Source organism: Kushneria sp. Sum13 (assembly GCF_052692355.1).
The window spans coordinates 1,492,106-1,548,570 of record NZ_CP199847.1 but is presented as its reverse complement, the minus strand read 5'-3'; the positions used below and the strand labels follow the sequence as shown (position 1 = coordinate 1,548,570).

The following is a 56,465-nucleotide window of genomic DNA, read 5'->3' as shown; positions in this document are numbered from 1 at the left end:
ATGCATAGCCCATGGCTTCACCCGTAAACTTCTGCAGGTACCTCCTGTAACCGCCTTCAGCCAATGCTTCACGGTGATCAAGCGCAAAATGAACGGCACTCTTGAGAGAAGCCGAGTCTTCAAGCGTAAAAAAGGCGGCCTGTGTACCCATGATCTCCTTGAAGACATTGATATCACTGCAGATACAGGGCAGTCGGACCTGCATCGCCTCCAAAAGCGCAAGACCAAAACCCTCGCTTCGACTGGGCATGATGTAAGCGTCGTAATGTGGCAGAAAAGCAGCAATATTATTGCGATAACCCGTAAACCAGCATCTTTCAGAAACCCCCAAATCCTTTGAGAGCTCCATTAAAGCTTGCCGGTAAGAGCCATCGCCTACAACGACCAAAGCACAATCGGGCATATCGACCAATGCTTTAATCACCTGATCGATACCCTTGCGTTTAATGAGATGCGCATTGGTTCCCAGCACATGATACTGACGCGACAGCTTTTCCAATTCAACGCGATCATCATCATCAAGCGGTTTTATGTGGGGTAGCTCGCCAATACCGTTATGAACCACATGCAGTTTTTCGGCTGGCAACGTACTCGAATAAAATCCTCTGGCATCTTCCGTCAATACCGCCAGAGAACCCATACGGCGCCATGTTGCCATCCATACAGGGGTCGCCAGCATGGCAACTTTCGGACCGTAGATATTAAGAAGTTCATCTCTTGCATAATTGTGCAACGTGGAAACATGCACTGTTTTTCTACTGCAAACGCCTGCATATGCAGACAATAGATCTGGCCTGATGCCATGAGAATGAACAACATCAAATTTCTTAAGTACACTGGCATCACGAAAGCTTATAGGCTGAATATCGCAGCCTGCTTCAAGCGTTGATGGCCCGCGAAGATAAAAGATTGTCGATTCCATACCCGCCGGTAGATTATCGACAATATTTTTTACGACATAACCTGGCCCATTGGGCTTGAACTCAGTAATGATCTGAGCAATTTTCAATATCTTCTCCATGCTTTAACCGATCTGACGTGAAGCAGTGGTAAGAAAGTTGAATGCCGAGCTGAACAAAAATGTTGGTGCGATGCCCACCAGAACAAACAAGACTCTCATTAGAATCCTCTCGCTCTGAGTTTTCATGGCACGGTCAAGATTCATGGCAAATATCGGGACAATAACCACCAAAAGCATCATTCCAATTCTTTCTGCCTGAGCCCCACCAAGGGCGGGAATAAATGCCACAAAGGTAAATATGGCATACGCAAGCGAAATATTGTTTTTCAAAAACCGATTGAAATTGAAATTTGAAATCAGGAAGGCAATAAAGGCCATGGCCATGAAAACCATCAAGTAAGCATAGGTCAATGGCAGTCCTGTTGTGCTTGATGATTTAGCAAACTCACTATCTGCCAGAGAAGAGTAATAAACGCCTCCCAGCATCAACAAATACAGGAAGGAAAATACGCCCTTGTGGAAAAATCTGAGTTTGGGTTTCGTCATCCCTTTGGTAACTGCGAATAGATACAGCAAAGGCATATAAACAATTGAGGCATTATGCGTAAACAGCGCCAACAAACCAAAGATGCCGGCCAGAAAAAGGTTTCTGACACCAAAGAAGGCATACAATATAAACATACAGGCGATCAGCTGCCGATATACATTTTCATAGCCCATCAACACTGGAAAAAACACCAGCATGAAAGGCGCCACATATAGCGGTATACCCAGGCTTTGCTTACGATTGCCTACTGCATAAAACAGAAGGGACAACCAGATAAGATCGATGGCCCAAAGCGTCGTGACATCATCGCGGATCCATTCATATAAATATCCCGAACCAAACCAGTACACAAATTCGCGCGTGTAATAGGTTGATGCCGTTGCAAAATCCAGAGTACTGGAAAGATACTTGGCATAGCCCGCCATGTCGTAATCAAATCCCGAATTACGCACAATCCAGAGGTAAAAAAGGGCAATGCCATAGGTAGCCACAACAAATGGCGTTCTTTTATTAAGAAAACAATAAAAGAACGAAAAAACGCACAACACAAGATACCATGCAAGCTCAGCAGTCATATACTAACCCATCAAGATTTTTTTAATCTGGCTATGGCTTTATAAGTGCCAAGCAAACGAGGCAACAAAAAGAACAAACCAATCCTATCAAGCGCATCCCCTGCCAGCTTGATCGTTTTGAACTTTGGCTTTAAAAGCTCAGGCATAATACGATCTGAAAAAAAGCGATAGGCGCCATGATCTTTTAACAAGGCTGCAAGCACAAAATGGCGCTTGGCAAAACCACTGATATGCTGAGGATCTACAAGATATTTGTTCATGAATACCTTGCTGGCTTCCATATTCATGGAGCCACTCATACGTCCATCACGATCGCAATTCAAGCGGACCCCAGGCACAGGATCGTATCCCCATGACCTGCTGTGCTCGGCAGTATCAATCAGAAAGCCCCAATCCTGATGTTTATTCAGGCTTTCGTTAAAACGAAAGGTTTCCTTTCGCTCAGCCAGAAAACTTATCGTGGATGTTCTTATGTCTTTATCTTCTATAAAGAGATAGTGCCGAGGGTCACGGACATCAGGTTGCTCGATGAAATCTCTTTCACCATCGATGGAAACATCGGTATAGGCGCCAAAACAAAAATCATGATGATGCTGGCGCATAAAGCTCAGACGTTCGTTAACATAACCCGATGTAAAATGGTCATCAGAGTCAAGCAAAAAAATATGGCTGCCAGAAGCCTGTTCAATGCCAATGTTGCGCGATACTGCTGCGTTTGACTTCTGCCCCTTTCTTACCAGGGTAGTATTAGGTGATTCAGCAACGATTGCCGCCAGAGTTTCTATATCATCAGAACAGTCATCCACCAGAATGATTTCATAATCGTGGTCGCGCGCAGATTGATGAACGCTTTCGAGCGTGTCCTTGATGAAGCTACTGCTACGATAAGTTGGAATGACTACTGATAGTTTCATTGTCTAAACTCGATTACCCTGAAATCAATTTCATTTTTCTTAAAGGCTTTTGAAGTATTTTGGCAAAAAATGTCGCCGATTCATTTTTGAAAATGACGCCTGACACCAAAGCCACAATCAATTGCACGATACCAAAAACCAACATATCGCAAAGATTGGAAAGCGTTTTATTTGACATAAAGCCAAAGGGCGATGGCATTAAATATATTGCAAAAAACATGACCAGCAGAATAACGATGGAAAGCAATGCTGTCGCAGGCATACCTTTTAGCAGCGTACCCATCCTAAAGTTTTCATTCTTGGCATGTAACAGCCAGAAGCACTGTATGAAATTAAGAATACTGGCGACTGAAAGTAGCAAGGCAACCAGATAAAGATTTCCTAAATATACGCCGATCGAGATTGCCGACACGCTGGTAATAGAGGAAAAAACGCCACAATAAAATAGAGATCGTGTTTGCCCTAGGGTTTGCCATATACCACCAGTCGTTGCCAGGACAATCTGAAATATTAAAAAGGGAGTTAGACACTGCAGAATTACAGAGGACTGCTCCCAACCAGGCCCATAAAGAACATATATAATCTTGTCCGAGAAAAGCACTATATAGATAGCGACAAAAAAACCAAGAAAAAATATCTTATTGATGAGTCCATTATAACTTTTAGCGATTTCCTTTTGGCCAAAGGTACTGTACACCGGCTGAAGTGCCGCTGTTGCAATGCCGGCGATATTCTGGATAGGCAGCATCATAAGGCGATATGCCATATCGTAGAGCCCTACTGCTGCCTCACCAATGAATTTTGAGATTAAAATCTTGTCTGAATTTCTGGAAAAGTAGTTCAAAAAATTAAACATGAACTGATAGGTAGAAAACCCTAATACGGTTTTAAACCCGGTCAGGGCAATTTTACCGATAAGATTACGCCATCCAGCATACACACAGACGAGAACGAACCTCATACCTGTGTAGACAATGGATTTCCAAACCAGCGCATAAACGCCATAACCACGATAAGCCATGATGCAGGCAATCGCTCCGGAGACCAGTGCACTAATCAGCGTAATAATGGCAACGACACTAAATCTTTTTTCTCGCCTCAATAAGGTTTCAGGCACGATTGAGACAACTGAAAACAGAATCATGGCGCCAATTAATGGCATGACACCATAGTAAATATCGTTATTGAAAAAATCGACAGCCAGATACGAACCCGCTGAAAATATAAAATATAGCGCAATGCCTACCACAAAACAGATCAGGAAAAGGCCGCGTATTTCTTTGGCCGTTAACTCCTTGTGATAAATGATGGCAGGCCCGAGCCCCATTTCTCCCAAAAGGTTAAAGAAAAAAATGATCACCATGACAGTTGCGACAACCCCGAATTCACTCGGCGTTAAAAATCTTGCCAACACCATGGTGACAGCAAACTGTACAATCAGGTTCGAGTATCTTTCAATGAAGCCAAAAACGAAACCGGATTTGAGATCCCGGTTCATTGTATCCGTATTACTCATTTGACTTCCTTATACACCGCGATATAAATCAAGTATTTTTTCACGGTTGCTATCTGTACTGAAGTTTGACAGCAGCTCGTCTACCTGCTCTTTCTTAAGCGGCGGATGTTCACTTTCAATAATATCGATGACAGCCTGATAGATGGCCTGACTGTTTTTAGCTTCGATGATCTGAGTCATTGGCTGATAGGGTGCCGCACAGATTGTGTCAGGCAGGCCGCCACTATCAGTGACTACCACCGGCAAACCTACAGATATGGCTTCAAGCACTGCAATTCCAAAGCTCTCTTCCTGGCCAGTCTCTTCATCCTGGATGGAAGATTGAATATAGATATCACTGGCGGATAGCTCTTCAAATATCTTTTCACGTGACAGATCAATTTTGAAATCAACAGCGCTTTCAAGGCCCAGATTAATGGCCTGCTGCCGCAACATATTTTCCAGAGGGCCGAATCCGATTAATTTCAAGGTAACTTGCTTATATCCATTTTCATGGAGCATGGACAATGCATCAATCAGATAAGTTTGCCCCTTAAAACCTACAAATCGTCCAATATTGACAATGGAAATCTCTTTTTCGGAATCAACCTTTTTCTCTTCAAAATCTGCCATTGAGATATTGACGCAATTGGGCAATACAATGATTTTTTCGCCCGGAATGCCGAATATATCTTGTAGCTTTTTTTTCAGATAATGAGAAGGTGCTGTAAAATATATATTGTCATGCTGCTGGCACTTGTAAACTTTCTCTACGTATTGAGGCTGTCCATACAGCTTATTACTGACAACATCAATACCATGCGTAGATATGATAACGCGCCCTCGAAACCCATTTTCGATCACATCATGTATGTTTTCAAAAAAATAATTGAAATGACTGTGAAGCACATCAGGCTGAATATCATCAACAACCTTTTGCAACTTCTTTTGCTCAAACACATGATAATCGTTGAAAATTTTTCGACGCCCACGCTTTGATATTTTTTCAAAAATATTCCGGCGATCTATATCAAAACTGATAACCCTGCCAAAGGGACGCTCGATCTTGTTGATATGACGATTGGTCACAACATGATTTTCCACCCCCATTCCCTCCATATCTATGATGAGATCATAGATAAAGGTTTCGGAAGAATTGGAAAAATCAGAAACAAGATGAAGTACTTTCATCAAGACACGTCCTTATTCACGGTTTCTCTATATCTTTGAAGTTCTTGATCGTCACCGTGCTGAAAATAGCCGTATGAATCGGTAAACTTTACTGGCTTATCTCTACCAAATCCGAAAGGCAATACATCATAGCCGCCAAAATATTTAAACAACCAAAATTGGAGCTTGTTGATCAGTTTATTTTTAAAGCTGTCAAAATCTCTTTGATAAAAAAATCTTTCCGGCAACCACTGGGCGATTTTTGTCGAAGCGATCGCAAATTTCACTTCCGGCGGAATGATCTTATCCGTAGCTTTTATATTTGAATATGCATTAATGAATCTTGGTATGGCCGTTTTCTTTATTATCATCATTGACTGTTGCAAGGGCTGTGGCGTGTTGCCACGATCGCCAAACATGAAATCTGATTTCATGTTGTCAATGGCTTTTTCGACAATGCCATCACCAAACAGGAGTGCATCCTGCTCTACATATACCCAATAATCTGCATTTGTAGCATGGGCATATCCCAAACTGGCCAAACAACCTCGTGTATAACCCGAATAATGGCCGATATGGCTGGTAGAGTGTCCTGCATTTATATCCAGACTGATAAATTCAACACGAGGATCATCAGGAATTTCTGGTATGGTCGGCGAGGCCGAATCTATCACTACAATTTTGACTGGAGAAGTAAATCGATTTACCGAGCGATACCACTCCTGGAAAAAAGCAACGTCCCTTATTTCATTAGAGCCATATTCAACTCTTTTTTCGTTTTCGGGTGTTTTCTCGCCACACCACCATCCTGAGCTGATAATATAACTATATTTAGACATGCTTATCCCGCAAAGTACGAATCGTTTTGCCACACGATATTATTTTATATCGTGCGACACATCATTAGTCATTTTTCAATTTGAGCAATTCATTGCCCTAAAACAAGATTCTGAGCATCAACTCGACAGTCAACGCTCAGAAAAATGTTTGCCATAATCTTATCTGGCGCCGAAGCCTGTCAGCATTGTCTTTATGGTGCGAATGACAATAAGAACGTCCAGCCAGAATGAAAAATTCTTGATGTAGTAAAAGTCATGCTCAAGTTTTTTGGTCATCCCTTCTACTTCAGCAGCATAGCCCAGCTCTACCTGAGCCCAACCAGAGATCCCGGGGCGTACAACATGGCGATAGTTAAAAAATGGCACATCTCGTTCATACCACTCTGCCAGATTGCACGATTCAGGCCTTGGGCCAATCAGACTCATGTCGCCCTTGAGCACATTAAAAAGTTGCGGCAGCTCATCAATACGGTATTTTCTGATGACCTTGCCGACTCGCGTAATGCGAGGATCTTCGCCCTCGGATGTAAAGCCAAGACCATCATGATTCATATACATGCTGCGAAACTTGAACAGCTTGAACGGACGACAACGGAATCCCATGCGCTGCTGATTAAAAAATGCCGGGCCCGGATCGTCTCTTTTGATAATAATAATTGTCGCAAGCATGATTGGCAGGACAACCGGCAATACCAGCAGAACACCAAAAACATCAATGATACGCTTGGCGAACTCATAGTTTTCGCTAGGTGTTAAACTGCCGAACTTGTTCTCGTACAGGTGGTCAAGATGCACGCGGCCAGTAATGGACTCATGGATCTGTCTGGCGTTGAATACCGGAATACGATGTATCGTGCAGTCGGCCAGAAATTTTTGCCAACCATCATCCAGATCCGCACGCAAATCTGCAACGACCCCGTCTACCCGCATGGTTTCAAGGTCGGGCTTCTCCAGCCATCGCCAGTCAACACTTTGGTCATGGCAAAATTCGTGTACGCGGCCAAAAGGCACTACAGCAAGCTTGCGTGTTCTATATCTGGTACTGATCTGATAGCCAAGCGAGCAATAAAGCACGGCGATCAGATAGGAAAGCACAATCTGCGTGGTTGCAATTTCGACGTGCAGACTCAGCAAGACAGCTACCATTACAATATAAGACATTGTAATGAAAGGAATAATATATAGAAAAGCCTTGGTTCTGGGAAAATTAACGAGGCTGTGTACAGCGACGATGGCTACCAGATAAGCCAGAGCTGTGCCCAGCAATGTAACACATCGCTCGGCCTGCCACTCCGTGACAAGATTCCAGTTCCACTGAAACAGTGCTGGAAACAGGACAGCAATAATTAGTCCCAGCGCCTGATTAAAGCGATAGCTTAAAAGAAGTTTTTCATACCACCGGGAATGGCGACGATTGTGTTCCATGAAATTTGTGAACGTTTCCATGTTGCTGTTCTCACTTCCGATATGGCCACTCTACCTGAAGCAGAGTGGCCACGAGACGGTCTTTTAATCTTTACGACTTTTTGCCATAACTGTAATGGTAATTACCGTAGTTGCCGCCATAGCGATGGGATGCTGTCTGTTCTATACCATTAAGAACAGTTCCCTTGATCTCAACACCACTGTGCTCAAATCGACGCCTTGCCTGTTCAATTTCAGCAGGAGGATTTACGCCATATCGTGCCAGCAGCATGTTGGTGCCTGCCTGCTTACCGATAATTGCGGCATCCGTGACTGCCAGAATCGGCGGGGTATCAATGATGATCAAGTCATAATGCTGATCGGCCCAGGCCAACAGTTCGCTGAATCCGGCACTCATCAGAAGTTCAGCAGGATTCGGCGGCGCGGCACCTCGAGAAATAAAGTCCAGCCCATCAACGCCACCGGAGCGTACTACTTCAGAAGCCGTGGTCCTGCGCGCCAGAATATCGCTCAGTCCCTTTTCTGACCGGCCCTTGAAGACATGATGAAGATGTCCCATACGCATATCAGCGTCTATGACCAGCACTCGCTGTCCTGCCTGAGCACAGACCACGCCCAGATTTGACACTACGAAGCTTTTACCGGCGCCCGGGCTGGCACTGCTGATCATGAGCCGCGCATTGGGAGCTTCCATCATGGCAAAGTGCAGACTGGTGCGCAGGCTACGTACGGCTTCAACAGCCTGGTCATCAGAGTTGCGTAGAGCCAGAACACCGGTATCCACCGTATTTCTTGCACTCTGATTGCGCCCAATACGCAGATTGCGATTTCCACGCGTTCTTTTTACCAGACCGCTCTGGTTACCGCTTAACGGTATAGAGGCGTAAACGGGCATACCGATCTGTTCAAGCTGCTCGGGGCTTTCGATGCCACGATTCATGATGCGACGGATCAAGACCACAATAATGGCAATCACCAGGCCCAGCACAAAAGCGATAACCGTGACAAGAACCTTGCGTGGTGCTACCGGGCTGTTCTGCAGGGTGGAGTCATCGATGATGCGAACGTTGCCAACGGCACCCGCTTTTGCAATGTTCATCTCCTGCATGCGGTTAAGCATCTGAACGTACATTTCCTGATTGACGTTCACATCACGCTGAAGCCGTAGAACTTCCTGTTGTGTTTCAGGCAGGCCGTCAACACGCTTTTGCAGTCTCTCCTTCTCGGCATTGAGCTCTTCACGCTTTTGCAGCAATGCCTGATATTGGGGATGACTCTTGTTAAAACGACGTGACAGGTCCGCTTCGTCAAACTTGAGCTGGTTAAGCTGATTATCGAGGTTGACGATTTGATTCAGTACTGAAGAAGTTTCCTGATCAAGGTCAACGGAATCCTGATTCACACGATAGTTATTCAGCTTGTTTTCGGCTTCAACCAGGCTGTCACGAACGCGTGGCGCCTGCTGATTCAGGAAGTCGAGACTTTGCTGCGCTTCAGCAGACTGCCTTTCAATATTTTGCGTGATGTAAATATCAGTAATGGCCTTGAGGCTGTTACGGATTTCATCTCGATCAGTGCCGTTTAGCGTCAATTGCAGTATGCCCGTTCCGGAGCGACCGACTTCTTCAACGTCAAAACCAGCGCGCAGGCTGTTGATTGCTGACAGGCGTGAACGCTTGACGACCGTAAATTCAGCGCCCTGACCTGCCGTCATGTCCATGACGCGCATTTCAACATTGCCATCACGTGATTGCGCCAGCTGGCCTACCTGACCTTCCAGAACCAACTGCCCATCGGCACGAAGTTCATAGCGATCGTTACCCAGCGACTTGATGGTCAGCGGGCGGTTGATCCAGCTGTCAGGAACAACAAAGCGGGTAACATTGATGCTTTCCCCAGCCCATACCGACGACCAGCCCTGAGCAAAGGAAGGACGCTCAATACCGCGACGCGCCAGCGTATCTCCCAGAATCGGAAGGCCTTCGGGCGTAATGCTCAGCTGGAGATTAAGGCGATCAGCTGCCTGACCCAGCACCATTCGCGACGTGAGGATCTGCATTTCGGCGGTTGATCGTGGGGTGTCCCCAAAAACGCCGAGATTTTGAACCGGGTTGCTGGCCGGATTGGCACGCCCTTCTATTTCAAGAAGCGCATCACTTTGATAGACCGGCGTTTTAAAGGTGACATATAAAATCCCGAGAAACGTAAACACACATACGATCAGGGCGATCAGCCACTTGTTATCAATCATCAGACCGAAAAGCCGACCTAGATCAAGCTCTTCGCCGGAATCGGCTGACTGATATTTTTCAGTATTCGAGGCCATATTGATTTATCACTGATTCCATTTACGAAATGGTACATGAGCATCTCTGTCAGTTTTATACAGCGCTCATTTCCGATACTGCCGACTCAAGGGTGGCGCTATCCAGACGCCTGGATAGCGCGGGCTCCGTTAGAGGTCGTTATAGTCTCTGACCGAGCCAACCGATTGACGAGTAAGGTTTGTGGACGGCAGCAACTGGCTGATCACGCGGTTCCAGCGGCTGATCGGCGCGGTCGTGACATAGACAATGTCTTTCGGCTCAAGCTGGAACTCTGTACCAATGACATAGGCTGCAGCATTACTGGCATCAAGCTGATAGACCGTTGCCTGCTTGTCGCCCGGGCCACCCTGTCGGATAACGAAGATACCCGATGCACGTGCCTGAATTTCATCAATGCCGCCTGACTGGCTCAAGGCATCCACCAGATTAAAGCGATGGCCACCCATCGGCAGATCCTGCGGTCTTTGAACCTCACCAAGCACATAAACCTTTTCATTACCCACATCAGGCACGTGCAGCACATCGCCATCATGAAGCAGGCGATTCTGGCTGATCTGGCCATTTTGCAGCATGTCATAAACGTTGATGATTTCTTCCTGACCATTATGGGACAGGACCACATGCCGCCAGTCAGCGTTTTCGTTCAGACCACCTGCACTGCTGATGGCATCCAGCACCGTGAGTGGCGTATTGGTAATGGGCTGCTGACCAGGGTTGGATACCTGCCCGCTGACATAGGCCTTCTGGGACTGAAAACTGGCAATGTTGACTTCGACCTGAGGCTCGGCAATGTAATCGGCCAATGCTGCAGCAATCTGGGTGCGGACATCGGCGACATTCTTGCCGGCGACATGGATACGGCCCACATAGGGATAGAAAATGGTGCCATCACCATGCACCACGTTCCCGGTCTCAACGGAGCTTCGCTCTCCTCCAGCCGGAATGGTAAGTTCAGGATGGTCATAAACGACAATATTGAGAATATCGCCCTTGCCTATACGATACTCATAATCGCTGGCGTCGAACTTCATCTCATCAGAGGCCTCTTTCAAGCCTTGCTGAGAGCTGAACTCCTTGCGGGCTGCGTTTTGCGCCTGCACAAGGCCAAAAGTGATGGGCTGCACATCTACCAGATCATCAATGGGTGGCCCCGAATTTTCGTAGGGCATATCACTACCGGGAGAAAGAACACAGCCTCCCAGAAAAAGGGAGCTCCCCAACAAGGCACAACTCAGCAGCCGCTTCATTAACCGCTTACTCCTGTCAAAATTATTCCGGCGTCTGGACACGCTACCGCCACGGAATGTCGATACTGGCGTGTTTCCGAGGCCATAAAATACCGCCGATGTTGCTGTTCTACTCGGCGCTGGCCGAGCGGTATCGCATGATGCAGCAGTCCATGACTACAAGTCGAATCGACGCCTCAATAGCATGACCTGACCCTATTAAAGGAATCGGCAAAGATGCCGGCGGTCTTTAATTAAAGGTCAGATAAAATTATTCAGACTTCTGGATTGCCGCTGATGCTATCAGACCCCCATTGGCGAGGGTATGCTGCTTTGCGCATCATTATTTCGAGATTCTACAGCACCAGCATCTCACCCGCCATTAACCACCCGGGGCTTTTTACAAACCATCATGTCACGGTGTGTTACGAAACCCCTTGATAAGACGATAGATCACCCCGTCAATGGCCTTCGAATATTTTAAGCGGTTATTGTTTTTGACGCTTGTGCAGAAAACATCATGAATTGAAGCCAACACTAAATATTTTGGCAGGACATGTCATGGAAGATGCTTCTTTGTTGGCAAACAACTCCAAAATAAAACCATAGGCATAAAAAAAGGGCCGCTTGGCGGCCCTTCGAAGGGAGAAACTTACTCGGTACGCTCAAGCCACTGCTCAACCGTATCGTTACCGTACTCTTCCTTCCATGCCTTGAGCGTTTTCTGATTACCACCGCGAGTCTCTACAACCTCACCGCTATGCGGGTTGCGATATACCTTCAACTTGCGCTTGCGCCGGCCTGCGCCCTGGCTGTCGGACGAAGAGGACTGCCTGGTAGCGGACTGCACGTCATTAGGATCAAGAATATCAATGACATCAGCGGCTGTCTTGTCATGGGACTGCATCAGCTGCTCAAGCTTTTCCTTGAACTCGAGCTCACCCTTGAGCCTTTGATCCTGCTCGAGTTGCTGCAATTCATCACGCAGCTGCTTGAGCAGTTGTTCTTTTTTCATATATTCATTTAACAGTGACATTACTGACCTCTTCAGCTAACACACATCTCTTACCGAGATGCTGACCCTGCGGTCTATTAAAATAGTTTTAACCTTTGGTTGCGCCGATAATACTTCAAAAAAAAAGTGTTTTAAAGCGAAAACCAGTTCCTTTAGCCATGCAAGACACGTTAAACGATATATAACTGTGCCACATCTATCATTATTAATATTAGAAAGCCCTGTCAAAACATTCCTGCCAACGAAAAAGCACTAATTGATTTCTGATCTCTGAACTGCCTACAACCTGGGCACCAGCATCGTACTCAGGGCGCTGGCGAAGTCTGAAATCCGTCAAACTCTAAATGTGAAAAGTGATTTTCAGCCATTCAAAATTTACCCCTTTGTTGAGAGGCCATGGAGGATTTATAGAGCAAGTAAGCTATAGTAGACATACCTATATAGCCTCCCCAAGACCTGTGATGCGCAAGATACTTCACGCTGACTGCGACTGCTTCTATGCAGCGGTCGAGATGCGCGACAACCCCTCTCTTCGGCACATACCACTGGTCATTGGAGGGAAAACGGAAAGCAGGGGTGTTGTGGCCACCTGTAATTACCCGGCTCGTGACTATGGCATACACTCGGCCATGTCGATGGCACATGCCCAAAGACTTTGCCCTCACCTACACCGACTGAGCCCCGACTTTGATAAATACCGGGAAGCGTCGCAGCAGGTGCAAACCATATTCAGCGAGTTGACGCCCCTGATCGAGCCACTGTCTCTTGATGAAGCCTTTCTGGATGTCACACATGTCGAGCGCATGAAAGGAAGTGCCACGTGGATGGCGCAATGGCTCAAGCAGCAGGTACAAGAGCGTGTAGGCATTACCATCTCTGTCGGCGTCGCCCCCAACAAGTTTCTCGCCAAGATTGCCAGCGACTGGCAAAAACCTGATGGCCTGTACACCATCACCCCTGACCAGGTGAGCGATTTTCTGGATCAGCTTTCCATTACAAAACTTCATGGTGTGGGGCCGGCGACCGCAAAAAAGCTCGAGGCCCAGGGGATTCACACCTGCAAGGAGCTGAGAGCCATTGAACTGCCGATACTTCTTGAAGAGTTTGGCAAGTTCGGCGTACGGCTACATGAATTGGCACGTGGCATAGACGAACGACCGGTCAAGATAGAAAGAGAGCGAAAATCGATTAGCGTAGAAACCACATTTGATCGAGACCTGCCCAGCATGACCGTCTGTCGTGAGGAAATAACCGATCTCGTCATGCGCCTGGAAGAGCGTATGGCTCGCCACCAACATCCAGCGATCAACAAGCTTTTCGTCAAGATCCGCTTTGACGATTTCTCGATCACGACCATGGAGACTGCAGGGCAAACGCCGGAACCGGAAAGCTTTCTACCGCTTTTTGATACCGCATGGCACCGTGCAGAGCGACCGGTCAGGCTGCTTGGTGTTGGGGTAAGACTTGTATCCGAGGATGCACAGCGACAGATGGGGCTTTTTTGATCTACTCCCTCTCCGTCGCTGCCTTTGTTGTCAGGAAAAGACGACAGTCTTGTTACCGTCGATTAGTACGCGATCCTGCAAGTGCCAGCGCACGCCTCGTGCCAGTACCGATTTTTCTATGTCCCTTCCCAGCCGAACCAGATCACCCGTCGTATGGCAGTGAGTGACGCGTTGAATGTCCTGCTCGATGATCGGTCCGGCGTCCAGCTCCTGAGTCACATAGTGACAGGTTGCCCCGATCAGCTTGACCCCACGGGTATGAGCCTGATGATAGGGTCTGGCGCCAGCAAAGGATGGCAGGAAGCTGTGATGAATATTGATGATCCGGCCGCTATAGCGCTCACACAGTGAAGGCGGAATGATCTGCATGTAACGTGCCAGCACAATCGTATCGGCCTGACTGTCTTCAATCACCCTTTCCATGGCTGAAAAGGCAGGTGCCTTTTCATCAGCAGACACCGGAATATGGTGATATTCGATACCGTGCCATTCGACCACACTGCGCATGTCGTCATGATTGGAAATGACGCCTGCGATATCACAGTCAAGCTCGCCGGCGGTCCAACGATACAAAAGATCTACCAGACAGTGAGACTCACGCGACACCATAATCATCAGGCGCCGACGGCGTTGCTCGCCATCACGCCACTGCCATTGCATATCGAACTCGTCGGCAATCCGTGCAAAGGCCTGACGAAAGGCATCACTATCGGCAGTCATGTTCCGGGTCTCGACTTCATAGCGCATGAAAAAGCGCCCGGTTTCCAGATCGGAGTGCTGATTGGCTTCGGTAATAGAGCCGCCCTGCTCGGCGATAAACGACGAAACACGCGCCACAATACCAACACGATCAGGACAGGTTACCACTAGGCGACAAAGGGACATCGGGATCACGCTACTCGGTCAAAGACAGGAATTGTAGCGAATTCAGATGCTTTTGAGCAGTGTTCGTTGTGACCACATGATGCGTTGCGTATAGTTGATATCAAACTAACGCCGGACCCGCCATGGATCAGACACGCGTACAAGTTCGTCCCCGTCGCCGCTCTGAGATTGAAATACTACCGCTTGGTGGCTGTGGTGAAATCGGCATGAACCTGATGCTTTACGGCTTTCAGTCTCGATGGCTGATCGTCGATTGCGGTATGGCTCTGCGTCAGGACCTTCACGACACCCCCTTGCAGATCCCGGACGTCTCTTCGCTCGCAACGCTTGGCATCCAGCCTGAAGCCATTGTCATCACTCATGGGCATGAGGACCACCTTGGTGCTCTGGGCTGGCTATGGCCGCGTTTTGGCTGCCCGATATATGCAACCCCACTGGCAGCGGGCATTGCGCGCCAGAAGCTGGTCGAGCAGGGTCTGGCAACCGATGCGATCCGCACCTTTACGCCGGGTACGCATTTCAATGCCGGCCCCTTTTCCATACAAAGCATCAATGTTGCTCACTCCATACCGGAAAGCGTGTCTCTGCTGCTCGAGGTAGATCGCCATCGCATCCTGCATACGGGTGACTGGAAAATTGATCCTCATCCGGTACTGGGGGCCAAAACCCGAGAAGAGGACTTCACCCGCATTGCACCGGTCGATCTTGTGGTGGGTGACTCTACCAATGCCATGGTAGAAAACCATTCACACAGCGAAAGCGAGGTGGCAGCCACCCTTGAGCGACTCATGGGAGGCTGCGAAGGACGTATCGTGGTCAGCTGCTTTGCCAGTAATCTGGCGCGCATCCTGGCCACAGGGCTTGCTGCACGGCGTCATCATCGACGCATTGCACTGCTGGGCAGGGCAATGGAAAAAATGGTGCGACTGGGGCGCGAATTGGGTTACCTGGATGATTTTCCGGATACGGTGCCCTTGTCCGATATTGGCTATCTGCCTCCGGAAGAAATTCTGATACTTGCTACCGGCAGCCAGGGGGAGCCTCGAGCAGCCCTCTCTCGGCTGGCGGCCAATCAACACTCGGCACTTGAAATCGAGCCCGGTGATTGCATCATTTTTTCTTCGCGCGCCATTCCGGGCAATGAAAGGGCCGTAATGCGCCTGCAGCAGGCATTCACGCAAAGAGGTGCCCATGTTTACAGTGATGAGGCGCACCCGGGACTGCATGCTTCGGGCCACCCTGGCCGTGATGAGCTGCTCAACATGTATCAATGGGTCAAACCTGCTCACCTGCTGCCCGTGCATGGCGAGAACGCGCATCAAAAGGCCCATTGTGAGATTGCCGCCACACTGGGTATCGAAAGTTCGATACTGCCTATTAACGGCCAGTGGCTGCGCTGGAATGGCAAACGCATGACGCTGGAAAGCACACTGACTCTTTCACCGGTCATCATTTCTCAGCGCAAACGAGCGAAAAAGCCCTCAAATCGACACAACGATACGGTCATTGTGCTTCCCGTTGTTTATCAGGCAGATACGGAGCAGTGGCAGCGTGTTGGCAGAATGCTCATCGACAGCCAGGTCGATACTTTCGTGGATGAAGAGACATTGGGAGACTGGGTGGACATCACGCTTGAAGGGGTTACCGCTCGTTCTTCAAAAGCGCTTTCTCATCTATTGGAGGAGCGTGCCAATCATTGGCTCAGAGAGCAGCTCAGACAATCCTCCAGAATCACGATCGATATCGTTGACACAACGCTGCGCGAATAGAGATGCGATCATGATAAAAGCCGTGCAGCCATCACGGCTTTTAAAGCAAAGATGATGCGCACCCAGGGATACTACTGGAAAGCCGGAAAGAATCAGGCATTGGCATCCTTGGGGGGCCGACCACGACGCCTTCTTGGCTGCTCATTGCCCACCAGATCATTAACGGATAACCCGGCGTCCGTCATGGCCGCGCGAATTTCAGCAAGCTTTTGTTCCTTGCTGGCTTCTTCCTGCCGGCGTCTTTGTTCTTCTTCCTGCTTTTGAGTCATGACCTCATCAATGATTTCGGACAGTTTGCTCAACTGCTCCATGCTCAATTGACGCGCTGCAGCCCTGGCCACATTCTTGTTGCGGGCAATCTTTTCCAGCGTCTCTGTCGACATATCCAGCACTCCAAATAAAAGACATATGCCTCGAGTAGTATATACCCTGAAAAAGGGTTAGCAATTATTCACCATAAAGAAAAGGGCCAACATATGTTGGCCCTTTTTCAGCAAAAACAGAATTCTCTAGCCCCCTGTCATGTTCATGAATCTGACAATCTGAACATCTCCATCGGTCGTGAAATGATGGCGATGTGGCTTGAGAGACATTGAATCGCGAATTTTCTGTTTCAGCGGTTCGATTTCGCCCGGGTACTGACGAATGACGGTCCGTAAATCCGTAGAATGCTCATTGCCAAGGCACAATAACAGCCTGCCTTCGCAGGTCACTCGCACCCTGTTACAGCTGTCACAGAAGTTATGGCTATGCGGGGAAATGAATCCGATTCTGGAGTTGCTGTCAGCCATGCGATAATAGCGCGACGGCCCGCCCGAATTTTCCGCGGAATGCAGTAGCGGATAACGGGTTTCAATTATTGAGCGCACTTCATCGCTGGAACAGAAGGTTTCCTGACGCGAGTGCTCTGAAACGTTCCCCAACGGCATTTCTTCGATAAAGCTGATATCGACTTCTTCATCGCGAGCAAAATCGACCAGATCCAGTATCTCATCATCATTTCGCCCCTTGAGAATGACGGCATTCAGCTTGATACGCTCAAAGCCTGCTTCCTTGGCAGCACGAATACCGTCGATGACCTTATCGAGATTACCGGTCCGGGTAAGCTCCCTGAATCGTTCGGGGTTCAGGGAATCAAGACTGATATTAAGTCTTTGCATGCCTGATTGGCGCAGTGACGACGCATAGCGTCTCAGCTGTGCGCCATTGGTGGTCATGGTAAAGTCGCGAAGACCTTCCAGCCCACCGATGTTACTCACCAGCTCATCAATATTGCGACGGACCAGCGGCTCTCCCCCGGTCAAACGAATCTTTTCCACGCCCAGTTCGGTAAATGCTCTCGCCACGAGCGAGAGCTCCTCGATCGACAGCACCTGATCACGCGGAAGAAACGTCATCTCTTCACTCATGCAATAGACGCAGCGAAAATCGCAGCGGTCCGTTACAGAGATGCGCACATATTTGATACGACGATCAAAATCATCAATCAATTCACTCATTGCTGCTCCCAGCGCTTCAACGACGCCAGATCGCTTTCACGCTCGCTGACCCAGTAATCCCCACTGCGGGTATGTTCTTTTTTCCAGAAGGGAGCACTGGTCTTTAAAAAATCCATGATAAAAGCGCAGGCTTCAAAGGCGGCATGACGATGCGGTGTACTCACAAGCACTGCCACAATATCGTCTCCGGGTGTCATGTAACCGATACGATGAACAATAATCACATCATTGATCTGCCAGCGACTGCGCGCACGCTCAACAACGCTTTCCAGCGCCCTTTCGGTCATGCCGGGATAGTGCTCAAGCGTCAGCGCCGTAACTTCCGGCGATTCATTGAAGTCTCGTACACGACCGACAAAACTGACCACGGCGCCGGTTGCATGACCACCCTGTGAAAGCCGCTTGTGAAGATCACCAATATCGAAGGGTTCGTACTGTATCGTAATCATGCATCCTTTCTGACGATCATGATCAGCCTCCGGTAACGGGTGGGAAAAAGGCAACCTCATCGCCGGGATTGATCGTGACATCCCCCTGCACCATGTCATGGTTGACCGCACAGAGTAAGCGGGGCTGATCAAGCACCTGAGGCGCATCAACCTGCGACCTTATCCACTCTTTTAATCCCATCAGTGTAGGAGACGATAGATGCCCTGGTAAAACACTCAATTTTTCGATGCCAAGCCGTTCTCTCAACTCGGCAAAAAAACGTATTTCGACAGGCTTTTCATTCGTGTTATCTAACGTACCCAGAGCTTCTGTCTCAGCCGTCGCCGATTCATTGACGTCCATTGCCGAGAGCGCCTTTCTCTCCCAGACGCCCGACTGCCCACCGCTTTTGTGATCAAGGCGCACATCCATGATTTCCATGCCACGATCCACGGCCTTGCACATGTCATAAAGCGTCAGACAGGCCACCGAAACCGCCGTGAGCGCCTCCATCTCGACCCCGGTACGTCCTTCCAGACGGCAGAAGGCGGTTACTCGCACACAGTGATTGGCGATATCGAGTTCGAAATCCACTGCCACCTTTGAAAGCATCAGCGCATGACACAGCGGAATCAGCTCGTGCGTACGCTTGGCCGCCTGAATGCCGGCAATACGTGCCGTCGCCAGCACATCCCCCTTGGGCATGTCACCCTCGGCGAGAAGTTTCAATGTTTCGGGCTGCATGACGATACGACCGGTGGCGACAGCTTCACGGCGGCTGCTTTGCTTGTCCGATACATCGACCATGCTGGCCTCACCCCTTTCATTAAGGTGGGTCAATGTCATATCAATTCTCCAAGCGGTTGTATGGTCACGGGCGCGCCGGTATCACACTCTGCCAGGCTGGCTGGCAGCTCTATAAGACAGTTGGCATCGTAAAGGGAGCTCAGCCGGTGCGACCCCTGCTCTTTCAGAACACTGACACTGATAACGCCCTGTGCATCGACATGATAGCGGCCTCTTAAAAGATCCAGCCGACCACGGCGTCCTTTCAGGGGCTGTTCACAGATGGCGTGCCATTTCACCGGCGCCCAGTGACGCCATCCGCTCAGCTGTCGAAAAAGCGGCTGCACAAATTGCATAAGGGTAATCAGCGCGGCTACGGGATTACCCGGCAGTCCAAAAAACGGCACCTGCTGGACATGACCAAACGCCATGGGCTTACCGGGTCGCATGGCCACACGCCAGGAGGTTATCTGCCCAAGCTGCTGAGTGGCCGCACGGATCAGATCCGCCTGGCCGGCTGACACACCTCCTGAAGTAATGATCAGGTCAGCCTGTTTGCTGGCCCTTGAGAGCTGGGCAACACTCTCGTCAAGACAGTCAGGCAGTATATCGGTCATGACAATTTCTGCCCCCCACCGCTTTAAACAGGCGGCAAGACTAAAGGCATTGGCATCGAAAAGAGAGGATGTCGTGTCATCAGCAGTGCCGGCACGTCGAAGTTCGTCGCCACTGGAAAAAATGGCCACTCTGGGGCGGCAATGCACCTTGAGGTACTCATGACCGAGTGAGGCCGCCATACCAAGCTGAGCCGGCCCCAGCAGGGTGCCCGGCTCGAAAACATGATCCCCGATGGCAATTTCTTCACCAGCGTGGCGAATGTTTTGTCCCGGTCTTACGGCGTCGGGCCGGGAAAGCTCGACATTCTCTCCGCTGGTAACAATATCCTCGGCCATGACGACCGTATCGCACCCGGCCGGCAATGGCGCGCCCGTCGTAATCGATACCGCCTCGTCCGGTGCCACGACCCCATCAAAGGGATGCCCCGCCAACGCCTCCCCGACCAGTCTGAAACGCGTTCGACCCTGACCGGTGAAGGCAATACCATCCATCGCAGAGGCGGTATAGCGTGGCAGGGGCAGCGTGGCCACCAGTGGCTCGGCGAGTATCCGATCAACGGCATGTGTCAGCGCTACGTGCTCAAGACCAACTGGCGCTGGCGTAGCTGCCCGGATATGAGCCAGCATCTCATCAACGTCAAGCAGCGTGTCGCTGACCTCAAAACAATCACTCATGACGCGGCCCCTGAGCCATGCTCGGCCATCGGGCGGGCCAGGCGACCAGCCAGTCAAGCAGCGCGCCATGATCATCCAGGTCCAGACGTTCCACATTGGAGGGCAATGTCACCTCATCGGTCGTGGCCACCGCCCGTACCCAGGGATCGTCAAAGGCGCGCAGGGATTTACCCACGGCATCACGATAAAGCTCAAGCTTGGGCAGCGGCCACTGCTTGAACCCTTCAATCAATACAAGATCCGGCGACAGCAACAGCACCTGATCCAGCAGTGTCGCCAGACAGGGCTCCTCCCGGCCCGGCGTTTCCATCATCAGGGCAAAACGCTTTCCGGAAGCCACCAGCATCGGTGCCGCCCCCGCCTTTCGCAGACGATGGCTGTCCTTGCCGGGGATATCGACATCAAAGTCGTGATGGGCATGCTTGATCACGGCCACATTGAGACCGCGGGCGCGCAAGGCAGGCAGCAGGGCTTCCAGCAGCGTTGTCTTGCCCGTACCGCTCCAGGCGGCAATGCCCAGAAGCGGGGTTTCGATATCGGAAAGGCTCAGCTGCGTCATGGTCCCTGCCTGAGTAAAACGACACGGTTACCGGCCGGCGGTCAGATTAGGCCCCATATGACCTGTGACATGATCATTGGCCAAAGGCATCCCGGTCATTGGGTGTATTGATATTGATAAAGGCCCGGGCATCGTCGAACAGACAGGCCGCATAAGGATGACGGGCATACCACTGATCAATCTTGCGCCCCCCACTAATCAAATACTGCTCCAGATCATCGACCAGATCGCGCTTTAAAAGCGCGACCGTGGGATGAGCACGCTCATGATCGCTGGCATGAACAATGTCCACATCAAGGTTTGTCAGGGTCGCCTGAAGTGATGCCACAAGCGTTTCGGGCAGTGACGGCGTGTCACACGGCACCATCAGCACCAGTGGTGTCGAAGCGGCCTTGAGCGCAGCATGAAACCCCGCCAGCGGCCCGGCACTGCCCGGAAAAAGATCAGAAATGACGGGATAACCCAGCGCTGCATAGACCTCTTGATGGCGATTGGCATTGATCATGACCTGCGACACCTGTGGTGTGATCGATGCCAGCACGCGGCTGACCAGCGACCGACCGGCAAGCTCGACCAGTCCCTTGTCGACACCACCCATGCGGCGCCCAAGACCGCCCGCCAGCACCACCCCGGTAATGCATGCCAGGTTATCCATGATCGCCCCTAGCGGGTGCCGAACAGCTTGTCACCGGCATCACCAAGCCCTGGCACGATGTAGCCCTGACTGTCGAGACCTTCATCGACGGCTGCCGTATAAAGCTCGATTTCGGGATGCGAGCGCGAGACACGCGCAATGCCTTCAGGCGTGGCCACCAGTACGATGACCTTGATCTGACGGCAGCCCTTGGCCTTGAGCATATCAAGCGTCGCTGCCATGGAACCGCCCGTCGCCAGCATCGGATCAATCACGATCGCCAGACGCTCGTCCAGATCCTGCACAAATTTTTCAAAATAAGGGACCGGCTCCAGCGTCTCTTCGTTACGGTATAGCCCGACAACGCTGATACGCGCGCTCGGCAAAAGCGTGGTGACACCATCAAGCATGCCAAGACCTGCGCGCAGAATCGGCACGACCGTGACCTTTTTGCCCTTGATCTGCTGAACCTTCAGCGGCTTGCCGCTCCAGCCTTCGATGGTTTCATCACCCAGCTCGAGTCCCTTGGTGGCCTCATAGGTCAAAAGGGTCGACAGCTCGTTGGCCAGCTCGCGAAAGTGCTTGGTACTGATCCCTGCGCCCCGCAGCAGTCCAAGCTTGTGCTTAACGAGAGGGTGGTCAATGGTATGAACATTCATGATGGGTATACGGCCTGATAGAAGAATATCGCTGCCCCCTTATAGGTGGGAGCAGCGCAAGTGCCCCCTATTCTACTCCGGCGCACACAGACGCGTTAAGCATCCATGTGCCGACAATAGAGGACATATTGACACATTGTCACGACGCCAATTAAACGTCGGACAGTTGCTCAAGAGGAGGCAGGCGCCAGTCGATGGGTGCCTCGCCCTTTTGCGTTAGAAAGGCATTGGTCTGTGAGAAGTGATGACAGCCAAAGAAGCCTCGATGTGCGGCCAGCGGTGAAGGATGCGGCGCGTGCAGCACCAGATGTTTCGTTCGATCCACGAAGGCCGCCTTTTTCTGGGCATAGCTGCCCCAGAGCAGAAACACGACATGCGAGCAGTGTTCGTTGATGACTTCGATGGCCCGGTCCGTAAAGGTCTCCCAGCCCTGCCCGCGATGTGCTGCCGCCTGACCGCGCTCGACGGTCAATACGCTGTTGAGCAGCAGGACACCCTGACGGGCCCAGCTTTCCAGAAACCCGTGGCTGACCGGCTCAAAGGCCACATCATCGCTTTTCAGCTCCTTGTAGATATTGACAAGGGACGGCGGAATAGCCACTTCCGGGCGGACTGAAAAACACAGGCCGTGCGCCTGACCCGGGCCGTGATAGGGATCCTGCCCCAGGATGACGACCTTGACGCTTTCCAGCGGCGTCAGCTCAAAGGCACGAAACCAGTGCTCGGAGGCCGGGTAGATGACCTTGCGCTGATCCTTTTCATGACGCAAAAAGGCCTTTAGCGCCTGCATGTAGGGCGCATCCACTTCGTCGCCAAGGTAACGATTCCAGCTCTCGGGCAGCGGCAGGGCCATGATTACTCCTTGCGGGTACGAAGCTGGTCCACCAGCGGCTCGACAAAGGAGACGCCCATGTCCCAAGGGAACTGGATCCAGGTGTCCTGTGCCACTTCCGTCAGGTACTGATCCACCATCGGACGTCCTTCCGGCTTGGCGTAGATGGTCACGAAATGCGCGCGCGGCAGCATTTCCCGTACCGCCCCGGCCGTCTTGCCGGTATCCACCAGATCATCGACCAGAAGCCAGCCATCACCATCGTGGTCAATGCCCTTGAGCACGTTGATGCCGCTTTGCTCCATGTGCTCATAGCTTTTGATGCAGACCGTATCGATCAGGCGAATATCGAGCTCACGCGCGATCAGGGCCGCCGGAATCAAACCGCCACGGGTGACCGCCACAATGCCCTTGAAATCACGGCCAACAAGCTGATGACACAGCATGCGCACATCGCGGTGCAGGCGATCCCATGAGATCGTGAACTGGTTATGGTAGCGCTCGGTACTCATTGAAATATCCTGTGCGTCGAGGGAGAAACGTCTACCCTGCCTATTCGTCTTCGGTAAAGGTGCAGGCTGCGAAGACGCTGTAGCCTTCGGCGCGAATCATGTCGCCGCCACCCAGTTCGGGAAGATCAATGATGGCGGCGGTTTCAACAATGATGCCGCCACTGCGCTCGATCAGCCGGGCAGCCGCCAGCATGGTGCCTCCCGTGGCAATCAGATCATCCACCAGAAGGATCCTGTCGCCCTTCTGGAAGGCATCGGAATGCAGCTCCACGGTCGACTCACCGTACTCGAGACTGTAGGTCTCGCTGATGGTTCGAAAGGGAAGCTTGCCCTTCTTGCGCACCGGCACAAAGCTGCAGCCCAGCTCATAGGCGAGTGGCGCGCCAATGATAAAGCCACGCGCATCGATGGCCGCGATCGCATCAATATCAAGTTCCTGATATCGATGGACGAAACTGTCGATCAGTTTTCGAAAAGCAGCACTGTTTTGCAGCACCGGCGTAATGTCGCGAAAGTTGACACCGGGTTCCGGCCAATCCCTCACGGTACGAATCACCGACTTGATATAGTCGCCGTAAATACTTGTCGCCACGTTCAATCTCTCGTCGACCCATATGCAAAACGACCGGCCATTGCCGGTCGTTTTATATAAACGGTGAACATTTTACCCAATGGTGCCCGCGCAAGCGACCCGCACAGGCCACATCGGCATGCAATTTCATGCTCTGGCAGCCAGAACACGCTCAACGGTCTCGACAATGGTCTGGGTTTGAGGGTCAATTTCGATATTGACGCCCTCCCCGACCTCCCGAGTTCCGATCACGGTACGCGCAAGCGTATCGGGAATCAGGTTGACGCAAAACCGGTTGTCCTGCACTTCACCAATGGTCAGGCTGATGCCATCGACCCCGATGTACCCCTTGTCGAACAAAAACCTGGCCCACTGCTGCGGCAGCTCGAACCAGAGCCGGCAGTTGTTGGGCGCATCCTCACGGGAGATGAGCGTGGCCATGCACATCACATGTCCTGACATGGCGTGGCCACCAACCTCATCCCCCAGCCGCGCAGCCCGCTCGACATTCACGTAATCTCCAACCTCAAGCGCCCCCAGATTGGTCAGCGCCAGCGTTTCCCGCATGAGGTCAAAGCCGACGAGCGACCCCTCGATGCTCGTGACACTCAGACAGCAGCCGTTGTGGGCGATGGATGCGCCATGCGCCAGCCCCTCCAGCAAGGGTTCCGGCAGGTCAATCACATGACGATTGAGCCCTTCCAGGCGTTCGATGGCTACCACCCGGGCCATGCCCTGTACGATACCGGTAAACATGATGGCCTCTTCGATTGCTGAAAATGACCATATTCGCCTGTTCCGGGCGCGCTGTCACCCGGGCCCGCCTCATATCCGGCAGGCCCGACCTGCCCCGGCAGGATCGATGCGCTGGCCATATAGCGGCACTATCGGGTACTTATGACGCGTGCGCGCGCTGGATCAAGTATACTGGCGCGCCTTGTGCCCAGCGCACTTTTCACGACGAACACACTCACCACGTCAGGTACGCGCCCGGTGGTACACGACCCAACTGTATTTAAGACATTCCAATCCGATGATTCGACTTGAAAATGTGACCCGAGTGTACGGTCAGGGCACCAAAGCCGTGACGGCACTCAAGGACGTCAACCTTGAAGTGGCTGCCGGCAGCATCACTGGTGTCATCGGCGTTTCCGGTGCCGGCAAGAGCACCCTGATTCGATGCGTCAATCTGCTGGAGCAACCTACCCGGGGGCGAGTATTCGTGGCCGGTCAGGAGCTGACAGCCATGAGCAAGACCGAGCTGCGAAAGGCGCGTCACGGCATCGGCATGATCTTTCAGCACTTCAACCTGCTGGAATCACGCACCGTGCGAGGCAATATCGGCCTGCCCCTTGAGCTGATTGGCACCCCGCGCCGCGAGATCGATCAACGCATCGACGAACTTCTGGAACTGACCGGTCTCAACGAACGGGCCAGCGCCTATCCCGCTGCGCTCTCCGGCGGACAGAAGCAGCGCGTGGCCATTGCCCGGGCGCTGGCAAGCAATCCGCAGGCCCTGCTGTGCGATGAAGCCACCTCGGCGCTCGACCCTCAGACCACCAGCGCCATCCTGGCGCTGTTAAGAGACATCAATCAGCGTCTGGGACTTACCATCCTGCTGATCACCCACGAAATGGAAGTGGTCAGAACGATCTGTGATCAGGTCGCCCTGATCAGTGGCGGCGCGCTGGTGGAAACTGCCCCGGTAGGCGATTTCTTCACTCGCCCCACCACCGAGGAAGGCAGGGTATTTCTTAACGACTTCCTGCAGCTGGCACCGTCCAATACGCTTTTACAGCGCATATCAGACGGCCCCGAAGACAACGGTCTGCCGGTCGTGCGTCTTGTCTTTCGCGGACAGGCCCTGTCCAGTGAACTGATGACACATCTGGAACAGCACTTCGGCATTCGACTGCGAATCCTGCAGGCGCGCGTTGAAAACATTCAGGGCCGCACCCTGGGGCTGATGATCGCGGAATTCGACGGCGCCCGGGACACGCTGGGCGCCGCCATGGACCATCTACACACGCTTGACGTTCAAACGGAGGTACTTGGCCATGTCCAGCGCCATGATTGACCGTATTCTCGATGCCGTGATTGACACCTTTTATCTGGTCATCTGCAGCGGCCTGATCGGCATTGCACTGGGCATCATCATGGGCGTGGCGCTCTATGTCACCCGTGAAAACCGCATCATGGCCATGCCGGTATTCAACCGCGCCATCAGCCTGATCGTCAACGTCGGCCGCTCGGTACCCTTTATCATCCTGATGCTGGCCCTGGCCCCCTTTACCCGCTGGCTTGTGGGCTCCTACATCGGCACCACTGCCGCGCTGGTGCCGCTGAGCATTGCCGCCATCCCCTTTGTCGCACGCCTGGTCGAGGGCGCACTCAATGAAGTGCCTCACGGCCTGATCGAGGCCGCAGAGTCAATGGGCGCCACCCCGTGGCAGATCATTACCCGTGTTCTGTTACCCGAAGCGAGAGGCGGGCTGATCACGGCCGCCACCATTACCATTATTGCGCTGATTGGCTACAGCGCCATGGCAGGAGCGATCGGTGCCGGCGGTCTGGGGGCCGTGGCCTACAACTATGGCTATTCCCGCTACAATCCCATGGTCATGCTGGTCACCGTTTTGATCATGGTGGTCATGGTGCAGGGCGTTCAGATGCTGGGCGACTTTTTTGTACATCGCAGTCGCCATCGCTAGGCAAGCCCCCCTGAAACAACGTCTTCAAAACAATAACGACAGCATCCACAGGCGCTGATAACGGCGCGTTAAACCCTGTCGACAGCACGCCCTGTCGAATTCATTGCAAGGAGATAACACATGAGAATTTCACCGAAGGGGCTGGGCACTGCCCTGGCACTGAGCGCCAGCGTCATGATCGCCGGCTGTGGCAACCAGAGCGACGATAAAAACACCGTCCGCGTCGGCACCATGGCAGGCCCTGAAACGGCCCTGATGGAAACCGCCGCGGAAGTGGCCAAGAACAAGTACGGACTTGACGTTGAAATCACAGAATTCAACGATTACGTCTCTCCCAATGCCGCACTTGATGATGGCAGCATCGATGCCAACGCCTATCAGCACCAGCCCTACCTGGACAGCATGATGGCGGATCGCGGCTTTGATTTTGTCGCCGCAGGCAAGACCTTCGTGTATCCGATCGGCGCCTACTCCGACAAATACAAGAGCATTGACGAGCTGCCGGACGGCGCCACCATCGCGGTGCCCAACGACCCTTCAAATGAAGCACGTGCCCTGCTGCTGCTGGCCCGTGAAAACCTGATCGCACTGCGTGACCCGCAGAGCCCGACGGCCACGCCGGACGACATTACCGACAACCCGCACAACTATCAGTTGCGCGAACTCGACGCCGCCCAGCTCACGCGCGCCCTGCCGGATGTCGATATGGCCTTTATCAACAGCACCTACTCGGTTGCCGCCGACATGACCGTTGATCAAGCCCTGATCGTTGAGGATGGCGACTCTCCCTACGTTAACCTCATCGTGGTGCGCCAGGGTGAGCAGAACAGCGAGAAGATCCAGCACCTCGTGGACGCCTTCCAGAGCCAGCAGGTCGTCGACAAGGCGGATGAGCTTTTCAAGGGTGGCGCCATCGCCGGCTGGGAAAAAGACCAGTAAGCCTCCATATTGCTGATCGGGGCCGGCCTGTGCCGGCCCTTTTTTTATCCATGCAGTGAGACGATTCATGAGCAACACACGATCCACGACCGATTACGCCATGCTCAAGCGCCAGCTGATGGCACTGCTCGACACCCGGGACTGGGTGACCAACACCGCACAGATGGCCGCCCTTATCTTCCAACAGGTTCCCGATCTGAACTGGGCAGGCTTTTATATACAGCGGGAAGAGCGTGTTTTGCACCTTGGCCCCTTTCAGGGACAGCCGGCCTGCAATCCCATCGGATTCGAAGAAGGGGTCTGTGGTGCGGCAGCACGCACGGGAGAAACCCAGCGAGTGGAAGACGTGCATGCCTTCCCCGGCCATATTGCCTGCGACGCGGCGTCGCGCTCGGAACTGGTCGTACCGCTGAGCATTAATAACAGGCTCTGGGGCGTGCTGGATCTGGATAGCCCGCTGCCCGGTCGCTTCGGCATCGAGGATCAGGAAGGGATTGAAGCGCTGTGCCAGGTACTGATCGAACAGACCGATCTGCCTGACCGGGTGTGACTGACGTCCCTGCCCCAGAAGCGCATACATAACAAAAAACCCGCCACGGAGACCGTGGCGGGTTTTTTAATATTCTGGTAGGACCGAGCGGATTTGAACCGCTGACCTCCACGATGTCAACGTGGCGCTCTAACCAACTGAGCTACGGTCCTGCAAATCAATACGTGTCAAAAAGCCTGCGTTTACACCTGAAGCAATGGTAGGACCGAGCGGATTTGAACCGCTGACCTCCACGATGTCAACGTGGCGCTCTAACCAACTGAGCTACGGTCCTGCTTCAATGGCATACAAGTGCCGTTTCAACGCTGCGCTATTGTACTTATTTTCTGTTCGAGCGCAACCGTTTACGCCACTGTATTGTTATAAAACATGTCTTTGCATGCATCAGTCGCCTGTTTACCCACACTCTGCAGCCGTCAAGACCTTTTGCTACAGCCACTGACGGTCAGCGCCTTAAAAAAAACCGGGCCTGCCGATATGCCATCAGCAGGCCCGGCCCTTGTCTCAGCGGCGTTTAGTCACGATTAAGACTCGACGCGGAACCCCATGGTGGCCTCAACGGCCTGCTTCCAGCCGTCATAGAGCTCGTTGCGCTGCTTTTCGCTCATGGTCGGTTCGAACTTGCGCTCCAGTGCCCAGTACTCGGCGATCTCGTCACGCGACTTCCAGAAACCGACCGCCAGACCGGCAAGGTAAGCAGCACCCAGCGCCGTGGTCTCGTTAACCTCACAGCGCAGCACATCAACGCCAAGAATATCGGCCTGGAACTGGGCGAGGAAGTTGTTGGAGATGGCGCCGCCATCGGTACGCAGCTCGGTCAGCGCGATGTTGGCATCGTTTTGCATGGCATGCAGAACATCAGCGCTTTGATAGGCCAGCGACTCGACCGCGGCACGAATGAAATGCTCCTTGGTCGTGCCACGCGTCAGGCCGAACATCGCCCCACGCACGTTGGAGTTCCAGTAGGGGGCACCCAGACCGGTAAATGCCGGCACCATATAAACGCCATCATTGCTGCCGGCGCGCTCGGCGTAGGCTTCCGAGTCAGACGCACGACCCAGCATCCGCAGACCGTCACGCAGCCATTGAATCACCGAACCCGCGACGAACACGCTGCCTTCCAGTGCGTACTCCAGTTTGCCTTCCACTTCCCAGGCCACGGTCGTCAGCAAGCCATTTTCGGAAGGCGTCGCCTCGGTACCGGTATTCATCAGCGTAAAGCAGCCGGTGCCGTAAGTGTTTTTGGCCATACCGGGCTTGAAGCAGGCCTGACCAAACAGTGCAGCGTTCTGATCGCCCGCCATGCCGGCAATCGGCACCTCGTGGCCAAACAGGTACTTCGGCAGCACATGGCCGTACACTTCGCTGTTGGACTTCACCTCGGGCAGCATGCTCTCGGGCACGCCAAACAGCGCCAGCAGCTCGGGGTCCCACTTGCGCTCGCGAATGTTGAACAGCATCGTGCGTGAGGCGTTGCTCACGTCGGTCACATGCACTTCCCCGCCGGTCAGGTTCCAGACCAGCCAGGTATCGATGGTGCCGAACAGCAGTTCACCTCTTTCGGCCTTCTCACGCACGCCTTCGACATTATCGAAGATCCACTTCAGTTTGGTGGCAGAGAAATAGGCATCGATGACCAGGCCCGTCTTGTCACGGATCATGTCTTCGTGGCCGGCCTCGCGCAGCTCATCGCAGATTTCAGCCGAATGGCGTGACTGCCAGACGATGGCGTTGTAAACGGCGTGCCCCGTTTTCTTGTCCCAGATAACCGTGGTTTCGCGCTGATTGGTAATCCCGATCGAGGCAATCTCGCGAACATCGACTTCCGAGTTGTTGATGACCTCGGCAAGCGTGGTCAATACGCTGGTCATGATCTCGCGAGGATTGTGCTCGACCCAGCCCGGACGCGGGAAGATCTGCTCGAACTCGCGCTGGGCGATGCCAGCGACACGGCCTTCGTGATCAAACAACATCGAGCGTGAACTGGTTGTGCCCTGATCGATGGCGAGAATGTACTTTTTCTGTTGGCTCATGCGTATTGACTCCTCGATTGAATACGAGCGGAGGTATGAAATCGATGATGACTTAATAGATATGGGCAGCCAGAGCGGCCAGCGTACTGCCAATGATCGGTCCGATCACCGGCACCAGCGCATAGCCCCAGTTGTTGTTGCCCTTGTTCTTGATGGGCAGCACAGCATGCGCAATGCGCGGCCCAAGATCGCGCGCCGGGTTAATGGCGTATCCGGTCGGCCCACCCAGTGACGCACCGATCGATACCACCAGCAGCGCCACCGCAAGGGGCCCAAGGCCGCTGGGCGTATTTCCAAACATGATGATCACAAAGATCAGTACGAATGTCCCGATGATCTCGGTCACCATGTTCCAGCCATAGGACTTGATGGTCGGTCCGGTCGAAAACGTGGCAAGGATGGCACCGGCATCTTCGGTCTCATCGTACTGCTTCTTGTAGGCCAGATAGCACACCACAGCACCGATGAAGGCACCAATGAATTCAGCCACAAGATAGGCAACCGTGGTGGCAAATGTGATCGGGATACCTTCAGCATATTGCTTCGCCGGCCCGATGAGTAAAGCAATGGTGACGGCCGGATTGATATGGGCGCCGGTGTCAAAGGCAACATAAACGGCTGCAAAGACTGCCAGACCCCAGCCGAAAAAGATGACGATACCGTCACTGCCATGACCATTGGTCTTGTTCAACAGCACGTTGGCCACCACACCGCACCCCAGCAGTGTCAAAATGGCCGTGCCGGCGATTTCGTGAACCAGGATGGTTTCGATGATACCCATTTTTTTACCCCGGAATAGCGTTGATTTTTAAACATTAGGTATAGCTGTGTTGCTTTCCGAGCATCCTATAGCAATCATTTGAAAAAACGATGTGCCGTTTCTGACTTTCCATCAATCCAGTTTTAAGTGTTTGATTATAAATAGTTTAAAGCCCTTTAAACCTTAGTCTTACAAGGCTTGCCAAAGGATTGAAAAGCCCGAAAAGGTGCAATTTTCCACAAATTTTGTTGCCAGATGAACATGGCGAACATCAAGTGAAAACCACACGGAAACATCTATTGCCGAGCAGAAGGCCGAGGGATACCTTGACGACACGGATCAGCCTCGGAAAGCTTGCGGAAAGGACACCACATGACCCAGCAGGAACGCCACAACACCATAGCTGACATGGTCAAGCGTCAGGGCTATGCGACCATTGAGCAGCTGGCGCATCACTTTGATGTCACGCCACAGACCATCCGACGCGATCTCAAGGTGCTGGCCGATGAACAGGTGATACGACGCGTTCATGGCGGCGCCGGTCTGCTGGAATCCAGCACGGTCAACACCGCCTATAGCGCGCGCAAGTTGATCAATCACGATGCCAAGGCGCGCATTGCCCGCTCACTGGCAGAACAGATCCCGGATCAGAGTTCACTTTTCATCAATATCGGTACCAGTACCGAATTGATTGCCGAGGCGCTGCTCAACCATCGGGGACTGGAAATCATCACCAACAACCTCAACGTTGCCGCCACGCTTCAACATCGCGAGGACTTCAACGTCATTGTGGCAGGCGGCACCGTACGCTCGCGCGATGGCGGTATCATCGGCGAGGCCACGGTGGACTTCATCAATCAGTTCAAGGTCGATTTCGGCATCATCGGCATCAGCAGCATTGATGAGGACGGCGCCCTGCTCGATTTTGACTATCAGGAGGTCAGAGTCGCCCAGGCCATTATCAGCAACTCGCGTCAGGTCTATCTGGCCGCCGACCACTCCAAGTTCTCGCGCAACGCCGTGGTGCGGCTGGGACATCTCAACCAGATTCATGCCCTGTTTACCGACCAGGAACCGCCCGCCGGCATCTGCAGACTGCTGAACGAGCAGGACATTGCCCTCAATATATGTCCCTGAAATAAAGTCGTGTCCATGAACCAGGATTTTTGAAGCCGTGCTTTTGAAAAAGGTCGCCTGAAAGGAAGGTCATCGACCGAACGAAAAGCTGATCATGCCGATTGCATCAGGCAATCATCGATCCCTTGATGTTCTTTTGAACATGGCATATGTTCACATTCGAACATTCGTGATGGTATGGTTACCGCGTTCCCAATTCCTTAATCCGGCGCAGACGCGCAAGGCAGGCGCATGACTTCCGACAAGACTTCTTCAGTGAACACTCCCGTTCTGGACCTTTTCATCATCGGTGGGGGTATCAATGGCACCGGTATTGCCAACGATGCTGCCGGCCGCGGTTTGAGCATCGGGCTGTGTGAACAGGCCGACCTTGCCAGTGCGACCTCCTCGGCTTCCAGCAAGTTGATTCATGGCGGACTGCGCTATCTGGAACACAAGGAGTTTCGTCTGGTTCGCGAAGCACTTCACGAGCGTGAAGTCCTGCTTGCCAAGGCGCCGCATATTATCTGGCCGCTGCGTTTTATCCTGCCGCACCGCCAGCACCTGCGACCGGCCTGGATGCTGCGCGCCGGTCTTTTCCTGTATGACCATCTGAGCCCGCGCGCCACGCTGCCCGGCTCGAAGTCGCTGAAGTTTGATGGTTCAAGCGCGCTCAAGCCCGACATCAAGCGTGGCTTTGAATATTCCGACTGCTGGGTCGACGATGCCCGCCTGGTCGTGCTCAATGCTCTGCAGGCTCAGGAACAGGGTGGCGAAATTCTGGTGCGCACGCGCTGCATCAGCGCCGTGGAAAAGGACGGCATCTGGGAGATCACGCTGGAAAACACCCGTACCGGCGAGCAGCTGGTGCGCCGTGCCAAGGCACTGATCAATGCCGCCGGTCCGTGGGTAGAGTCCTTTATCAAGGGCAGTACCCAGCGCAAGTCGCGCTATGGCATCAACATGATCAAGGGCAGCCATATCATCACCCGCCGCATCAACGGTGATGACCGCGCCTTCATCCTGCAAAACGAGGACAAGCGCATCGTCTTTGTCTTGCCCTGGCAAAATGATTACAGCCTGATCGGGACAACCGACCAGAACTACGAGGGTGATCCGACCCATATCACCATCAGCGATGAAGAGACCGACTACATCCTCAATGTCGTCAATGCGCACTTCAAGGAGCAGCTGACCCGCGATGACGTGGTCACCAGCTACTCCGGTGTACGCCCGCTGTGTGATGACGAGTCGGACGACCCTTCTGCCATGACGCGTGACTATACGCTCTCGCTGGATGATACCGGCGCACCGATGCTGTCGGTCTTTGGCGGCAAGATCACGACCTTCCGTCGTCTGTCCGAATCCGCCATGGAGAAAATCGAGCCCTGGTTCCCGAGCATGGGCAAGCCCTGGACCGACAAGCGCCCGCTGCCGGGTGGCAACATCGATTCCCGTGAGGCCTATACCCGCAAGCTGCTGACTCAGTATCCATTTTTGGGTGAACTGCGGGCCGCCCGATTTGCCTCGAGCTACGGCACGCTGTGCGAGAAATTTCTGGAAGGTGTCACCAACGAGGCCGGTCTGGGAGAGGATTTCGGCGCCGGGCTGACCCGAGCCGAGGTGGACTACCTGATTGACCATGAGTGGGCCACTCAGGTCGATGATATTCTCTGGCGTCGCACCAAAATGGACATGCGTCTGGACGAGCCTCAGCGCAAGCGCCTTCAGGAATACGTGACGGGTCGCATGGACACCAGCGCAGACGACATGAGCGAGCCGGTCGGCACGCCCTCACCGGATCATGCTCTGGCACACTGAATCTGCGTCACATGAATGGCAACATCAAATAGGGCCCCGCAAGGGGCCCTTTTTTGTAGCTCACGCTGACACCTCAAAGCCTATTCCTGGATGCCCCCGCGTGTCAGCCGAGCCGGGTCGAGATGACGCTCAAGTTCCTCACGGGAAAGCTCGGTCTCTTCTTCGGCCACTTCGATGATCGGCCGCCCTTCCTGATAGGCCTTTTTGGCCACACGCGCCGCTTCGTTGTAGCCGATCACCGGATTGAGTGCCGTGACCAGCACCGGATTGCGCGCCAGCGGCGACTCGATATTGTCGCGGCGAACATTGAAGCTTCTGATGGCCTTGTCCGCCATCAGCAGGGAGACGTTGTTTAAAAGCGAGATCGAGCTCAACACGTTGTGCGCCATCAGCGGCAGCATGACATTGAGCTGGAAGTTGCCCGACTGCCCGCCCACGGTGACCGCTGCATCGTTGCCGATGACCTGAGCCGCCACCTGAGCCGCCGCCTCGGGAATCACCGGATTTACCTTGCCCGGCATGATGGAGCTGCCCGGCTGCAGGGCTTCCAGTTCAATTTCGCCCAATCCGGCCAGTGGCCCGGAATTCATCCACCGCAGATCGTTGCTGATTTTCATCAGCGCGCAGGCGTAGGCCTTGAGGTGACCGGACATTTCCACCGTGGCGTCCTGCGAGCCCAGTGCTGCAAAGAAGCTGTCCGCCGGTGTAAATACAAGCCCGGTCTGCTCGGAGAGACGTTTGGCAAAGCGCTCGGCAAATTCCGGATGGGCGTTGATACCGCTGCCCACGGCCGTGCCGCCCTGGGCCAGTCGCAACATGCGCGTCAGGCCATTTTCAAGGCGCTCGATGGACTGCGCGACCTGACTGGCCCAGCCGCCCAGTTCCTGGCTCATGCGCACCGGCATGGCATCCATCAGATGCGTCCGGCCGGTCTTGACCACGTCGTCAAGTGTCGCCGCCTTGTCTTCGATGGTCTTTTGCAGATAGCGCAGCGTCGGCAGCAGCTTCTCGTTGAGCTCCAGGGCAATCGAGACATGCAGCGCTGTCGGAATGGTGTCATTGCTGCTCTGACCCATGTTCACATGGTCATTGGGGCCGATGTCGAGATCGTCCCGCGAGGCCAGATGCGAAATCACCTCGTTGACGTTCATGTTGGTCGAGGTGCCAGACCCGGTCTGATAGATATCAATCGGAAACTGATCGGCGTGCTCACCGCGGATGATCGCATCGGCCGCCTTGACGATGGACAACGCCCGCCCTTCATCCAGCAGGCCAAGATCCATATTGACCTCGGCGGCCGCCCTTTTGACCCGCGCCACGGCGGCAATAAAGGACGCCGGCATGGGGTGTCCGCTGACCGGAAAGTTATTGATGGCCCGTTGCGTCTGCGCGCCGTAAAGTGCCGCCATCGGCACTTCCAGCTCGCCCATGCTGTCCTTTTCGATACGGGTCTGATCCATGATTCTCTCCTGATAATCAACGATGAAGCGCCGAAAGATGCCCTTCAGGTTAGCAGGCCCGCGGGCATTGCACCCGGCTCATGTCACGTCTTCAGTCGAGTGCGCCGCCCCTGAAGATCAAAGGTCGATCACCTGCCGGATGGCGCGCCCCTGGGCCAGACGCTCGAACCCTTCGTTGATGTCCTCAAGCGTTATGCGGTGGGTCAAAAGTCGGTCCACCGGCAGACGACCGGCCTGATACAGCGCGATATATCCCGGCACATCCAGTGAGGGCACGTGGCCTCCCAGATAAGACCCCTTGAGCGTGCGCTGCTCGGCCACCATCCGCGTCGGACTGATGGCCAGACGCACGTCCGGGTGCGGCAGTCCGGAAGTCACCGTGGTGCCGCCGCGCCGAGTACACTCAAAGGCAAATTCAAGCGCCGACGCCACACCGGCAAACTCGGTCGCCAGATCCACCCCGCCGCCACTGATGGCACGCACCTGTTCGATGGCATCCTCATCACCACTATTGATCACATGCGTTGCGCCCATGGCCCTGGCCGTTTCCAGCTTATCGGCATCGATGTCGGCGGCGATCACCTGACGAGCGCCGCCCCCAATCGCCCCCAGTACTGCCGCAAGCCCCACCCCGCCCAGCCCGACCACCAGCACTGACTGACCCAGTTTGAGCTCACCGGTATGCACGACCGCCCCGACGCCGGTCAGTACCGCGCAGCCGAACAGCGCCGCAATGTGAAACGGCAGGCTCGGGTCGATGCGCGTCAGTGAGCGACGCGACGCCACGGCATATTCGGCAAACCCGGATACTCCAATATGGTGATAAACCGTTTCCTCACCGTGATGCAGGCGCATGCCGCCCCCCAGCAGATGTCCGGCAGTATTGGCTGCCGCTCCCGGCTGACAGAGCGCCGCCTCACCGGAGAGGCAAAAGGCACAGGTGCCGCAGTTGGGCGCAAAGGAAAACACCACATGATCGCCGACCTCGAGATCCTCGACGCCCTCACCAATCTCCGCCACCTCGCCCGCCGCCTCATGGCCCAGCACCATCGGCAACGGCCGCGGCCGATTGCCATTGATGGTCGACAGATCAGAGTGACACAGCCCGGCAGCACGAATGCGCACCAGCACCTCCCCGCGCCCCGGTGGATCAAGCGTCACCTCCTCGATGGATAACGGCATGGATTCCCCATAGGGACGTGGTTTTTGCATCTCTCGCAGCACGGCAGCCCGGGTTTTCATGGCGTTTCCCCTTGATCATGAACATGACAGTGTCGACGTCGCGCTGAACTCAGCGGTAATACTCGGGGGCATGGCGAAACGTCGGCCAGGCCTCGGGGTCATGGCCGGTGACCACCATGGCCTGCGTCTTGCGAGCCAGCGCATGGAGCTTTTGCACCGAGCGTACGGCGTCCACGGTAGAGGCCAGAAAACCCGGCAACGTCTTTTCATTCCAGTGATCCATGGTGTAGGCCGCATCCACCGCCAGCAGCACCGGGCCAGTCTCTTCAAGATGGATCATGAAGCTTGCATGGCCCGGCGCATGGCCGGGGGTGAAGATAAAGCGAATGACCCCGTCACCGAAGACGTCATAGCCATCGTCACTGTCCTCCAGAAAATGCCAATTCAGCCCCGGCCGATCAAAGTCCTTGCGGATATAACCGCCGGCCGAAAACCAGTCCGGGGCCATGGCATATTCATACTCACGTCGGCGGACAACATGAACCGCATTGGGGAAGCGGCCGGTCGCGCCGGTGTGATCCAGATGAAGATGACTGTGCAGCACATAGCAAACGTCTTCCGGCGCAATCCCCATGGCCTGAAGGGCCTGCACACACCCCTCCTCTTCGCGCATCACCGGCTGATAGACCGCCGTGATATCACCCCAGTGGCCTTCGGCATCCGTGGCACACTCGACGGCGCAGCCGCCATCAATGACCACATGCCCCTGCGGATGGGTAATCAGATACCATGGCACCGGTATTTCATAATCATCAAGCCCGGCATTCATGCTGATATTGCAGCGACGGCACTGAAGAGTACCGGTCTGGAACATGTAAAGGCGCAGCTGATTCATGACGACTCTCCCGACAGGGGTAGTGGTAGGCCTTGACCGCAACACATCAACACCCGCGAATATAACCCGTCTACCGACACCAACCAGCCCCACCTTCTGATAAGGCAAAATCGGTCTTCGGCACTAGCGGCACTCAAACGATGGGAACAATGGTCTACTGACAAGACGTCGCCGGCACGCTCATCTACCCTTTCTCATCAGATCCCACAGCAAAGGAGTGACCGCTCATGTGGCACCGCCAGCAGATTACCCTCAAGCCCTATTCACGCGGCTTTCACCTGATTACCCATGACATCACAAGTGCTCTGAGCCGGATGCAGGAGATCTCCACCGGGCTTTTACACCTGCAAATGCTGCACACCTCTGCGTCACTGACGCTCAATGAAAACGCCGACCCGGACGTGCGCCACGATATGGAAGCCTTTTTCCGCGATCGCGTTCCGGGCGATCTGCCCTATCTTCGACATACTCTGGAAGGCCCGGACGACATGCCGGCTCATATCAAGGCCAGCCTCATGGGCACCGAGCTCACCCTTGCCATTGACAACGGTCGACTGGCCACCGGGACCTGGCAGGGCATCTGGCTCGGCGAGCACCGGGAAAACGGCGGCAGCCGCCGCATTCTGGCCACGCTGTTCGGTGAATAACGCCAGAGTGCCGGGGCCCATGCCCCGGCATTTCCCATCAAGCAGCTTATGAACCCGCCTTGTCGGAAACGGCCTGAATGGCCTTGATCATCTTGTCGCCGTTCTGGTCAACAAAGGTTTTCCAGACGGGCTGAATGGCCTGCTGGAAGGCATCAGTATCGACATCACGATTGACCTCCATGCCTTGCTCTTCAAGCGTGGTGATCATCGTCTCGGTCTGCTCGGTGTTCATCTGGCGCTGCATGACCGTGGCATCCGCGGCGGCCTTTTCGACAATCTGCTGCTGCTCGGGGGTGAGGCTGTCAAAGCGTTTCTGGTTCATGACCATCAACAGTGCCGAATAAGCGTGGTTGGTGATCGAGAGATACTTTTGCACCTCGTTGAAGTTAAACGACACCACGATGCCCAGCGGATGATCCTGTGCGTCGACCACGCCCGTCTCAAGCGCCGTATAGAGCTCGGCCACCGGCAACTGCTGTGGGTTGGCGCCCAGAAGCTCGAACATGTTGTTCAGCGTGATCGAGTTATTGACCCGCATGCGCAGGCCTTCCAGATCCTTCGGCTCACGAATCGGTCCGCGATTGTTGGTGATCTCGCGAAAGCCATTCTCCGGGAAGGCCAGGCCCTTCAGCCCCAGCGCCGGCAGCTTGCTCATCACCTCTTCCCCGGGCGCCCCGTCCAACGCCTTGTAGGCAGCGGCGCTGTCGGCAAACATGAACGGCAGTTCAAAGGCACCAGCCTCCGGCACCATGCCGGTAAAGTTGGTCAGTCCCGAAAGCGTAATGTCGATGATGCCGGAGCGGGCCCCGTCGATCATCTGCGCGTCGTTACCGAGCTGACCGTTGGGAAAGATCTGCACCTTGAGATCGCCATTGCTCTGCGCCTCGACCTCCTCCTTGAACTTCTCGGCAAGCTTGTGCTGCAGATCGGTTTGCGGCGTGGGATGGGCAAAGCGCAGCGTGGTCGCCGCCCAGGCGTTGCTGGACACCGACATGGTCAGCATCAGCGCCGCGGCGGTCGTTGCAAGCGCTGTGGCACCCAGCGTCGTACCAAACAGGAATTTTTTCATGTTGTTGCTCCTTGCCAGGGTCAGCCGATCAGCCAGTGCATCGGCACGGTAATGATCTGGGGTATCAGCACAAACAGCGCAAGCAGTGCGATATACACCAGAACAAAGGGATAGACGCCGCGTACGGCCTCACTCATTGTCGTTTTACTGATGCCACAGACCACGTTGAGCACCGTGCCCACTGGCGGGGTGATCAGGCCGATACAGCAGTTGATGACAAACATCAGGCCAAAGTAGATCGGATCGATTCCCGCCTCGCGCACCAGTGGCATGAACAGCGGCACCAGAATCAGGATCGCAGGCGCCAGATCCATCACCATGCCCACCAGCAGCACCACCACCATGATGGCGGCCATCAAAAGCCTGGGATTGTCGACCAGCGGCCCCAGCAGCTCGGCCAGCTGCTGCGGCAGCTGCGCGATGGTAATGACCCAGGAGGCCACCATTGCCGCACCCACCAGAAACATCACCAGCGCCGTCGAGCGGCCGGCGCTTTTCAGCACTTGTGCAAGCTTGGCAAGACTCATCTCACGATAGATCACGGTCGAGACAAAGATGGCGTAGACCGCGGCCACCACGGCAGCTTCCGTCGGTGTAAAGACCCCAAAGCGGATGCCGACAATGATGATCACCGGCAGCAGCAACGCCCAGACACTTTCCTTCAGCGCCTTGAGCCGCTCGGCCCGGCTCGCCTTCGGCTGAGGTTCAAGATCGGATTTACGCATCATGAACCGCCAGGTGATCATCAGCGCCAGCCCCATCAAAAGCCCGGGCACAATGCCGCCAATAAAGAGCTTGGCAATCGAGATATTGCCCGCCACCCCAAGGATGATCAGCGGTAATGAGGGCGGAATGACCGGCGCGATAATCCCGCCGGCCGCCAGCAGGCCCACCGAGCGAAACGCCGGATAACCGCTTTTACGCATCATCGGATAGAGAATGCTGACCAGTGCCGCGGCATCTGCCACGGCCGAGCCCGAAAGCCCTGCCAGCAAAAGCGAGGTCAGAATCGCCACATAGCCCAGACCGCCGCGCCAGTGGCCCACCAGCGTCATCGCCAGTTTCACGATGCGGTCGGACAGCCCGCCGACCGCCATCACCTCGCCTGCGATCATGAAAAAGGGAATCGCCAGCAGCGCGAAATTGTCCACCCCGTTGATCATCGACTGCGACAGGATGTCGGCGCTGAACATGCCCAGATTGAGCATCAGTGCACCGGCCGCCAACAGCAGCGCAAAGGCCACCGGCAGACGCAGCAGAATCGCCCCGATCAGTACCGCCAGAAACAGTGCCAGTGTCATGAGCGATGCTCCCCGTTGGAAGAATGCAAGGCCTCATCAACCGCCAGTGAATGGCCATCGCCGCCCTGCTCGCCCGGTGCCCGCCCGGGCCCGGGTCGCAGCAGCCCGATGGTTGAGGTGATACTCATCAACGTCCCGGCCACCACACCTGCCAGATAGAAAAGCGCGGTCGGCAGCCCGGTCAGCGGCGAGATGTTGTGCCAGTTGGCCAGCGTCTGCTTCCAGCAGCCCATGACCAGCATGATCGAGGCGCCCAGAATCACGAGCCACAAAAGGCGCGCGATAATGGAGCGCACCCTGGCCGGCAGACGATCAAAGAATTCGGCCACCGCCAGATGCTCGCCATCCTTTAGACATAATGAGGCCCCCAGCATCACGACCCAGACAAACCCGAGTCGCGAAAGCTCGATCCCGGAGCGCAGCCCGGAGGAGAAGCCATAACGCAGCACCACATTGAAAAATACCAGCACCATCATGGCGGTCATCAAGGCGACAATGAACCACTCGATGCTGCGCCACATCCCGCGAAATATTGTCATTATCTACTCCCGGCCCGCTTGAGCCGCCGCTTCGGTTATTACCTGTGTTGCCCCTGCGCCTGCGTCCTTTCTGTCGGTGCCTGCCGCCCCGTGTTGATCAGTCGTTGCGATCTCCGGGCTTTTGATCAAGCTCGGCGATATAGCGCTGGGTCACGGTCAGATCCAGCTCGCCCAGGCCGCGCGCGCCCAGATCCTTGTAAAGCGTTAAAAGCGTTGAAAGCTGCGGCGTCGTGACCTGCTGCTGTGCGGCCTCATCACGTGCAAATCCGAGATCCTTGATCATGTAGCGCGCAATGCCGGAGGGCGTGTAGTCCTTTTCGATCAGGCGCTGCTTGCGTGATTCCAGAAAGCGTCCGCCGGCGTAGCCCCCGCCCAGACAGCCCAGCAGCTTCTCGACATCCAGACCGGCGCGTTCGGCAATCACCGTGGCCTCGGACAGCGCCACCATGGTGGCGGCCACCACCATCTGATTACACGCCTTGGCGACCTCGCCGGCCCCCAGCGGCCCCAGCAGTACCGGGGTGCCCATCGTTTCCAGCACCGGGCGTGCCCGCTCAAGATCAGCATCATTCCCGCCCACCATGATGGACAGCCGGCCGGCCTCGGCGCCGTCCGTGCCGCCGGACAGCGGCGCATCCAGCACCCGGATCTGCCCCTTGCTCTGCTCATCCAGACGTCGGGCCAGCGCACGCACCCCCTCGGGCGACGAGGTGGAGCAGATCACCAGCACCAGCGGCCCGGCAAGCCCCGCCAGAAGTCCATCGTCGCCGTCGATCAGCACCTCGAGCTGGGGCAGATCCGGCAGCACCGTGATCAACACATCACTTTGCGCTGCCAGTGCCCTGGGCGTATCACAACGCTCGGCACCGGCCTCCAGCGCCGGTGTGAGCTTGTCAGGTGAGCGGCCAAACACGCTCACCTGCCGGGCAACACCTGCCGCCAGCAGGTTGCGCGCCATTGGCATGCCCATGCTTCCAAGCCCGATCATGCCGACCCGCACGGCGCCGGAGGTCCTATTGAGATCCTGCATGTGTTTCCCCCCCAAAGTGACTTTAGTGTCCGGCCGTCAGGCATCGACGGCAGCGCTGCCCCTGCCCAGATTCATCGGATTGGCAATGTGCGCCGCCATCGCAGACAGCGCCTCGACGGCCTGCCGTTCAATATGGGCATTGCAATACACCTCCAGCAGCGACGCCCCCACGGCATAGGCCGATTCGCCGCTGTACTGCGGTGCCACGGCGACGGCCAGACCACGAATGCCCGGAAATACTTCCCCTTCATCCAGCGCGTGGCCGCGCCCGCGCACGTCCCTGATCTTGTCGATCAGCGCCTCGAGATCGGTAATCGAACTGGCTGTCCAGGCCGGACGCGTGACCGGGTCTTCAAAGCGCTGGCGCAGCTCGTCGTCATCCAGCTGGGCCAGCAGCGCATTACCCACGGCAGTAATCGAGGCCGGGAAGCGACTGCCGATACTGGCGGTCATTCGCAGCGGCAACCGCCCGGCGTGGGCGGCGAGATAGAGCACGTCCGCGCCATCAAGCACCGCCAGCTGACAGATTTCATTGTGGAGAAAGGAGGTATCACTGCAGGCCTGATAAAACGCCTGAACCGGATCGACCGTACGCAGGTACGCGCCCCCCAGCTCGACCAGTCGACGCCCGAGTCGATAGCCGCCCTCGCTGCGCTGGACCACGCCCTCGGCCTCCAGGGCCAGACAGACGTTATGCAGCGATGACCGCGCCACGCCCAGCTGGCGTGCCATTTCGCTGACCCCAAGGGTGGCGCCGCCGGCTGCTTCAAGCACGGCCAGTACACGCAGTGCACGGGTCACGGCGGGGGCACTCATCAGTAGAACTCGACCGTATCAACGCGGTTTCTAAGCGCCTCGCCGTTGAGATAGCGACGGGCGTTATCGGCGAAAAACTCGGCAATCAGACGATCCTCGGCGTCACTGAGGGCAGCGGTATGCGGGGTCAGCAGCACATTGGGCATGTCCCACAGTGGAGAGGCGTTATCCAACGGCTCCGAGGCCGTGACATCCAGCACCGCCAGTCCGACATGCTCGCGCTGCAGCGCCTCGATCAACGCAGGCTCGTCAATGACTGTGCCCCGGCCCACATTAACGATGGTGACCCCGGGCTTCATCTCGGCCAGCAGCTCGGCATCGATCAACCCTTCGGTGGCATCCGTGCCGGGCAGCGCAATGACAATGGCATCGGCTCGCCGCACGCCGTCGCGAAGCTGTGATGGCGCAATGATTTCATCGACATGAGGCACCATGCGCTGCTGGCGAGACACGCCCAGCACATGCATATCCAGCAGGGACAGCCGGCGGGCCACTTCGCGCCCGATACCGCCCAGCCCCAGAATCAACACCTGCTGCTCGCTGATCTGCCCCATCATCCAGCGATCGCCCCAGTGGTGATCACGCTGCTGAGCCATGATGCGAGGCAGCTGCTTGGCACCCGCCAGCACGCCAAACACGGCGTATTCCGCCAGCGGCCCGCCATGAACGCCGGCCGAAGTGGTAAACATCACCCGCGCCAAAGCATCACTCGAGAGTCCCGCCGCCTTGACCTGCCCGCCACCACCGGCCGCCATGACGTGCACCCAGCGAAGTTTTGGATTGGCCTCGACCACCTTCGCCAGGCGCTTTGGGTCCACATCCGGAATGCCGTAGAGCACCTCCGCTTCATTTAACAGCGCATCAAACTGTGCTTCCTGCTCGGGGGTGCGCCTGAAGCTCGGGTCACCGACAAAATCTGCCGGATGCCGCATGGGCGGCAGCAGCGATTGATTCCGCAGCAGTTCGATCTCGGGCACCATGGATTCAATCCGTGCGCACAGTGCCTCGCTCAGCGGTGTGGCCACCGCCACTTTCAGCTTCTTTTGCGTCATGGCGCGCTCCGATATCGATCGCCGTACAGTGGGTTGAACGTTGTTCAGTGGACTGTACAGCGCGCTCTGCCAATACAAAGCGCGGCTTTGGTCGATATCGGGACCAAAGTACAATGCTCAGGACCTTAAAAAGCAGCAACTGATATCAGAAAAAGCGCATATCAGACAGAAGGGATATCACAAGTATTGCGGCTCTGCTCCAGCGCGCGGACCAGCACCAACAGGGTGTGATTGAAGGGAGTGTCGATACCGTGCCTTTGCCCCTGGCAAACGATAAAGCCATTGAGATGCTCGATTTCACTGGGACGGGCTCGGGCCAGATCCTGCGCCGTTGAAGAGTGCTGACCGGCCATGCTTTCGGCAATCGCAAGCGTTGAGTGCTCAATGTCATCGGGCAGCGTCACCGCACAGGCCTGTGCCACGGCCTGACACTCTGCAACGACGGCAAGCACCAGCGCCCGGACGCCGTCGATGGCCATCAGCGCGCCATAGGGTTGTTGCGTGATGGCGGATACCGCATTCCAGGCGCAGTTGATCACAAGCTTCGCCCACAGCATGCCGGTCACGTTGTCCGAAACCTCTGCCGAAACCCCGGCGTTTTGAAAAAGCTCCGCCAGCCTGGCGCTGATGGCCGAGGCCCCGAGCGCCAGCTCACCACGCCCGTGATGGCGCACGTGTCCCGGCCCCACTATCGCCACGGCGGCATAGACCACCACCGGGATCACCTCACGGCCCAGAACCTCAGCAAGGCGACTGGCGTTATCCACGCCGTTTTGCAGGCTTAAAACCACCGCGGTATCAGAAAGCTTCGGGGCCATCAAAGCCCCGGCCGTTTCGGTATCGGTGGACTTGACGCAAAACAGCACCAGCTCGGCGTCCTTCAGTGCGCTTGCGTGCACACTGGCCGTGACCTCAAATGTTTCACGCCCTGACGTCGTTTCCAGGCTCAGTCCCGATGATTGCATCGCCTCGACGTGCGCTGCGCGGCCGATCAGCGTGACCGTATGGCCGGCACGCGCCAGCAGCGCCCCGTAGTAGCTGCCAACGGCCCCGGCGCCCATGATCGCAATCTGCATGTGTTCTCCTTTTGGGTCTTTTCTTTGGAAATGACGCACTCATGAGACATCCTGCCCCACTGCCATACCCGGTCGCGAGCGCTATTGTGTAGGATACAGGCGCTCTCTTTTGCTGCCGCGCGCAGCGCCGAGACGGTCAAAACAGGCTTTCAAGGCAGACGTTTAATAAACAGGGCAGACATTCGATACAGATGCTTCCTACAGACCTTTCAGCTCACTACAGACTTTCCATAAGAGGCATGGCATGCAGTCACTGACTCACCGTCAACAGTACATGGGGCTTGCCGGCTGGCTATTGCTGGCCTTTATCGCCGCGGCCATTGGCGCCGTGGCCTCGGTTAACGCGGCCTCATTCTATCAACAGCTTCAGCAGCCCTCGTGGGCGCCGCCGGCCGGCGTCTTCGGTCCGATATGGACCACGCTCTATACCCTGATGGGCATTGCGGCCTGGTGTGTCTGGCGTGAAAAACCCACGCAGAACGTGCGCCCGGCACTGACGCTTTTTGTCGTACAGCTGGCCCTCAATGCGCTGTGGAGCTGGCTCTACTTTGTCTGGCACCTCGGGGCAGTCGCCTTTGCCGGCACGGTCGTTCTGTGGCTGTTGATTCTTGCCACGCTGATCGCCTTCTGGCGCATCAAGCTCCTGGCCGGCGCCCTGCTGGTGCCGTATCTGGCGTGGGTAACGCTGGCCACGGCGCTTACCTGGAGCACCTGGCATCTCAATCCGCAGATACTGGGCTGACTACCCCCTTTTAGTGCCCGTTCAAAAGGCCCGTCGCTGGTTCAAGGCGACGGGCCTTTTGCATCCAGTCTGACCGGGTGAACTCTAACAAAGGTTACAACGCCTCACGTAAAGGCACTGGCAAAGTCTGTCTGGATGGCGGATACCTGAAACAGTGAAGCTTTTTTCAGACTGAAGAAGGCAAAACCGTGAGGAATGCCGCTCATGACTGCAGCTCATGTCAGGCCTTTGCACAAGCGCGCTCGTCGGCTAACGGTCAAGGAAGTCACCGTGGTCGACCGAGCGGTACTCAATCGTGCCATCAAGGCCGCCGCGCTGGGGAACGCCATGGAGTGGTTTGATTTCGGCGTGTACAGCTATATTGCCGTGACGCTGGGGCGCGTTTTCTACCCATCCGGCAGTGCCGCCTCCCAGCTTCTGGCAACACTTGCCACCTTTGCCGCGGCCTTTCTGGTGCGCCCGCTCGGGGGCATGTTCTTTGGGCCGCTGGGGGACCGGATCGGACGTCAGAAGGTGCTGGCGGCCACCATGATCATGATGGCCGCCGGCACCTTCTGTATCGGCCTGATTCCGGACTACCACACCATCGGCATCATGGCGCCGATTCTTTTGCTGGTGGCCCGGCTGGTACAGGGTTTTTCGACCGGCGGCGAATATGGCGGCGCAGCCACCTTTATCGCCGAATACGCGCCTGACCGCCGACGCGGTTTCATGGGGAGCTGGCTGGAGTTTGGCACCCTGGCGGGCTATATCGCCGGCGCCGGTATCGTGACGGCACTAACCAGTCTGCTCAGTGACGACGCCCTGCTCAGCTGGGGCTGGCGGGTGCCCTTTTTGATTGCCGGCCCCATTGGACTGATCGGGCTTTACATCCGCCTGCGCCTTGAAGAAACGCCGGCCTTTCAGAAACAGGCCGAAGCCCGCGAGGATGAATCTCCCACACCGCGCAATCCGCTGCGTCACATGATCATGAACCACTACCGGGCGCTGCTGGTGTGTGTCGGGCTGGTACTGGTGTTTAACGTGACCGACTACATGCTGCTCTCCTATATGCCCAGCTACCTGTCGGCCAATCTGGGCTACGACACCGCGCATGGTCTGGTACTGATCCTGCTGGTCATGGCCTGCATGATGATCATCAACCCCTTCATGGGAAAACTCAGTGACCGGACAGGGCGCAAACCAATGATTTTTGTGGGATGCGTCGGTTTTGTCCTACTGTCCATTCCCTGTTTTCTACTGATCGGGCAGCACAGCATTGCCCTGGTGTTTGCAGGGCTTTTGATCATGGGGCTTTTGTTGACCTGCTTTACCGGCGCCATGCCGGCGGCGCTACCCGCCCTTTTCCCCACCGACATTCGCTACGGCGGGCTGGCGATCGCCTTTAACATTTCGGTCTCGCTGTTTGGCGGCACCACACCGCTGCTGGCCGCCTGGCTGGTCGACACCACCCACAATCTCATGATGCCGGCCTTTTATCTAATGCTGGCAGGTGTCATCGGTGGCGTGACCATTTTCCTCACCCCCGAAACGGCCAACCGCCCGCTGATGGGCGAGACCCCCACCGCCAGCTCTCACGCTGAAGCTCATGAACTGACCCGCGCCTACAACGAAGACGCCGAGGCACGGCCACCAGAAAGCGTTTAACGACAAAAGCCCGCCACTCAATGAGTGACGGGCTTGTTCGATACGCGAGGGCGACGTGTTACGGAATGACCTTCTCGGCGCGCAGGCGAGTAAAGAGGTCAAAGAAGGCAGCGCGGGTTTCGCGGAACTCGTCAAAGCCAAAGTCGCGGCATTTGACGAGGTCGTTGACGCATTCCTGCTCGCGGCCGAGGTCGGCATCGGTATGCCACCAGGAAGCGAGCTTCGTCACGTCCGATTCAACCAGACCGTGCTGCTCGGCAATCCTTTGCCACTCGGGCTCAAGACCGGCCATCTGCTCTTCCAGCGGCTGCGGCGTTTCGGGGCAGTCTGCCACTTCAAGGCCGAAGAACTCGCCGATCTCCTGCCACATGCGGCGCCAGCGGAAGGTATCACCGTTGACCGTATTGAACGCCTGATTGTGCGCGCCGGTCGTCAGGGATGCCCATTCCATCTGGCGTGCCAGCAGCAGCGCGTCGGTCATGTCGGTCAGCGCATTCCACTGAAGCTGCGAGCCCGGAAAGATGAACTGTCGACCGGTGGCCTTGCAGATCGAGGCGTAAACGCCAAGCGTGGTGCCCATGTTCATGGCATTGCCACGAGCATGACCGATGACGGTATGCGGGCGGTGCACGTTCCAGGCAAAGCCGTATTTGCCAGCGGCTTCGATCAGGATATCTTCCAGCGTGTAGTAGAAGTTCTCCCCCGGTACGCGCGGCGCCGACTCACGAAACGGCGTTTCGACCTTGCCGCTGCCATAGCTTTCAAAGGAGCCCAGATACTGCTTGGTGCCGGTGACCAGCGCCGCATGCTCGAGCTTTTCCGGGTCCAGCGCGGCAAACAGGTTATTCATCATCGCGCCATTGGCTTCGACGTTTTCCTGTTCGCTGTCACGTTTGGTCCATGTGCAATAAAAAACATGGCTGATCGGCAGGCCTTCGAGCGCCTGTGCGGTCGCATCGGCATCCAGCAGATTCGCGGAAACCGGGATCACGCCGTCCTTGCCGGTGGGCTGACGCGACAGACCGTAGACGGTCCAGCCGCTGGCGACCAGATAAGAGGACAGGTTACCGCCGGTAATGCCCGTGGCGCCGACAACCAGTGCTACACCCTTTTGCATGATGAGACTCCCTTGTTCATCAAATGATGCCAGCCATTATGGTGCTTGCGCGGCGTTGCCGAAATCGAACATCATGCAAATGATTATTGCATCAGGTGCAACATGATGGATCTCAATGCCTTACGAACGTTTGAGCGGGTCGCAGCGACCGGCAGCTTTACAGCCGCCGCACGGCATTTCCATATGGCGGTCTCCTCGGTCTCGCGCCAGGTCAGCGCACTGGAGGCGAGTCTGGGCATTCGACTGCTCTATCGCCATACCCGAGCCGTCACGCTGACCGAGGCAGGCCGGCAGTACTACGAGCAGATTCGCGTCACGCTCGAGCAGCTCAATCAGGCCACCGAGTCACTGAAAGGCCCGACGCGGGCGCCGTCAGGAACGCTGCGCATCAACAGCCCGGTGGCGTTCGGCCGCCATCAGGTGGTACCGCTGCTGCGCGGTTTTCACAAGCGCTATCCGGATGTGCACGCTGAGCTGCTGCTCACCGATGCGTTGACCGACCCGGTGCGAGAAGGCAGCGACATTACCTTTCGCGTCGGGCAGTTGGCCGACTCCTCCCTGATCGCCCGGCCGCTGGCCCCCATGAACTACGTGGTGGCTGCCTCCCCCGCCTATCTGTTGGAACACGGGACGCCCGAGACGCCACAGGCGCTGAAAGATCACGACTGCCTGCTCTATCAGGGCGAGATGGGCCGCCAGCGCTGGTATTTTCAGGCGCCCGACGACGAAGCTCCGACCGCGTTTGAGCTGGCCGGCAGCCTCTACAGCAACGATGCCGACAGCCTGCTGCAGGCCGCCATGCTGGGTCAGGGCATTGTGCTCTTTCCCACCTGGCTGATCGATGAGGCGCTGACTTCACGACAGCTGGTGCCGCTATTGAGTGGCTGGCGCTGCGAAGTCGTGCCCGAGCAACGCATGATTCATGTGCTGACCACCGACGGTCGGCTGCGCACGCCCAAGGTCGCCGCCTTCATGAGCTACCTGCAGGACGTTATTGGCGATGCGCCATCGTGGGACAAGTGGCAGCATCCCGACGCGCCGCCCGCCTCATAGCCACGTCAGCCGGCCGTCGATGTCGCCTTGTTGCGCCGTACGCGGGGCCAGCGCATCGGCGCCGAAAGACACATCAGACAGGCGATCACCAGCACAATGCCGGCCCAGCCCAGCGGCGGCAGCCGCTCGCCAACGATCACCACCGCCAGCAGCGCGGCCACGACCGGCTCGAACAGTGTGATGGTGGTGGCCGTACTGGCCGGCACCCTGGCCAGGCCATATCCGAAACCGAGATAGCCCAGAAACATTGGTACCAGCGCCATGTAGAGCCCGACGGCAGCGTTGTTGATGGAGCCCATGAGCGGCGCGCCGGTGAGCAGCAGTACCGGCATCAGCATCAGCCCGCCCAGGCCAAAGGTCGCCCCCATCGCCGCGCGCGTCGGGATGCCGCCCTGCATCAAGCGCCGTGCCGACCAGGAATAAAACGCATAGGTCAGCCCGGCCACCAGGCCCATCGTCACGCCCTGGAACACCTGTGTGGTACTGCCCACGCCGGCATGTGGCCCGGTCTCGGCCAGACACAAAAGCCCCATGCCGACCAGGCCCAGCGCCGCGCCGATTTTCCAGCGCATGCCCAGCGTCAGACCGTCAAAGCGCGATTCGATCAACGCCGAGAGCAACGGCGCCGAGCCGATCGACACCACCGTGCCGATGGTGACCCCGGCCAGGCGCATCGAGCCATAAAACGCCAGCGGATAGATCGCCACCGCCACCGCCCCGGAAAGCAGCCAGGGCCAGCGCGTGCGCAGACGGGGCCAAACCTTTCGAATACGCGGGGCCGCCACCAGCGCCTGCAATAGTCCACCCAGCCCCATCGCCACGGCACCAATGGCCACCGCGCTGACCTCCGGGGCCAGCGTCGCGGCGGTGCCGGTGGTGCCCCACAGCACGGCGGCCAGCAGAACCCCCAGAACCCCTAGAAGATGTTCACGAGCGTTCACAGGGCACCTACCAGAGCGCTCGCCATGTCATGAGCCTCACGAACACAGCGGCTGTTGCCTTCAAGCCCCGCGCGCACTATCGCCCCTTCCAGCAAAAAGGCGAGCTGCTGCGCCAGACGCGCGGCGAAAACCTCATCATCGGTCAGCTCAATGAGCGGTGCGGCCAGCAGCGCCTCGACCTGCTGCTTGTGACGACGCACCACGTCGCGCCCTTCATGCCCGACCGGCAGTTCGGCGGCAGCGTTAAGCAAGCCGCAGCCGCGAAAACCGCGTTCATAGGCCCATTCCGCGTGGTCCTGATAGGCCAGAAACACCGCCAAGACCTGATCGCTGGGCGTGACAGCCCGGGCCAGCCGCGTCTCATACAGGGCCAGCCATTCGGCGTGACGCGCCGCGAGATAAGCCGCCACCAGCGCTGTCTTGGACTCGAAATTGTTATAAAGGCTTTTTTTGGCCACGCCGGCACGCTTGACGATGGCATCGATGCCGGTGGCGGTAATGCCATCGCTGTAAAACAGCACGGCGGCAGCACTGAGCAGACGCTCACGCGCACTGGCGCTCGACAGGATTTCAGGAGAAGTCATGGACGTGGTCCGAAACGTTGAGTAGGTAGACCAGTCTACCTACTCTTGATTTTGACTCAAGCGCGCGCGGTGAAAAGCATGGCGTATGAGCAAAAGCTCTATAATCAAACAGTCCCATGAACAACAGCCTGACGAACAAAAGCCCAATGAACAGAAAGAGCCACGCGAGCAGAAGTTGCTGTAAGTGATCGCCGCTTGGCTGAAATCCGTGTATTAGTGTTTTTTTATAGCCTCGAGCGGGGCATTATGAATCCGGCCTTCGGGACAGGGGCCTTTGACAACGAGAAGGAAAGCAACACATGAGTCCCCGGCTAATCTTTATCCTGCTGGCGTTTCTGGGATTTACCATCTGGATACTGCTCGACAAATAATCTACCCCCTGGAGGCGACAAACCCTCTGAGGTAGTTGAAACAAAAAAAAGCCCCGACGCATCTGCGCCGGGGCTTTTTTTGAGCCATCAGGCCGTTAGCGCTTGAGCGCCTCCAGCAGCTTCTCGGCCACGGCCTCCGAGCTTGCCGGGTTCTGGCCGGTGATCACCAGGCCATCCACGACGGCAAACGGCGCAAAGGCTTCTACTTTCTGATAGTCCGCGCCGCGGCGCTTGAGCTCATCTTCCAGCAGATGCGGAACCACGTCGGTCAGGCCAACCGCGGCCTCTTCCTCATTGGTAAAGCCTGCCACCCTTTTGCCCTTGATCGCGAACTCGCCTTGCTCGTCTTTAAGGTTCAAAAACGCAGTCGGCGCGTGACAGACCGACGCGATCGGCTTTTGCTGGCGCAGGAAGTCTTCCAGCAGCGCGATGGAGTCCTGATTTTCGGTCAGATCCCACAGCGGGCCATGACCACCGGGATAGAACACGGTGTCGAACTCCTCGGCGCGCATGTCAGCCAGCCGCTGAGTATTGGCGATACGTGCCTTCGCGTCTTCATCGGCGTAAAAACGACGCGTGGCGTCGGTCTGGGCATCCTCGCCTTCGCTATTGGGGTCGATCGGTGCAGCACCGCCAGCAGGCGTTGCCAGCGTGATGTCACAGCCGGCATCCAGGAAGGTGTAGTAAGGCGCGGCAAACTCTTCTGCCCAGAAACCGGTCTTGTGGCCGGTGTTGCCCATTTCATCGTGAGAGGTCAAAACCATCAAAATACGTGCAGCGCTCATGGAGTACTCCTGTTGGCGTGGATTACTTCATGAGATGGATGCATCCGGACCATATATCAAGGCAGTGTCCCCGGGCCTTTTGTCGCAGCCCGGAAAACATGCGTCACGCCAGACGGCACTCCAGTAAACGCGTGCCATAAAAAGGCCCTTCGACGCATCGCCGAAGGGCCATATCAGGCCATCAAGACAGGCTTTTGCCCACCCTGATCAGGGCATGATTACTTGCCGCAGCTGCAGTTGTGGCCGCAGTCTTTTGAACCATCGGCATGACCGGTGGCGCAGGCCTGGCAGCAGTACAGCGCGCCGTCACGCTCAACGGCATTGTCGCCGACGCTGCAGGTGCATTTCGGGCAGGCACAGTTGGTCTGGTCAGACATGGTGATGCTCCTTGATCAGGGAAACAAAATGAGATGAACAACATCTTTGTAAACCTTGTACCTTCTATAAGGTCAATGCTTTTCAACAAGGTCGTGACGAAGCACCCCAGCGACAGAGAACGCATGCTCAAACAAGGGGCCGGCCGCCGCACCTGGATATAACATCATGGATATAAAAAAGGCCCACCGGTCGATCACCGATGGGCCTGATGCTTGATGCCACGAAGGACCCGGTGCCGCGAAAGGCTCAGACTTCGTCGTTCAGCCGCTGGCAGTCTTCTTCTGCTTCCTCGCGGACTTCATACTCCTCGCTGACATACTGCGCCTGCTGGTGATCCCAGATGCGAAAGCACGCCAGCGGCATGTCATCCATTTCCTTTTGCTGCTCCCGATTGGGGGCGCCCTTCACGTGTGCGGTCGCGTGCTCATGCACTTCATAACGGCTTGCCATGCCTTCCTCCCGATGGGTCAATCACGGGGAAAAGTGTGGCCATGAACGCCGTGAAATGCCACCTAACGACTTGCACAAGTGCCCCCGGAAGAAGCCCCGGCACCGGCATCAGGCCTGCGCGGTGCTCCAGTCGATGATGCCGAAATACCATGTGGCCAGAATCAAAAGACCAAAGGCGATGCGATACCAGGCAAACACGGCGTAGCTGTGGCTGGCGATGAACTTCAACAGGGCCCGCACCGTCAGCATCGCGACAATAAAGGTGGTCACAAAGCCGATGGCGAAGATCGGCAGATCCGCCATGTGCAGAATGTCGCGGTACTTCCACAGCGAATAGACCGTAGCCGCGACCATGGTCGGCATGGCGAGAAAAAACGAGAAATCCGTGGCAGCCTTGCGCGACAGCCCGAACAGCAGCCCGCCGATAATGGTCGAGCCCGAACGCGACGTGCCGGGAATCAGCGCCAGACACTGCGCCAGCCCCACCTTGAGCGCCAGCTGCCAGGTCATGTCATCGACCGTCTCTGCCTTGATGGTGTGCTCGCGCTTCTCCGCCCAGAGCATCACGAACCCACCGATGATCAGCGCCGTTGCCACGGTAATGGGGTTGAACAGCCAGTGTTCGATGGTATCGGCCAGCAGAAGCCCCAGAATGACGGCGGGAACAAAGGCCACCAGCACGTTGAGCGCAAAGCGCTGCGCCTGTGGCTCGCAAGGCAGGCCACGGACCACGCCCAGCACGCGCGCCCGAAACTCCCACATGACCGCCAGAATGGCACCGAGCTGGATGACAATCTTGAAGGCAGTGGCCGTATCACCGTTAAAGTTGAGCAGATCACCGGCGATGATCAGGTGTCCGGTACTGGAGACGGGCAGAAATTCGGTCAGTCCTTCCAGTATTCCCAGGATAAAGGCTTGCAGCGCGGCCAGAGTCAGCATGGTCATTCCATCAAAGGGATCAACAATACACGGGCGCCATCGCACCCGCAGGAGCAGGCGTCAAGGAGGCCAGCACCACCGGCCCTCTGTCACCCGAAGTTATCAACGCCCTATGACTGCTGCCTTGGCAAAACATTCCCGCCGAGACCGAAATCAGGCGCGACATGATCACTTCACCTCACAGTGAGCGCCGACACGACCGCTCTGCCTCTGTTGCATCTGCCCATGCTGACCGGGGATGCTCTCAGACTCGGCCATAAGCACCTGCGATCTGATCGCCAAGTCTGAACCGGCCCACTGCAGCCACCAGCTCATGGGCCTGAGTGTTCAGGCTGACCGCCGCGGCAGCGGACTCCTCGACCAGCGCCGCGTTTTGCTGCGTGGTTTCGTCAATCTGGCTGATGGCCTGACTGACCTGCCCCACGGACAGGTTCTGCTCGCTGCTGGCACCGCTGATCTCCCCGACAATATCGCTGACATGGCGAATGGACGAGACGATATCCGCCATGGTTTTGCCCGCCTGATCGACCAGCGTCGTGCCCTTTTCCACCCGCTCGACACTTTCGTTGATCAGTGCACGAATGTCTTTGGCCGCCTCGGCACTGCGCTGAGCCAGGCTTCGTACCTCGCTGGCCACCACGGCAAATCCGCGGCCCTGCTCACCGGCACGCGCGGCTTCCACCGAAGCATTGAGCGCCAGCAGATTGGTCTGAAAGGCAATGCCGTCGATCACGCTGACGATGTTGTTGATTCGATGACTGCTGTCGTTGATGTCGCGCATCGTCTGCACGACCCGGCCGACCACCTCACCGCCCTGATGCGCCACGCTACTGGCACTGGAGGTCAGCTGATGGGCCTTTTGCGCGTTATTGGCGTTCTGGGCCGCGCTCGAGCCCATCTCCTCCATGGAGGCAGAGGTCTGCTCGATCGCCGAGGACTGCACCATGGTGCGCTGACTCAAGTCATCGTTGCCCTGTGAAATCTGCGCGCTCGCCGAGGCCACGCTCTCGGCATTGCGGCGCACGCTGGCGACCACCGCGGCCAGTCCCAGCACCATCTCCTTTTGTGCCATCAAAAGCTGGCCGATCTCATTGCGTGAGCGCGCCTCCACGCTGACCGACAGATCCCCGGCAGCCACCGCCCTGGCCTGTTGCACCGCCTGCCCCAGCGGCCCCGTAATACCGCGGGTAATCACCACCGCCGCCACGACCGAGATGGCCACGGCAATCAACGCCAGGATCAGTGTGTTCAGCATCGCCTGGTGATACTGGGCTTCCCCGCGTGCCATCGACGCCTGCGCCGCCGTCAGTTGAAGACCGGTCAGCTCGCTGATGGCATGACTGATTGGATCGATGGCGGTGTATAGCGGTCCAATAACACCATCAAGCTGGCCCCGGACCAAACCGGTCATGCCCTGCAGTCGCTGCTCGAGAGCGCCCAGCGCCTCATCAGCGGTCATGAACAGCGACTGGGCCCGAGCGACCGCGGCGGCCTCCTCGGGCGTCAGCTTCGTATCCTTGTAGTCCGCCCAGTGACGCTTGATGGCCTCATGAGCATGGCGCACGTCCTGCAAGGCCTCTTCGGACGTTATCAGCCCGACATTGGCCTTGTTGATCGCATCGATGACCTCCACGGCATAGGCATCCGAAATCACCTTGAGATCCTTCAGGGGCACCACCCGGTCGTCATACATCGACTTCATTGTGTCATTGATGCTGCGAAGGCTCAGCGAATTCAACGCGCCGCTGAGCACCAGAAACACCACAGCGACCAAAAACCCCAGCCCGATCTGCTTACTGATGGAAAGATCTCTTATGGTCATGGCACCGGTTCCAGAGAGGGTTTGACCAACCCTTGGCGGAGAAAGGAATCCTCTCGATATCGGCGCAGACGCCGAATGCTTTAAGCACTGGAATCGTCTTTGTGGCAGGAAAAAACAGCTGGTCAGGTTTGAGCCCAATACAGGACCGTCATGACCATTCCTCGGCGGTGATGGCGTACCGGTCGTGGTCCCGCCACTGGCCGGCAATGTTGA

General features: G+C 55.8%; 56 protein-coding genes and 2 tRNA genes (2 of these 58 running past the window's edge). 12 read left to right on the top strand and 46 right to left on the bottom strand.

Features of this window, described 5'->3' with window-relative positions; all coding sequences use genetic code 11:
• The 10 genes from ACUN8C_RS07285 to ACUN8C_RS07240 all read right to left on the bottom strand — a co-directional run.
• Positions 1-1,009: the 5' portion of a glycosyltransferase family 4 protein gene (locus ACUN8C_RS07285; RefSeq protein ID WP_445621572.1), read on the bottom strand. Its footprint begins 41 nt before the window's first position; the window shows 1,009 of its 1,050 coding nt (coding positions 1-1,009); its start codon is at positions 1,007-1,009; the stop codon falls past the left edge of the window.
• 15 nt (positions 1,010-1,024) lie between these two features.
• Positions 1,025-2,083: a hypothetical protein gene (locus ACUN8C_RS07280; protein ID WP_445621571.1), complete on the bottom strand. Its 1,059-nt coding sequence runs from the start codon at positions 2,081-2,083 to the stop codon at positions 1,025-1,027.
• Between the two features lie 11 nt (positions 2,084-2,094).
• A complete protein-coding gene (locus ACUN8C_RS07275) occupies positions 2,095-2,997 on the bottom strand; it encodes a glycosyltransferase family 2 protein (RefSeq protein WP_445621570.1) in 903 nt (300 codons plus the stop codon).
• 13 nt (positions 2,998-3,010) lie between these two features.
• Positions 3,011-4,513 (bottom strand): lipopolysaccharide biosynthesis protein, encoded by a 1,503-nt coding sequence (locus ACUN8C_RS07270; RefSeq protein WP_445621569.1) that lies wholly within the window; start codon positions 4,511-4,513, stop codon positions 3,011-3,013.
• Positions 4,514-4,522: 9 nt separating this feature from the next.
• Positions 4,523-5,683, bottom strand: coding sequence for a glycosyltransferase family 4 protein (locus tag ACUN8C_RS07265; RefSeq protein WP_445621568.1), 1,161 nt, complete (start codon positions 5,681-5,683; stop codon positions 4,523-4,525).
• Positions 5,683-6,501: a hypothetical protein gene (locus ACUN8C_RS07260; RefSeq protein ID WP_445621567.1), complete on the bottom strand. Its 819-nt coding sequence runs from the start codon at positions 6,499-6,501 to the stop codon at positions 5,683-5,685. The genes ACUN8C_RS07265 and ACUN8C_RS07260 overlap by 1 nt, the downstream gene beginning before the upstream one ends.
• A 159-nt stretch (positions 6,502-6,660) precedes the next feature.
• Positions 6,661-7,947, bottom strand: a complete 1,287-nt coding sequence (locus ACUN8C_RS07255; protein WP_445621566.1) for an exopolysaccharide biosynthesis polyprenyl glycosylphosphotransferase — start codon at positions 7,945-7,947, stop codon at positions 6,661-6,663.
• Between the two features lie 70 nt (positions 7,948-8,017).
• Positions 8,018-10,252, bottom strand: coding sequence for a polysaccharide biosynthesis tyrosine autokinase (locus ACUN8C_RS07250; protein ID WP_445621565.1), 2,235 nt, complete (start codon positions 10,250-10,252; stop codon positions 8,018-8,020).
• A gap of 129 nt (positions 10,253-10,381) precedes the next feature.
• Positions 10,382-11,500, bottom strand: coding sequence for a polysaccharide export protein (locus tag ACUN8C_RS07245; RefSeq protein WP_445621564.1), 1,119 nt, complete (start codon positions 11,498-11,500; stop codon positions 10,382-10,384).
• Between the two features lie 631 nt (positions 11,501-12,131).
• The gene (locus ACUN8C_RS07240; RefSeq protein ID WP_445621563.1) at positions 12,132-12,515 is read right to left on the bottom strand and encodes a histone-like nucleoid-structuring protein, MvaT/MvaU family; all 384 of its coding nucleotides are present in this window, start codon (positions 12,513-12,515) and stop codon (positions 12,132-12,134) included.
• 440 nt (positions 12,516-12,955) lie between these two features.
• On the opposite strand from ACUN8C_RS07240, the gene dinB reads away from it, so the two are divergent.
• Positions 12,956-13,999 carry a DNA polymerase IV gene (gene dinB, locus ACUN8C_RS07235; RefSeq protein WP_445621562.1) on the top strand — a complete coding sequence of 348 codons (1,044 nt, stop codon included), beginning with the start codon at positions 12,956-12,958 and terminating at the stop codon, positions 13,997-13,999.
• A 30-nt stretch (positions 14,000-14,029) separates the two neighbouring features.
• On the opposite strand, the gene purU is transcribed toward dinB, so the two are convergent.
• Positions 14,030-14,884: a formyltetrahydrofolate deformylase gene (gene purU / locus ACUN8C_RS07230; RefSeq protein ID WP_445621561.1), complete on the bottom strand. Its 855-nt coding sequence runs from the start codon at positions 14,882-14,884 to the stop codon at positions 14,030-14,032.
• A gap of 122 nt (positions 14,885-15,006) precedes the next feature.
• Here purU and ACUN8C_RS07225 point away from each other — a divergent pair, with 122 nt between their 5' ends.
• Entirely contained in the window at positions 15,007-16,653 is a 1,647-nt protein-coding gene (locus ACUN8C_RS07225) for a ribonuclease J (RefSeq protein ID WP_445621560.1), read from the top strand.
• Between the two features lie 92 nt (positions 16,654-16,745).
• Here ACUN8C_RS07225 and ACUN8C_RS07220 read toward each other — a convergent pair whose 3' ends face one another.
• The 12 genes from ACUN8C_RS07220 to ACUN8C_RS07165 all read right to left on the bottom strand — a co-directional run bounded on the left by ACUN8C_RS07220 (position 16,746) and on the right by ACUN8C_RS07165 (position 25,182).
• On the bottom strand, positions 16,746-17,036 hold the full coding sequence (locus ACUN8C_RS07220; protein ID WP_445621559.1) for an H-NS family histone-like protein: 291 nt from the start codon (positions 17,034-17,036) through the stop codon (positions 16,746-16,748).
• A 126-nt stretch (positions 17,037-17,162) separates the two neighbouring features.
• Positions 17,163-18,152, bottom strand: a complete 990-nt coding sequence (moaA, locus tag ACUN8C_RS07215) for a GTP 3',8-cyclase MoaA (RefSeq protein ID WP_445621558.1) — start codon at positions 18,150-18,152, stop codon at positions 17,163-17,165.
• Positions 18,149-18,601: a molybdopterin synthase catalytic subunit MoaE gene (moaE, locus tag ACUN8C_RS07210; RefSeq protein WP_445621557.1), complete on the bottom strand. Its 453-nt coding sequence runs from the start codon at positions 18,599-18,601 to the stop codon at positions 18,149-18,151. The genes moaA and moaE overlap by 4 nt, the downstream gene beginning before the upstream one ends.
• Positions 18,602-18,623: 22 nt before the next feature.
• On the bottom strand, positions 18,624-19,427 hold the full coding sequence (gene moaC / locus ACUN8C_RS07205; RefSeq protein WP_445621556.1) for a cyclic pyranopterin monophosphate synthase MoaC: 804 nt from the start codon (positions 19,425-19,427) through the stop codon (positions 18,624-18,626).
• Positions 19,424-20,659, bottom strand: a complete 1,236-nt coding sequence (locus ACUN8C_RS07200) for a molybdopterin molybdotransferase MoeA (RefSeq protein ID WP_445621555.1) — start codon at positions 20,657-20,659, stop codon at positions 19,424-19,426. The genes moaC and ACUN8C_RS07200 overlap by 4 nt, the downstream gene beginning before the upstream one ends.
• The gene (gene mobB / locus ACUN8C_RS07195) at positions 20,652-21,218 is read right to left on the bottom strand and encodes a molybdopterin-guanine dinucleotide biosynthesis protein B (protein WP_445621554.1); all 567 of its coding nucleotides are present in this window, start codon (positions 21,216-21,218) and stop codon (positions 20,652-20,654) included. The genes ACUN8C_RS07200 and mobB overlap by 8 nt, the downstream gene beginning before the upstream one ends.
• A 73-nt stretch (positions 21,219-21,291) precedes the next feature.
• Positions 21,292-21,873 (bottom strand): molybdenum cofactor guanylyltransferase MobA, encoded by a 582-nt coding sequence (gene mobA / locus ACUN8C_RS07190; protein ID WP_445621553.1) that lies wholly within the window; start codon positions 21,871-21,873, stop codon positions 21,292-21,294.
• Between the two features lie 8 nt (positions 21,874-21,881).
• Positions 21,882-22,511 (bottom strand): uracil phosphoribosyltransferase, encoded by a 630-nt coding sequence (gene upp / locus ACUN8C_RS07185; protein WP_108843717.1) that lies wholly within the window; start codon positions 22,509-22,511, stop codon positions 21,882-21,884.
• A gap of 151 nt (positions 22,512-22,662) precedes the next feature.
• On the bottom strand, positions 22,663-23,364 hold the full coding sequence (ung, locus tag ACUN8C_RS07180; RefSeq protein ID WP_445621552.1) for a uracil-DNA glycosylase: 702 nt from the start codon (positions 23,362-23,364) through the stop codon (positions 22,663-22,665).
• A gap of 2 nt (positions 23,365-23,366) precedes the next feature.
• Positions 23,367-23,855 (bottom strand): xanthine phosphoribosyltransferase, encoded by a 489-nt coding sequence (gene gpt, locus ACUN8C_RS07175; protein WP_108843718.1) that lies wholly within the window; start codon positions 23,853-23,855, stop codon positions 23,367-23,369.
• A 40-nt stretch (positions 23,856-23,895) separates the two neighbouring features.
• A complete protein-coding gene (locus ACUN8C_RS07170) occupies positions 23,896-24,447 on the bottom strand; it encodes an adenine phosphoribosyltransferase (protein ID WP_445621551.1) in 552 nt (183 codons plus the stop codon).
• A 126-nt stretch (positions 24,448-24,573) separates the two neighbouring features.
• Entirely contained in the window at positions 24,574-25,182 is a 609-nt protein-coding gene (locus tag ACUN8C_RS07165; protein WP_445621550.1) for a riboflavin synthase subunit alpha, read from the bottom strand.
• 277 nt (positions 25,183-25,459) lie between these two features.
• Here ACUN8C_RS07165 and ACUN8C_RS07160 point away from each other — a divergent pair, with 277 nt between their 5' ends.
• The 4 genes from ACUN8C_RS07160 (at position 25,460) to ACUN8C_RS07145 (ending at position 28,626) form a co-directional block, all read left to right on the top strand.
• Positions 25,460-26,503 (top strand): methionine ABC transporter ATP-binding protein, encoded by a 1,044-nt coding sequence (locus tag ACUN8C_RS07160; protein WP_445621549.1) that lies wholly within the window; start codon positions 25,460-25,462, stop codon positions 26,501-26,503.
• Positions 26,484-27,137, top strand: coding sequence for a methionine ABC transporter permease (locus ACUN8C_RS07155; protein ID WP_445621548.1), 654 nt, complete (start codon positions 26,484-26,486; stop codon positions 27,135-27,137). The genes ACUN8C_RS07160 and ACUN8C_RS07155 overlap by 20 nt, the downstream gene beginning before the upstream one ends.
• Positions 27,138-27,257: 120 nt before the next feature.
• Entirely contained in the window at positions 27,258-28,076 is an 819-nt protein-coding gene (locus ACUN8C_RS07150; RefSeq protein WP_445621547.1) for a MetQ/NlpA family ABC transporter substrate-binding protein, read from the top strand.
• Positions 28,077-28,143: 67 nt separating this feature from the next.
• Positions 28,144-28,626, top strand: a complete 483-nt coding sequence (locus ACUN8C_RS07145) for a GAF domain-containing protein (RefSeq protein WP_445621546.1) — start codon at positions 28,144-28,146, stop codon at positions 28,624-28,626.
• Positions 28,627-28,701: 75 nt separating this feature from the next.
• On the opposite strand, the gene ACUN8C_RS07140 is transcribed toward ACUN8C_RS07145, so the two are convergent.
• The 4 genes from ACUN8C_RS07140 to ACUN8C_RS07125 form a co-directional block, all read right to left on the bottom strand.
• A tRNA-Val gene (locus tag ACUN8C_RS07140) sits at positions 28,702-28,778 on the bottom strand.
• Positions 28,779-28,823: 45 nt separating this feature from the next.
• Positions 28,824-28,900 (bottom strand) — tRNA-Val (locus ACUN8C_RS07135).
• A gap of 250 nt (positions 28,901-29,150) precedes the next feature.
• Entirely contained in the window at positions 29,151-30,659 is a 1,509-nt protein-coding gene (glpK, locus tag ACUN8C_RS07130; protein WP_445621545.1) for a glycerol kinase GlpK, read from the bottom strand.
• A gap of 52 nt (positions 30,660-30,711) precedes the next feature.
• On the bottom strand, positions 30,712-31,440 hold the full coding sequence (locus ACUN8C_RS07125; protein ID WP_445621544.1) for an MIP/aquaporin family protein: 729 nt from the start codon (positions 31,438-31,440) through the stop codon (positions 30,712-30,714).
• Between the two features lie 351 nt (positions 31,441-31,791).
• On the opposite strand from ACUN8C_RS07125, the gene ACUN8C_RS07120 reads away from it, so the two are divergent.
• On the top strand, positions 31,792-32,556 hold the full coding sequence (locus ACUN8C_RS07120; RefSeq protein ID WP_445621543.1) for a DeoR/GlpR family transcriptional regulator: 765 nt from the start codon (positions 31,792-31,794) through the stop codon (positions 32,554-32,556).
• Between the two features lie 231 nt (positions 32,557-32,787).
• Complete coding sequence (gene glpD, locus ACUN8C_RS07115; protein ID WP_445621542.1) at positions 32,788-34,356, top strand: glycerol-3-phosphate dehydrogenase; 1,569 nt, start codon at positions 32,788-32,790, stop codon at positions 34,354-34,356.
• 80 nt (positions 34,357-34,436) lie between these two features.
• On the opposite strand, the gene ACUN8C_RS07110 is transcribed toward glpD, so the two are convergent.
• From ACUN8C_RS07110 to attM, 3 genes are all read right to left on the bottom strand, one after another.
• Positions 34,437-35,816: a class II fumarate hydratase gene (locus ACUN8C_RS07110; protein ID WP_445621541.1), complete on the bottom strand. Its 1,380-nt coding sequence runs from the start codon at positions 35,814-35,816 to the stop codon at positions 34,437-34,439.
• A gap of 117 nt (positions 35,817-35,933) precedes the next feature.
• On the bottom strand, positions 35,934-37,058 hold the full coding sequence (locus tag ACUN8C_RS07105; protein WP_445621540.1) for a zinc-dependent alcohol dehydrogenase family protein: 1,125 nt from the start codon (positions 37,056-37,058) through the stop codon (positions 35,934-35,936).
• Between the two features lie 49 nt (positions 37,059-37,107).
• On the bottom strand, positions 37,108-37,893 hold the full coding sequence (gene attM / locus ACUN8C_RS07100) for an AttM family quorum-quenching N-acyl homoserine lactonase (protein ID WP_445621539.1): 786 nt from the start codon (positions 37,891-37,893) through the stop codon (positions 37,108-37,110).
• A gap of 227 nt (positions 37,894-38,120) precedes the next feature.
• Here attM and ACUN8C_RS07095 point away from each other — a divergent pair, with 227 nt between their 5' ends.
• The gene (locus tag ACUN8C_RS07095) at positions 38,121-38,540 is read left to right on the top strand and encodes a secondary thiamine-phosphate synthase enzyme YjbQ (RefSeq protein WP_445621538.1); all 420 of its coding nucleotides are present in this window, start codon (positions 38,121-38,123) and stop codon (positions 38,538-38,540) included.
• Between the two features lie 46 nt (positions 38,541-38,586).
• Here ACUN8C_RS07095 and ACUN8C_RS07090 read toward each other — a convergent pair whose 3' ends face one another.
• The 7 genes from ACUN8C_RS07090 to ACUN8C_RS07060 all read right to left on the bottom strand — a co-directional run bounded on the left by ACUN8C_RS07090 (position 38,587) and on the right by ACUN8C_RS07060 (position 45,423).
• Positions 38,587-39,609, bottom strand: a complete 1,023-nt coding sequence (locus ACUN8C_RS07090) for a DctP family TRAP transporter solute-binding subunit (protein ID WP_445621537.1) — start codon at positions 39,607-39,609, stop codon at positions 38,587-38,589.
• Between the two features lie 20 nt (positions 39,610-39,629).
• Complete coding sequence (locus ACUN8C_RS07085) at positions 39,630-40,910, bottom strand: TRAP transporter large permease subunit (RefSeq protein WP_445621536.1); 1,281 nt, start codon at positions 40,908-40,910, stop codon at positions 39,630-39,632.
• Entirely contained in the window at positions 40,907-41,449 is a 543-nt protein-coding gene (locus ACUN8C_RS07080) for a TRAP transporter small permease (RefSeq protein ID WP_445621535.1), read from the bottom strand. Before ACUN8C_RS07080 ends, ACUN8C_RS07085 begins: the two co-directional genes overlap by 4 nt.
• 97 nt (positions 41,450-41,546) lie before the next feature.
• The gene (locus tag ACUN8C_RS07075; RefSeq protein WP_445621534.1) at positions 41,547-42,479 is read right to left on the bottom strand and encodes an NAD(P)-dependent oxidoreductase; all 933 of its coding nucleotides are present in this window, start codon (positions 42,477-42,479) and stop codon (positions 41,547-41,549) included.
• Between the two features lie 36 nt (positions 42,480-42,515).
• The gene (locus ACUN8C_RS07070) at positions 42,516-43,295 is read right to left on the bottom strand and encodes an IclR family transcriptional regulator (protein WP_445621533.1); all 780 of its coding nucleotides are present in this window, start codon (positions 43,293-43,295) and stop codon (positions 42,516-42,518) included.
• Positions 43,295-44,347: a D-2-hydroxyacid dehydrogenase gene (locus ACUN8C_RS07065; protein ID WP_445621532.1), complete on the bottom strand. Its 1,053-nt coding sequence runs from the start codon at positions 44,345-44,347 to the stop codon at positions 43,295-43,297. Before ACUN8C_RS07065 ends, ACUN8C_RS07070 begins: the two co-directional genes overlap by 1 nt.
• A 161-nt stretch (positions 44,348-44,508) precedes the next feature.
• Positions 44,509-45,423 (bottom strand): ketopantoate reductase family protein, encoded by a 915-nt coding sequence (locus ACUN8C_RS07060; RefSeq protein ID WP_445621531.1) that lies wholly within the window; start codon positions 45,421-45,423, stop codon positions 44,509-44,511.
• A gap of 244 nt (positions 45,424-45,667) precedes the next feature.
• Between ACUN8C_RS07060 and ACUN8C_RS07055 the strand changes: the two genes are divergently transcribed.
• Positions 45,668-46,165, top strand: a complete 498-nt coding sequence (locus ACUN8C_RS07055; protein ID WP_445621530.1) for a TspO/MBR family protein — start codon at positions 45,668-45,670, stop codon at positions 46,163-46,165.
• 204 nt (positions 46,166-46,369) lie between these two features.
• Positions 46,370-47,812 carry a glycine betaine/L-proline transporter ProP gene (proP, locus tag ACUN8C_RS07050; protein ID WP_445621529.1) on the top strand — a complete coding sequence of 481 codons (1,443 nt, stop codon included), beginning with the start codon at positions 46,370-46,372 and terminating at the stop codon, positions 47,810-47,812.
• 58 nt (positions 47,813-47,870) lie between these two features.
• Here the strand turns inward: proP and ACUN8C_RS07045 are convergent, their stop codons facing one another.
• Complete coding sequence (locus ACUN8C_RS07045) at positions 47,871-48,929, bottom strand: SDR family oxidoreductase (RefSeq protein ID WP_445621528.1); 1,059 nt, start codon at positions 48,927-48,929, stop codon at positions 47,871-47,873.
• A 102-nt stretch (positions 48,930-49,031) separates the two neighbouring features.
• Here ACUN8C_RS07045 and ACUN8C_RS07040 point away from each other — a divergent pair, with 102 nt between their 5' ends.
• Complete coding sequence (locus ACUN8C_RS07040) at positions 49,032-49,982, top strand: LysR substrate-binding domain-containing protein (RefSeq protein WP_445621527.1); 951 nt, start codon at positions 49,032-49,034, stop codon at positions 49,980-49,982.
• Between the two features lie 5 nt (positions 49,983-49,987).
• Here the strand turns inward: ACUN8C_RS07040 and ACUN8C_RS07035 are convergent, their stop codons facing one another.
• The 8 genes from ACUN8C_RS07035 to ACUN8C_RS07000 form a co-directional block, all read right to left on the bottom strand.
• Complete coding sequence (locus ACUN8C_RS07035; RefSeq protein ID WP_445621526.1) at positions 49,988-50,923, bottom strand: DMT family transporter; 936 nt, start codon at positions 50,921-50,923, stop codon at positions 49,988-49,990.
• A complete protein-coding gene (locus ACUN8C_RS07030; RefSeq protein WP_445621525.1) occupies positions 50,920-51,507 on the bottom strand; it encodes a TetR/AcrR family transcriptional regulator in 588 nt (195 codons plus the stop codon). Before ACUN8C_RS07030 ends, ACUN8C_RS07035 begins: the two co-directional genes overlap by 4 nt.
• 466 nt (positions 51,508-51,973) lie before the next feature.
• Positions 51,974-52,663, bottom strand: a complete 690-nt coding sequence (locus tag ACUN8C_RS07025) for a type 1 glutamine amidotransferase domain-containing protein (protein ID WP_445621524.1) — start codon at positions 52,661-52,663, stop codon at positions 51,974-51,976.
• A gap of 218 nt (positions 52,664-52,881) precedes the next feature.
• Entirely contained in the window at positions 52,882-53,040 is a 159-nt protein-coding gene (locus tag ACUN8C_RS07020; protein WP_445621523.1) for a metallothionein, read from the bottom strand.
• A gap of 247 nt (positions 53,041-53,287) precedes the next feature.
• Positions 53,288-53,491, bottom strand: coding sequence for a hypothetical protein (locus tag ACUN8C_RS07015; RefSeq protein ID WP_445621522.1), 204 nt, complete (start codon positions 53,489-53,491; stop codon positions 53,288-53,290).
• Between the two features lie 108 nt (positions 53,492-53,599).
• Positions 53,600-54,430, bottom strand: coding sequence for an undecaprenyl-diphosphate phosphatase (locus ACUN8C_RS07010; RefSeq protein ID WP_445621521.1), 831 nt, complete (start codon positions 54,428-54,430; stop codon positions 53,600-53,602).
• 244 nt (positions 54,431-54,674) lie between these two features.
• Positions 54,675-56,252 carry a methyl-accepting chemotaxis protein gene (locus ACUN8C_RS07005; RefSeq protein WP_445621520.1) on the bottom strand — a complete coding sequence of 526 codons (1,578 nt, stop codon included), beginning with the start codon at positions 56,250-56,252 and terminating at the stop codon, positions 54,675-54,677.
• Between the two features lie 148 nt (positions 56,253-56,400).
• Positions 56,401-56,465 carry the 3' end of a GNAT family N-acetyltransferase gene (locus ACUN8C_RS07000; protein ID WP_445621519.1) on the bottom strand. 523 nt of this gene lie beyond the right edge of the window, so 65 of the gene's 588 nt are visible here — the last part of the coding sequence; the start codon falls outside the window, past its right edge; the stop codon is at positions 56,401-56,403.

Excerpts from the sequence above, each read along its gene's own strand:
- ACUN8C_RS07280 (WP_445621571.1), bottom strand. The coding sequence starts at position 2,083 with ATGACTGCTGAGCTTGCATGGTATCTTGTGTTGTGCGTTTTTTCGTTC.
- ACUN8C_RS07275 (WP_445621570.1), bottom strand. The coding sequence starts at position 2,997 with ATGAAACTATCAGTAGTCATTCCAACTTATCGTAGCAGTAGCTTCATC.
- ACUN8C_RS07270 (WP_445621569.1), bottom strand. The coding sequence starts at position 4,513 with ATGAGTAATACGGATACAATGAACCGGGATCTCAAATCCGGTTTCGTT.
- ACUN8C_RS07265 (WP_445621568.1), bottom strand. The coding sequence starts at position 5,683 with ATGAAAGTACTTCATCTTGTTTCTGATTTTTCCAATTCTTCCGAAACC.
- ACUN8C_RS07260 (WP_445621567.1), bottom strand. The coding sequence starts at position 6,501 with ATGTCTAAATATAGTTATATTATCAGCTCAGGATGGTGGTGTGGCGAG.
- ACUN8C_RS07255 (WP_445621566.1), bottom strand. The coding sequence starts at position 7,947 with ATGGAAACGTTCACAAATTTCATGGAACACAATCGTCGCCATTCCCGG.
- ACUN8C_RS07250 (WP_445621565.1), bottom strand. The coding sequence starts at position 10,252 with ATGGCCTCGAATACTGAAAAATATCAGTCAGCCGATTCCGGCGAAGAG.
- ACUN8C_RS07245 (WP_445621564.1), bottom strand. The coding sequence starts at position 11,500 with ATGAAGCGGCTGCTGAGTTGTGCCTTGTTGGGGAGCTCCCTTTTTCTG.
- ACUN8C_RS07240 (WP_445621563.1), bottom strand. The coding sequence starts at position 12,515 with ATGTCACTGTTAAATGAATATATGAAAAAAGAACAACTGCTCAAGCAG.
- dinB (WP_445621562.1), top strand. The coding sequence starts at position 12,956 with ATGCGCAAGATACTTCACGCTGACTGCGACTGCTTCTATGCAGCGGTC.
- purU (WP_445621561.1), bottom strand. The coding sequence starts at position 14,884 with ATGTCCCTTTGTCGCCTAGTGGTAACCTGTCCTGATCGTGTTGGTATT.
- ACUN8C_RS07225 (WP_445621560.1), top strand. The coding sequence starts at position 15,007 with ATGGATCAGACACGCGTACAAGTTCGTCCCCGTCGCCGCTCTGAGATT.
- ACUN8C_RS07220 (WP_445621559.1), bottom strand. The coding sequence starts at position 17,036 with ATGTCGACAGAGACGCTGGAAAAGATTGCCCGCAACAAGAATGTGGCC.
- moaA (WP_445621558.1), bottom strand. The coding sequence starts at position 18,152 with ATGAGTGAATTGATTGATGATTTTGATCGTCGTATCAAATATGTGCGC.
- moaE (WP_445621557.1), bottom strand. The coding sequence starts at position 18,601 with ATGATTACGATACAGTACGAACCCTTCGATATTGGTGATCTTCACAAG.
- moaC (WP_445621556.1), bottom strand. The coding sequence starts at position 19,427 with ATGACATTGACCCACCTTAATGAAAGGGGTGAGGCCAGCATGGTCGAT.
- ACUN8C_RS07200 (WP_445621555.1), bottom strand. The coding sequence starts at position 20,659 with ATGAGTGATTGTTTTGAGGTCAGCGACACGCTGCTTGACGTTGATGAG.
- mobB (WP_445621554.1), bottom strand. The coding sequence starts at position 21,218 with ATGACGCAGCTGAGCCTTTCCGATATCGAAACCCCGCTTCTGGGCATT.
- mobA (WP_445621553.1), bottom strand. The coding sequence starts at position 21,873 with ATGGATAACCTGGCATGCATTACCGGGGTGGTGCTGGCGGGCGGTCTT.
- upp (WP_108843717.1), bottom strand. The coding sequence starts at position 22,511 with ATGAATGTTCATACCATTGACCACCCTCTCGTTAAGCACAAGCTTGGA.
- ung (WP_445621552.1), bottom strand. The coding sequence starts at position 23,364 with ATGGCCCTGCCGCTGCCCGAGAGCTGGAATCGTTACCTTGGCGACGAA.
- gpt (WP_108843718.1), bottom strand. The coding sequence starts at position 23,855 with ATGAGTACCGAGCGCTACCATAACCAGTTCACGATCTCATGGGATCGC.
- ACUN8C_RS07165 (WP_445621550.1), bottom strand. The coding sequence starts at position 25,182 with ATGTTTACCGGTATCGTACAGGGCATGGCCCGGGTGGTAGCCATCGAA.
- ACUN8C_RS07160 (WP_445621549.1), top strand. The coding sequence starts at position 25,460 with ATGATTCGACTTGAAAATGTGACCCGAGTGTACGGTCAGGGCACCAAA.
- ACUN8C_RS07155 (WP_445621548.1), top strand. The coding sequence starts at position 26,484 with ATGTCCAGCGCCATGATTGACCGTATTCTCGATGCCGTGATTGACACC.
- ACUN8C_RS07150 (WP_445621547.1), top strand. The coding sequence starts at position 27,258 with ATGAGAATTTCACCGAAGGGGCTGGGCACTGCCCTGGCACTGAGCGCC.
- ACUN8C_RS07145 (WP_445621546.1), top strand. The coding sequence starts at position 28,144 with ATGAGCAACACACGATCCACGACCGATTACGCCATGCTCAAGCGCCAG.
- glpK (WP_445621545.1), bottom strand. The coding sequence starts at position 30,659 with ATGAGCCAACAGAAAAAGTACATTCTCGCCATCGATCAGGGCACAACC.
- ACUN8C_RS07125 (WP_445621544.1), bottom strand. The coding sequence starts at position 31,440 with ATGGGTATCATCGAAACCATCCTGGTTCACGAAATCGCCGGCACGGCC.
- ACUN8C_RS07120 (WP_445621543.1), top strand. The coding sequence starts at position 31,792 with ATGACCCAGCAGGAACGCCACAACACCATAGCTGACATGGTCAAGCGT.
- glpD (WP_445621542.1), top strand. The coding sequence starts at position 32,788 with ATGACTTCCGACAAGACTTCTTCAGTGAACACTCCCGTTCTGGACCTT.
- ACUN8C_RS07110 (WP_445621541.1), bottom strand. The coding sequence starts at position 35,816 with ATGGATCAGACCCGTATCGAAAAGGACAGCATGGGCGAGCTGGAAGTG.
- ACUN8C_RS07105 (WP_445621540.1), bottom strand. The coding sequence starts at position 37,058 with ATGAAAACCCGGGCTGCCGTGCTGCGAGAGATGCAAAAACCACGTCCC.
- attM (WP_445621539.1), bottom strand. The coding sequence starts at position 37,893 with ATGAATCAGCTGCGCCTTTACATGTTCCAGACCGGTACTCTTCAGTGC.
- ACUN8C_RS07095 (WP_445621538.1), top strand. The coding sequence starts at position 38,121 with ATGTGGCACCGCCAGCAGATTACCCTCAAGCCCTATTCACGCGGCTTT.
- ACUN8C_RS07090 (WP_445621537.1), bottom strand. The coding sequence starts at position 39,609 with ATGAAAAAATTCCTGTTTGGTACGACGCTGGGTGCCACAGCGCTTGCA.
- ACUN8C_RS07085 (WP_445621536.1), bottom strand. The coding sequence starts at position 40,910 with ATGACACTGGCACTGTTTCTGGCGGTACTGATCGGGGCGATTCTGCTG.
- ACUN8C_RS07080 (WP_445621535.1), bottom strand. The coding sequence starts at position 41,449 with ATGACAATATTTCGCGGGATGTGGCGCAGCATCGAGTGGTTCATTGTC.
- ACUN8C_RS07075 (WP_445621534.1), bottom strand. The coding sequence starts at position 42,479 with ATGCAGGATCTCAATAGGACCTCCGGCGCCGTGCGGGTCGGCATGATC.
- ACUN8C_RS07070 (WP_445621533.1), bottom strand. The coding sequence starts at position 43,295 with ATGAGTGCCCCCGCCGTGACCCGTGCACTGCGTGTACTGGCCGTGCTT.
- ACUN8C_RS07065 (WP_445621532.1), bottom strand. The coding sequence starts at position 44,347 with ATGACGCAAAAGAAGCTGAAAGTGGCGGTGGCCACACCGCTGAGCGAG.
- ACUN8C_RS07060 (WP_445621531.1), bottom strand. The coding sequence starts at position 45,423 with ATGCAGATTGCGATCATGGGCGCCGGGGCCGTTGGCAGCTACTACGGG.
- ACUN8C_RS07055 (WP_445621530.1), top strand. The coding sequence starts at position 45,668 with ATGCAGTCACTGACTCACCGTCAACAGTACATGGGGCTTGCCGGCTGG.
- proP (WP_445621529.1), top strand. The coding sequence starts at position 46,370 with ATGACTGCAGCTCATGTCAGGCCTTTGCACAAGCGCGCTCGTCGGCTA.
- ACUN8C_RS07045 (WP_445621528.1), bottom strand. The coding sequence starts at position 48,929 with ATGCAAAAGGGTGTAGCACTGGTTGTCGGCGCCACGGGCATTACCGGC.
- ACUN8C_RS07040 (WP_445621527.1), top strand. The coding sequence starts at position 49,032 with ATGATGGATCTCAATGCCTTACGAACGTTTGAGCGGGTCGCAGCGACC.
- ACUN8C_RS07030 (WP_445621525.1), bottom strand. The coding sequence starts at position 51,507 with ATGACTTCTCCTGAAATCCTGTCGAGCGCCAGTGCGCGTGAGCGTCTG.
- ACUN8C_RS07025 (WP_445621524.1), bottom strand. The coding sequence starts at position 52,663 with ATGAGCGCTGCACGTATTTTGATGGTTTTGACCTCTCACGATGAAATG.
- ACUN8C_RS07020 (WP_445621523.1), bottom strand. The coding sequence starts at position 53,040 with ATGTCTGACCAGACCAACTGTGCCTGCCCGAAATGCACCTGCAGCGTC.
- ACUN8C_RS07015 (WP_445621522.1), bottom strand. The coding sequence starts at position 53,491 with ATGGCAAGCCGTTATGAAGTGCATGAGCACGCGACCGCACACGTGAAG.
- ACUN8C_RS07010 (WP_445621521.1), bottom strand. The coding sequence starts at position 54,430 with ATGCTGACTCTGGCCGCGCTGCAAGCCTTTATCCTGGGAATACTGGAA.
- ACUN8C_RS07005 (WP_445621520.1), bottom strand. The coding sequence starts at position 56,252 with ATGACCATAAGAGATCTTTCCATCAGTAAGCAGATCGGGCTGGGGTTT.